Raw genomic sequence first — 55,977 nt, forward strand, 5'->3', positions numbered from 1 at the left:
GAGTATGGTGGGCCCAGTAGGACTCGAACCTACGACCAAGGGATTATGAGTCCCCTGCTCTAACCAACTGAGCTATAGGCCCTCAGTAGGTCGCGGATTATAACGATGGTTTAGCGCCAGTGCTATCCGAAAAGTCTGAAAAAGACATACGAAGAAAGGAAGCTGCGAATTCATCCGCCGATAACGGCACGCTGACGAGGTATCCCTGGATTTGTTCGCAGCCTTCTTTGGCCAGGAAATCCTGTTGTGCCTGGGTTTCTACACCTTCGGCGATGATGGTCAGCTGCATGCTGCGCCCCAGTGCAATGATGGCGCGGACGATGGCGACATCATCGGCATCATCCGGGAGCCCGCGGATAAAGGACTGGTCGATTTTCAGCGTGTTGAGCGGTAAACGTTTGAGGTAACTGAGGGAGGAATACCCGGTGCCGAAGTCATCAATGGCCAGTTGCACGCCGAGCTGCTTGAGCTTATGCAAGACGTCAAGCGCTTCTTCGGTTTGACTCATGATGAAGTTTTCGGTGATTTCCAGTTGTAATGCGTCTGGCTCAAGGGCGTAACTTCTGAGCAGTTCTTGAATGCGTGCAAGCAGTGCGGGTTGGCGCAGTTGTGTGCCTGACAAGTTGACGGACACGGGGCCGAAGGGTTCATACAGTTGCTTCCAGGCATTTAATTGATGGCACGTGTGCTCAAGCACCCAATCGCCGATGGGAATGATCATGCCGTTTTCTTCGGCCAGAGCGATAAAGCGATCAGGCGGGATGTTTCCCAGTTCGGGATGATTCCATCGAATCAGTGCTTCAGCGCCCACCAGGCTATGGTCTGTCAGGCTGATTTTGGGTTGATAAGACAATGACAATTGGCCCCGTTCCAGCGCGCGTCGCAGTTCTTGTTCAAGCAGGACTCGCGCACTGGCTTGGGCAGTCAGGTCACGGGTGTAGCGTTCAATACGATTGCGCCCTTTAAGCTTTGAGCGGTACATCGCCGCATCGGCGTTTTTGACCAGAGTGGCGACGTCGGTTCCGTCATCGGGGTAGATGCTGGCGCCGATGCTGGCACTGATAAAAAGCTCATGCTCACCTGCAACAAAGGGGGCGTTGAAACAAGCCAGCAGTTTGTTGGCAATCAGTTCTGCATCGCTGGGGCTCTTTAGTGCCGGTAGTAGGATGATGAACTCGTCCCCACCTTGGCGGGCCACCGTGTCGATGTCGCGCAACTGCTCTTTCAGGCGGGAAGCGATAGCATTGAGCAACAAGTCGCCAATGGGATGGCCAAGGCTGTCGTTGATATTTTTGAAGCGGTCCAGATCGAGAAATAATACGGCACCTTGCTGGCCATACCGATCGGGTTGGCTGAGCGCCTGTTGCAACCGATTTTCAAACAGCAAGCGGTTGGGGAGGTTAGTCAGCGGGTCATGGTGTGCCTGATGATCGAGGCGGTCTTGTGCGTGTTTGAGGCTGGAGATATCAGCAAAAACGGCCACGAAATGGGTAATTTGATGGTCGCTGCCGTATACCGCGCTGATGGTCATCCAGCAAGGGTAAGTTTCGCCATTTTTACGCTTGTTGCAGATTTCGCCCTGCCAGTGGCCTTCGTTGGACAGCTGATGCCACATCGAGACGTAGAAGGCGCTGTCGTGCTGCCCTGACGCCATTAAGCGTGAAGATTGGCCCAGAGCTTCGCTCTCGCTAAAGCCGGTGATTTCTGTAAAAGCACGATTGACCGCGGTGATGCGCTGCTGCAGATCAGTGAAGATGATGCCTTCAGCTGTGCTGTCAAACACCGTTGCCGTTTGCAGGAGTTTTTCCTGCATGAGCTGGCTTTCGGTGATGTCGCGGGCGATGGTCAGCATGCAGTCTTCGGTGCCAATCATCAGGGGGCGAGCGGATATCTCGCAGAGCAATATGCGTCCGTCCTTGTGCCGCATGCTGCACCGGAAGTCGCGGACAAAGCCCTGTTGATCAAGCAGGGCCAGCAACTCAAGTCGCTGCTGCGGATCGGCCCATAACCTTAGCTCAAGTGTTGAGCGGTACAGTACGTCTGAGTTGCTGTAGCCCATGGTTTGACTAAAGCCTTCGTTGACTTCGATTAACAGGCCATCGCGTTGTCGGGTCAGTAAAAGGCCATCAGGCGATACATGAAAGGCTCTAGCGAACTTTGCCTCAGAGAGGAGCAATGCTTCTTCGGTCTCTTTTGTTTGACTGATGTTGATCATCAAACCGCGCAGTACGGGTTGTTGGTTGTGGGTCGTAATGCTAACTATGTCTCTTATCCACAAGGTTTTGCCGTGCGCGGTGATGACGCGATAGTCAACGCTATGATCGCGTCCGTTACTGATCTCCTCATCGCAATAAGCGTGAACCCACGGCAGGTCATCGGGCTGAACAAGACGGCTCCTGAAACCCTCAAGTAGCCAGTCGCTGAGAGGATAGCCGAGCAAAGCTTCTGCCTGTGGAGACACGTAACTGTAGGTGTAATTATCCAGACGTACTTCCCACGAAATCGCGCCAAGGCTTTCTATCAGGCCTCTGTAGTGATATTCGCTGCTGCGTAGCGCTTGCTCTAGGGCAATGCGTCGAGAGATTTCAGTGCTCAGGCGGCGATTGATGCGAATGACAACGATCAGCACGGTCATCAGGAGCAAGACGCCAGGCAGGGCATAGGTCAGCAGGGTATGCCACACCGGGGAGTAGTCGCTTGTGGAGCCTATCCAGCGTTCTTGTATGACCTGTGTCTCGGCGGGGGTGATGTCAGCCAATACTTTGTCGAGAATTCCTGTCCATAGAGGCTCGTCTTTAGGGGTGGCCATCGCCAGCTGGTACCGATAGGGCGTTTCGCCACTTACATAAAGGCCGTGGAGCTTGAGTTGGCGCAGGCTCCATACACTGGAGGCCAAGTCCCCGACCATGGCATCCACTTGATCGGTGGCTAACGCCTGAAGAGCAGAACTTACGTTGGGAAGCGCGACGATGTTCAAGTCAGGATGCTGGGCTTGAAGCAATTCATGGGGTGCATAGTCTTCGACCACCGCGACTTTGAGGCCATACAGTTCTTTGATGCTGTGAGGCGCCGGTCCGCCCTTGTGGGCGAGGATAACGATGGGGAAATCTAGATAGGGGCGGGTGAACGCAAGGCTTTTTTGGCGTTCGGGAGTCGACATGATGCCGGGTAGCCAATCGACTTTATTGGCTTTGGCCATTTCCAGGACGTTGCCCCAGCTATAGGGCTCTACCGGTTGGGTGGCTATGCCCAGACGCTCTTCGATCAATGCCACATAGTCAGCGGCCAGACCTGTGTAGCGGCCATCCTGGTTACGGAACTCGAAGGGTGGCCATGTCGCATCAATGCCAAGACGCAGTTGTGGGTGGTCGTCGAGCCAGTGCTGTTCTTCATCAGTGAGCGTTAAGGCGCCAACGTCAGTCGTCCAAGCAATAAATGACAGGAACAGGGCAGCAAGCGATCGTGGCATGCGCTTCTCGAAATACACTCGGGTGCAAGGAGTGTAGTCGGACTGTAGCGCGGGGGAAGGGTATCAGGCATAAAACAAAACCCCCGGCAGGGCCGGGGGTTTTGGTCTTACTCGTCGAGGAAGGAGCGTAGATGCTCGCTTCTCGTCGGGTGGCGTAGCTTGCGCAACGCCTTGGCTTCGATCTGACGAATACGCTCACGGGTAACGTCGAACTGTTTACCAACCTCCTCAAGGGTGTGGTCGGTATTCATGTCGATACCGAAACGCATGCGCAGTACCTTGGCTTCACGGGCCGTGAGGCCGCCGAGTACGTCGCGTGTCGCTTCTTTAAGGCTCTCAACGGTGGCTACATCGATTGGCGACTGCATAGTCGAGTCTTCGATGAAGTCGCCCAGATGGGAGTCTTCGTCATCACCGATCGGGGTTTCCATGGAGATCGGCTCTTTAGCGATCTTCAATACCTTACGGATTTTATCCTCAGGCATTTCCATGCGTTCGCCCAACTCTTCCGGGGTCGGTTCACGGCCCATTTCCTGCAGCATCTGGCGGGAAATACGGTTGAGCTTGTTGATCGTCTCGATCATGTGCACCGGAATACGGATGGTGCGGGCCTGGTCGGCGATCGAGCGAGTGATCGCCTGACGGATCCACCAGGTGGCATAAGTCGAGAATTTGTAGCCGCGACGGTATTCAAACTTGTCTACCGCTTTCATCAAGCCGATGTTGCCTTCCTGGATCAGGTCGAGGAACTGCAAGCCACGGTTGGTGTACTTCTTGGCGATGGAAATCACCAGACGCAAGTTGGCTTCAACCATTTCTTTCTTCGCGCGGCGGGCTTTCGCCTCACCGATCGACATGCGACGGTTGATGTCCTTGATCTCGGCAATCTTCAGGCCAGTTTCAGCCTCCAGAGCAGACAGCTTTTGCTGGCAACGGATGATGTCCGGCTGCAGGCGACCAATGGCTTCAGCGTATTTGCTTTTACCTTTGGCCAGGCCTTCGCTCCAGCTTTCGTCAACTTCATGGCCTGGAAACAGGCGCAGGAAATCAGTACGCGGCATACGTGCATCACGTACACACAGCTGCATGATGGCGCGCTCTTGTGCCCGCAGGCGCTCCAGAGCGCTGCGCACACGTTCAACCAGGCCTTCGAATTGCTTCGGGACCAGCTTGATCGGCATGAACAGCTCAGCCAGCGCAACCAGCTCGGCAATTGCCTGCTTGCTGTCGCGACCGTGCTTTTTCAGTGCCTTGCGCGTGATTTCCATCTGGTCAGAGACGGCGCCGAAGCGCTGTGCTGCGATGATCGGGTCAGGGCCGCTTTCGACCTCTTCCTCTTCGTCGCTGCTCTCTTCCTTTTCGTCTTCTTCGTCATCACCTTCGGCTTTAACCTTAGGGTCGACAGGAGGCGGCACTTCGGCTGCGGGCGGCGCAATACCGTCGTCCGGGTCGATATAACCACTCAGAACGTCGGACAGGCGACCACCTTCGGTGGTGACGCGAGTGTACTCGGAGAGAATATGGTCAACCGTGCCAGGGAAGTGCGCGATTGCGCCCATCACTTCACGGATGCCTTCTTCGATACGCTTGGCGATTTCAATTTCGCCTTCACGTGTCAGCAGTTCTACCGTGCCCATTTCACGCATATACATGCGTACAGGGTCGGTAGTACGACCAATGTCGGTCTCTACTGCCGCCAACGCTGCAGCTGCTTCTTCAGCAGCTGCCTCGTCGGTGTCGGCATCGGCCAACATAAGGGCGTCCGCATCCGGAGCACTCTCGTGTACGGGGATCCCCATGTCATTAATCATGCGGATGATGTCTTCCACTTGCTCCGGATCTGAAATATCTTCGGGCAGGTGGTCGTTGACCTCTGCGTAAGTCAGATACTTCTGCTCACGGCCGAGGGTGATCAACTCTTTGATACGAGACTGCTGTTGCGCTTTTCCGGACATAACACCCTATCCACTGAAGGTCTTGGCGGGCAAAAAAACAAGCCGAGGATTATACCTTAGCTATGACCTCACGCGCCAGTTGAGGTCGGGTTTGATGCGCAATTGTTACGACCAAGAAGGTCAAGTAACTGTTGCTTCTCCTCACTACTTAGCTCGCCTTGACGTGCTTTTCGAAGAAGTTGCTCTAAATTTCGCTCGCGTTGGCGAGCTGACAAGCTAGTTATGGTGTCAAAAAACTGTTGTTCAAGGTTGTCGGCATCAATTAGCCATTCCTTTTCCAGCAGTCTTTGTAGCAATCGGCCTTGCTCTGTCCCGTGCCAGCGGGACAACAACTGTATAGAGCTTAGCTTAGGATTTTTCTGTACGGCCTCTACCAGAGCAATCAGCAGTTGATTATTTGTCTGGTCTTCTGCGGCAAAGTGCCCCGCATCTTCAACTTTTTTTGCCAGTTGTGGATGGTGCAACAGAGTCCGCAAGGCCGTTAGCGTGGGAGGCTCTACCCCGACTGGGATCCAGGCTTGCTCCCGCTCCCCGCCGCGTTTGCCTTTTTTGTCCCAGGGTTTGTTTTCCCATTTCTTGCCGCCAGCGCCGGGTTTCTTGGGTGTCCATTCCTGTTGAGGGACGTAGGCATCCGGTTGCTGGAAGTCGCTGTAATCGGGCATGGCATCGTAATCAATGCCTGGGTCATAGGCTGTTTGAGGCGGCGGGGGGGCTTTTTGTGCCAGCTGGCTTACGGTTTCGCTGGTCAGGCCAGTGATCTCGCTCAGGCGTTGGCGCATCAAAGTCCGAAGGTTGGCGCCGGGTACTTTATCGATCAGCGGTGCTGCCAAGGTGGCCATATGAGCCTTGCCTTCGAGCGAGCGTGGATCGGCCTCTTCGGTCAGTTGCTGGAAGAAGTAATCGGCCAGCGGTTGTGCGTGCTGGTTGATTCGGGCCTTGAAGGCATCGGTGCCTTCGGAGCGTACGAGAGTGTCCGGGTCTTCGCCTTCAGGCAGAAAGAGAAACCGTGCGCGTCGGCCGTCTTGCAGGCATGGCAGTGTCGCTTCAAGTGCGCGCCAGGCGGCATTGCGACCGGCCTGATCACCGTCAAAGCAGAACAATACGCTGGGCACCACCCGAAACAGGCGCTTCATGTGCTCTTCGCTGGTGGCGGTACCCAGCGTGGCCACCGCGTTGCGCAAGCCTTGCTGGGCGAGTGCGATGACGTCCATGTAGCCTTCAACCACAATGATTTCGTCGAGGCTGCGGTTAAACTTGCGCGCTTCGAACAGCCCGTATAACTCTTGGCCTTTGTGGAACACCGGGGTTTCAGGGGAGTTCAGGTATTTGGGTTTGTCGTCACCTAGCACCCTGCCGCCGAATGCGATGATGCGGCCGCGGCTGTCGCGGATCGGAAACATCACGCGATCACGAAAGCGGTCATAGCGCTTGCCGGTTTCGGCATTCTCGACCAGTAGGCCGGCGTCAATCATCGCTTTTTGCTGAAGGGTGTCACTGCTCAGGTGTTTGTACAGGTTGTCCCAGCCTGGCGGTGCGAACCCTAGCCCAAAATCGCGGGCTATTTCGCCGGTCAGGCCGCGGCCTTTGAGGTAATCCACGGCCGCTTTTCTTGCGGGATGACTCTTTAAAGCCTGGCGATAAAATTCAGCCGCAGCAGTAAGAAGCGGGTACAGCGGAGAGTCAGTGGGTTGCCGCGGCTTGTGCGGGCGGCCACTTTCTTCTCGGGGTATCTCCATGCCGGCGGCTTTGGCCAGTTCTTCGACGGCCTGGGGGAAATCCAGGTTGTCGTGGTCCATGATGAAGCCGAGGGCATTGCCACCAGCACCGCAGCCAAAGCAGTAATAAAACTGTTTGTCCGGGCTAACGCTGAAAGATGGCGTTTTTTCTTTGTGGAAGGGGCAGCAGGCAGTGTAGTTTTTGCCGGCTTTCTTCATTTGCACGCGTGAGCTAACGACATCGACGATATCGGTACGGTTCAGAAGGTCGTCAATAAAGCTCTGGGGAATTAGCCCGGCCATGGCGTTCTCGTCATCACTGCGCAGCATTAACCTGCATAAAAGGCGTGGTCATTAAAGCGTGCAGGCAAGGGCTTTGCCGGGTTGCAAGACGTCTGCTCAATCATGTGGGGGAAGTGTATCTGTCGAAACACGGCTGATCATTAAGTAATCAGTGTAAATGGCTTCGGTAGGTGTAGCGCTCTGAGTTCCGCTGTTGGCCAATGGCTGGCCTCGGATAGCTCAATAAGCAGGCACGTGAGGCGTGCCTTGGGCTGATCGTCTTTGAGGAGAATCAGAGGGGTGTGCTCGTCGGTAGCCTTGGAAGGCTCGTCAGTAAAGACGTGCACCGCTGGCTATTAGGCCAGGTCTGACGTGATAAAGCGTTTTGTCGCGGTCGCATCTGCGGCCTTGACAGTGGTGCGTGTAACTTGCTGCAACTGCCTACGGCCCGGCTTTAGGCCGGGCTTGGCAGAAGCATGCAACGAACGTCTGTGTATTAGTACAGACGAACGGCGCGGCGCTGCTCGCGCTGAACTTTCTTCGCGTGGCGCTTAACAGCAGCTGCTGCTTTACGCTTACGCTCAGAAGTCGGCTTCTCGTAAAATTCGCGGCTGCGAACTTCAGCCAGAACACCGGCTTTTTCGCAGGAGCGCTTGAAACGACGCAGAGCTACGTCGAAGGGTTCGTTCTCTTTTACTTTGACGGCTGGCATCCAGAGCTACCTTCATTCATTACCGGGGTCAACGTCTCAAGGCAAAATCGCGTTGGAAGACGTCGGTTTTTAAGGGTTGCGGATGTTAACCCCTCATCGCCCGGAATGCAAAGCCTCTGATCGAAAACCGCTGGCCGGGGGCGGGAGTGGCGACTATTATGCGCGCCTTCGAATTTAGCCTCTACAAGGCGTAAACCCATGCTAGTACTGGGATTAGAAACTTCCTGCGACGAAACCGGCGTCGCGCTATACGACAGTGAACGCGGGCTTTTGGCCGATGCACTGTTCAGTCAGATTGATCTGCACCGCGCTTACGGCGGTGTCGTTCCCGAGCTTGCCTCGCGCGATCATGTGCGTCGCATGCTGCCTTTGATTCGTCAGGTTCTTGCTGAGGCCGATTGTGTGCCTACAGAGATTGACGCCATCGCTTACACAGCAGGTCCTGGATTGGTCGGAGCCCTTCTGGTCGGGGCCTCTTGCGCTCAGGCGCTGGCTTTTGCCTGGGGTATTCCGGCCCTTGGCGTCCATCACATGGAAGGCCACTTGCTGGCGCCGATGCTGGAAGAACAGCCGCCGCAGTTCCCGTTCGTCGCTTTGTTGGTATCAGGGGGGCATACCCAGTTGGTGCGTGTTGACGGTATTGGTCAATACGAATTGCTTGGCGAGACCCTCGATGATGCTGCAGGAGAGGCATTCGACAAAACAGCCAAGATGATGGGGCTCAACTACCCGGGCGGGCCTGAGATCGCGCGTCTGGCGTCTCAGGGCGTTGCGGGTCGATTTGTGTTCCCCAAGCCCATGACGGATCGTCCAGGGCTGGCATTCAGCTTCAGTGGGCTTAAAACCTTCGCCTTGAACACGTGGCAGCGCTGTGTTGCGGCGGGCGATGATCTTGATCAGGCTCGTTGCGACATCGCCCTGGCTTTCCAGCAAGCGGTGGTCGAGACGCTCACCATCAAATGCAAGCGCGCATTGAAGCAGGCTGGCATGCAGCGTCTGGTGATTGCGGGCGGGGTGAGTGCCAACAAGGCGTTGCGCGAATCACTCGAAAAAATGCTCGGTGGCATGAATGGGCATGTTTACTACGCTCGCCCGGAATTCTGTACGGATAACGGGGCCATGATTGCATTTGCCGGTTGTCAGCGTTTGCAGGCGGGACAGCACGAAAGTCTGGCGATCAGTGTGCAAGCGCGCTGGCCGATGGAGCAGTTGAAGCCTTTGTGAGTGCAGTTGGGCAGATGAGGTGAGTGTTTTCATCTGCCTGATTCAGAAATGCCGTTCGCGCCCAGCCATAAGGTCGCGTAAATTACGGCGGTGTCGCCAGACGATCAATGCCGTCAAGGCGCTCATGGGTAGCAGGGCGGTGGGCTCGAGCCAGGCGAACAACGGCAGGGTCAGCGGTGTTGCAATCAGTGCCGCCAGTGAGCTGGTGCGGGTCAGCTGGAAGGTCAGTAGCCATGCAGTCATAGCCAATAATGCGGCTGGCGGGTAAAGCCCCAACAGCATGCCAGCGGCCGTAGCGACGCCTTTGCCTCCGCGGAAACGGAAGTACAGTGGGTACATGTGGCCCAGCACGGCGCATGCGCCGATCCAGGCTTGTTGCTGGAGCGAAAGTCCGAGCTGGCTGGCCAGCAGGACGGGGAACAGGCCTTTGCACAGGTCGCCCAGCAAGGTCAGGATGGCGAGTGTTTTGCCGGCCAGACGCAACATGTTGGTCGCGCCAGCATTGCCTGAGCCGCTCATTCGCGGGTCGGGATTGCCCGTCAGGCGGCTGAGCAAAATGGCGAAGGACAGAGAGCCAAGCAGGTAGGCGAGGATCGCCAGTAACCAAAACATGCTAACTATTCCGGGCGAGGATGCCCTGATTCTAACGGCGCATTGCGCCCTTGTCGTGCTGCGGAGAAGAGTGCTTGGACAGAGTGTTTATCGAAGGCCTGGAAGTTGACACCGTGATTGGTGCTTATGACTGGGAGCGTGGCATCCGCCAATGCCTGCGGCTTGACCTGAGTTTTGCGTGGGATAATCGCCCGGCTGCGGCTGGTGATGACCTGACGCTTGCCCTGGATTACGCCAGCGTTTCCACGCGTATCCAGGCGTTTGCTGAGGCAGCGCAATTTCAGTTGGTTGAAACCTTTGCCGAGCGTTTGGCTGAGGTGTTGATGAGTGAATTCAATATTCCGTGGTTGCGCCTTAAGTTGACCAAGCCGGGTGCAGTGGCTGCGGCTTCAGGTGTGGGTGTGGAGATTGAGCGCGGATGTCGCTAACTCAGGTTTACCTTGGGCTGGGCAGCAATGTCGAGCGTGAAAAAAATCTGTGCGCGGGTCTTGATGCGCTTGCTGATTTTTTGCAAGACATGCGCTGTTCGCCGGTGTTTGAGAGTCAGCCGGTGGGTATCAAAAGCGGCCCTTTTTTCAATTTGGTGGTGGCGGCCAAGACGGATTTGGGGTTGTTTGAGCTGGGTCGACGTTTGAAGCTGATCGAAGCAGATAATGGGCGTTATGCCCACGATCGCAAAGGTTTGCCACTTGATATAGATGTGCTGTTTTACGGCGATCTAGTCGGTAATTTTGATGGGTTGACCTTGCCCCGTGCAGAGGTGCTGACCAATGCTTTTGTACTTTGGCCACTGGCATTGATCGCACCCGAAAAGATCCATCCGGTTGTGGCCAAGCCCCTTGCCCAGATTTGGGCAGAGGCCGAAATAGACCAAGTGCTTGCGCCCGCCGCTTTTGAATGGCAGGGCGAGCAGTTGACGCCAGACTCATTACTGTCGACGAGTCGTAGTCGCTGACGCGGTACGAAGGCTGCGATCGACAACACAGCGCGGTAGAACTTGCCACCGTTTAGCGACCGTTTCGCGCTCGATTGCAGCCTTCGTCATCGACTACGAGGAATGGGAGTCCTGAGCCTGACCTTTTGCGGTCTCTCTGTAGGTTTGTAGCGCCTTTAGCCGTTCTTGTTTTAGGGCTTCACCCAGCTGTGGGCCTTTGAACCCTTGCTCCAGCAGCGGCTGAACCGCTACCGCCTGCGCGGCCCGCGCCGCGCCGCGCAAGTAATTAGCCTGCGGATAAGGCCGATTTTCCAGCCCCAAGCGTCCTTTGGCGTCCATTTCACACGCCACAATGAATTCTTCAAAACGCTGCGGCCGACGGTACACATCAAAGCGCTGGAGCAGCTCCAGCAGTGTTGACGCTTTAAGTTCCAGAGCCCGATGGCCATGGGTGTGGTATTCGCCCACCAATAGCGCCAGTTCCTGACAATCACGCGGCACTTTGTAGCGCTCGTTGACTGCTTTGATCAGTCGTAGCCCTTTATGCTCGTGGGCAATATGCCGGGGCCATTGGTCCTCGGGCGTTAAACCTTTGCCCAGGTCATGCAGCAGGCAAGCCCATCGCACTGTGAGTGGTTGACGGTGCAAGGCCGCTTGTTCAAGCACGCTGAGGGTGTGAACGCCGCTGTCGATTTCCGGGTGATGGGCTGGCGGTTGTGGCACGCCAAAGAGTGCATTGACCTCAGGCAACAACACTTCGAGTGCCTCACAGCTACGCAGCACTTCAATAAATACCTGAGGGTGATCTTCCATCAGGGCGCGAGAGATTTCTTTCCAGCAGCGCTCTGGGGTCAGTGCTTGCAGTTCGCCGGATTGTGACAGTTGGCGCATCAGTTCCAGCGTTTCAGGTGCGATGCTGAAACCAAGACCGGCATAGCGGGCCGCAAATCGGGCAACCCGCAGCACTCGCAAGGGGTCTTCGGCAAAGGCAGGTGAAACATGACGTAAAACCCGATCTTCAAGATCACGCAAGCCGTGGTAAGGATCGATGACATTGCCCGCTTCATCCTCGGCCATTGCATTGATGGTCAAGTCTCGGCGTATCAAGTCTTGTTCCAGCGTGACCTCGGGACTGGCGTGGAAAACGAAACCGCCATATCCGCGCCCGCTTTTTCGTTCGGTACGCGCCAGCGCGTATTCTTCGCCGGTTTTGGGGTGCAGGAACACCGGGAAGTCAGTGCCCACAGGTCGATACCCTTGGGCGAGCATCTGTTCGGCGGATGCTCCCACGACGACCCAGTCAATGTCTGTTACGGGTTTGCCCAGCAGGCGATCACGTACTGCGCCGCCAACTTTATAAATCTGCATAAAAAACCTCCGTTAGCGGCACAGGATAGCCCCTGTAAGCCCTTAACGGAGGCTCAGTGTGTTACAGGTGAATGGCGCTCATATCCAGGCGGCCATAATCACCGTTACCCGACTCTCCTTTTGGGGGGACATGGTGCACTTTCATGACTTGATCGCCTTGAACGGTCTCGAGATGAATGTCGAAACCCCACAGGCGGTGCAAGTGTTTAAGGACTTCGTCGGTGGATTCGCCCAAGGGTTTGCGGTCATGTTGCTGGTGACGCAAGGTCAATGAGCGATCTCCGCGTCGGTCAATGCTCCAGATTTGAATATTGGGTTCGCGATTGCCCAGGTTGTACTGGGCGGCCAATGTTTCACGAATAATCCGGTAGCCGTTCTCATCGTGAATGGCCGGCACCAGAAGGTCGTCTTTTTGATCGTCATCCATGATGCTGAACAGTTTCAGGTCGCGGATCACCTTGGGTGACAAGTATTGCAGGATGAAGCTTTCATCCTTGAAGCTGCTCATGGCGAATTTGATGCTCGACAGCCAATCGCTGCCCGCCATGTCAGGGAACCAGCGGCGGTCCTCTTCAGTTGGGTTTTCGCAAATGCGGCGAATGTCGCAATACATGGCAAACCCCAGCGCATAGGGGTTAATGCCGCTGTAGTAAGGGCTGTCAAAGCCCGGTTGAAAGACCACGCTGGTGTGGGAAATCAAGAACTCCATCATAAAGCCTTCCGTTACAAGGCCTTCGTTATAGAGGTCGTTCATCAAGGTGTAATGCCAGAATGTCGCCCAACCCTCGTTCATCACCTGGGTTTGACGCTGCGGGTAAAAATACTGAGCGATTTTGCGCACGATGCGCACGATTTCCCGCTGCCACGGTTCCAGTAGCGGGGCGTGTTTCTCAATAAAATACAGAATGTTTTCCTGCGGCTCTTCAGGAAAGCGGGCATTGTCTTTTTCGCTGAACTTGTCAGCGCTTTTGGGGATGGTTCGCCACAGATCGTTAATCTGCTTTTGCAGGTGCTCTTCGCGATCTTTTTGCCGGCGACGCTCCTCTTCGGCCGAAATCGGATAAGGGCGCTTGTAGCGGTCGACCCCGTAGTTCATGAGCGCATGGCACGAGTCAAGCAGGTCTTCGACCGCATCAATGCCGTGGCGCTCTTCGCATTGCATGATGTACTGCTTGGCGAATACCAAGTAATCGATGATCGAACTGGCATCGGTCCAGGTTCTGAACAGGTAGTTGCCCTTGAAGAAGCTGTTATGCCCATAACACGCATGAGCCACTACCAGAGCCTGCATGCAGATGGTGTTTTCTTCCATCAGGTAGGCAATGCACGGGTCGGAGTTGATGACGATCTCGTAAGCCAGTCCCATTTGACCGCGGCTGTAGGATTTCTCGGTACTCAAGAAATGTTTGCCGTAAGACCAATGGTGATAGCCCAGAGGCATACCGACAGAGGCGTAGGCATCCATCATTTGTTCTGCAGTGATGACTTCAATCTGGTTGGGGTAGGTGTCGAGCGCGTAGCGCTCGGCCAGGCGACTGATTTCCCGGTCATAGGCCTGGATCAGTTCAAAGGTCCACTCTGAGCCGGTGGACAGGGGCTGGCGTTTATTCTCTTTGGCGGTCATGTCACTAACCTGCGCTGGAAGAGTTCACGGAAGACCGGATAAATATCGCCGGCCGAGACCAGTTGCTGTTGTGCGAAGGTGTCAGAAAAAGCATCGCTGATGCGTTCGTACTCGTACCAGAGGGCCTGATGTTCGCGGGGGGTAATTTCTACATAAGTGTAGTACTGCACGAACGGCATGATCTGGTTGATCAGAATGTCACGGCAAATAGGTGAGTCATCGTTCCAGTTATCACCGTCCGAAGCCTGGGCGGCGTAAATGTTCCACTCGTTGGTGGGGTAGCGTTCGGCCATGATCTCCTGCATCAGTTTCAGGGCGCTGGAAACAATGGTGCCGCCAGTCTCCCTTGAGTAGAAAAACTCTTCTTCATCGACTTCGCGGGCGCTGGTGTGATGGCGAATGAAGACAACATCGATCTTGTCGTAGTTACGCTTCAAGAACAGGTACAGCAGGATGAAAAAGCGTTTGGCGATGTCTTTGGTGGCCTGAGTCATGGAGCCTGAAACGTCCATCAGGCAAAACATGACGGCTTTTGAGCTGGGATTGGGTTGTTTGACCAGCAGGTTGTACTTGAGGTCAAAGGTGTCTAGAAACGGAACGCGATGGATGCGTGCGCTGAGCTTCTCTATCTCGCTCTCGATGTCTTTGATATCGCCAAAATTGTCAGGTTCTTCGCGTTTGAGTCTCTCCAGTTCGGCTTTGGCATCCCTGAGTTTTGCCCGGCTACTCCCGGACAAGGCAATGCGGCGTGCATGGGCTGAACGCAGCGTGCGAATGATATTGATGCGTGACGGATTGCCTTCGTTGCTGATACCCGCCCGCACAGTTTTGAAGGTGTCTGTGCCGGTGAGATTGCGTTTGACCAGGTTCGGCAGTTCCAGATCCTCAAACATGAATTCCAGGAATTCTTCCTGGGTGATCTGAAACACGAACTCATCCATGCCCTCGCCGGAATTGCCCGCCTTGCCAGGTCCGCCGCCCCCACCGGCGCCGCCTTGTGGGCGCTGGATATGTTCGCCGCTGGTGAATTCCTTGTTGCCGGGGTGAACCACGGTTTGTTTGCCACCGCGGCCGTGATGAAGCACGGGCTCGTCTATATCTCGCCCTGGAATACTGATTTGTTCGCCATGTTCCATGTCGGTTATGGATCGGCGACCTACGGCCTCTTCAACGGCCTTTTTAATATGGTCACGGTAGCGCCGCAGAAAGCGCTGGCGGTTTACCGTGCTCTTGTTCTTGCCATTCAGGCGTCGGTCAATCACATAGCTCATGGGGCCCTCCGGGCAGCTTCAAGGGGTGAGCTGCAAGCTGCAAGTAACAGCGGTTTCCAGGTATCCAGGTTTATGCGCTGTTCTCTTACAGCTTGTAGCTAGGAGCTTGCCGCTGCTTTTATTGCGATTTCCTGACCCGCAGGTACCACTCGGAGAGCAGTCGTACTTGTTTGTCGGTGTAACCCCGTTCGACCATTCGCGTCACGAAGTCATTGTGCTTTTGCTGATCCTCTTTGCTCGCTTTGGCGTTGAAGCTGATAACCGGCAATAGATCTTCGGTGTTGGAGAACATTTTCTTCTCGATGACTACCCGCAGTTTTTCGTAGCTGAGCCAGGTCGGATTCTTACCGTTGTTGTTGGCGCGAGCACGCAGCACGAAGTTGACGATTTCGTTGCGGAAATCTTTCGGGTTGCTGATGCCAGCCGGTTTTTCGATTTTTTCAAGCTCCTCGTTGAGGGCCACACGATTGAGGATTTCGCCCGTTTCCGGGTCGCGGTATTCCTGATCCTGAATCCAGAAGTCTGCGTACAGCACGTAGCGGTCGAAGATGTTCTGCCCGTACTCGCTGTAGGACTCCAGGTAAGCAGTCTGGATTTCCTTGCCGATAAACTCGATGTAACGCGGGGCCAGGTATTCCTTCAGGAAGCGCAAGTAGCGTTCGCGGGTTTCGGCCTGGAATTGTTCTTGCTCGATCTGTTGTTCCAGCACGTAAAGCAGGTGCACCGGGTTGGCGGCAATTTCGTGAGGGTCGAAGTTGAACACCTTGGACAGAATCTTGAAGGCGAAACGGGTCGAAAGGCCGTTCATGCCTTCGTCAACACCGGCACTGTCGCGGTATTCCTGAATCGATTTGGCTTTCGGGTCGGTGTCTTTTAGGTTTTCGCCATCGTAAACCCGCATCTTGGAGTAGATATTGGAGTTTTCCGGCTCCTTAAGGCGTGACAGCACCGTGAACTGTGCAAGCATCTTCAGGGTGTCAGGTGCGCAATGGGCTTTGGCCAGCGAGCTATTGAACAAGAGTTTGTCGTAGATCTTGATTTCATCGCTGACGCGCAGGCAATACGGCACTTTGACGATGTAGATCCGGTCGATAAACGCTTCGTTGTTCTTGTTGTTGCGGAAGGTGTGCCACTCCGATTCGTTGGAGTGAGCGAGCAGGATGCCGGTAAACGGAATCGCGCCCAAGCCTTCTGTACTGTTGTAGTTACCTTCTTGGGTCGCTGTGAGCAGCGGGTGCAAGACCTTGATAGGCGCCTTGAACATCTCCACAAATTCCATCAGGCCTTGGTTGGCCCGGCACAGCGCGCCTGAGTAGCTATAGGCATCGGCGTCGTTCTGCGGGAATTCTTCGAGCTTGCGAATATCAACCTTACCGACCAGGGCTGAAATGTCCTGGTTGTTTTCGTCACCGGGTTCCGTTTTGGCGACGCCGATCTGGTTGAGAATCGAGGGGTAGAGTTTAACCACGCGGAATTGGCTGATATCACCGCCAAACTCGGCCAGCCGTTTGGTTGCCCATGGAGACATGATGGTGCTCAGGTAGCGCTTTGGAATGCCAAAGTCTTCTTCGAGAATGGCACCGTCTTCAGTGGCATTAAACAAACCCAAAGGCGATTCGAAGACGGGCGAGCCTTTGATCGCGTAGAAGGGGACTTTTTCGATCAGTTGTTTCAGTTTTTCGGCCAGTGATGATTTACCGCCGCCCACCGGGCCCAGTAAATAGAGGATTTGTTTCTTCTCTTCAAGGCCCTGCGCCGCATGGCGGAAATAGGAAACAATCTGGTCGATGCATTCTTCCATCCCGTGGAAGTCTTCAAAGGCCGGATAGCGGCGAATCACTTTGTTGGAGAAAATTCGCGACAAGCGAGAGTTGGTCGAGGTGTCCAGCAGTTCCGGTTCACCGATGGCCAGCAGCAGCCTTTCAGCGGCTGAGGCGTAAGCGCTTTTATCGTTTTTGCACAGCTCCAGATATTCCTGGAGCGTGAGCTCTTCCTGGCGTGTGGATTCAAAGCGTTGTTGGAAGTGGCTAAAAATACTCATGACGTCACCTCGCTCGATACGTGGAGTCGGCGATTGATCGGTCAGCTCGAGTGCTGGCATGCAGCAACATTACAGTTGCTGTGTACCCCCCAGAACACCATCAATGGGTCTAACCCGTTGAAATTACTACTGATAATCCACTCACCGGTGTACCGGCTCTCCCCAGATTTGGATGGCCTGAGGTAAAGGATAGTTGGTAATTGGAGAGGTCAAGGAGAGATGCGTGATTTGTTGGGTTTGACCGTTGGTCAGGCAGGGCGCCAGCCCACTGATCACGCGGGCTTGACGCGAATAAAAATATTACTCGGCTGGGTTTTGGGCCGTTTCTTTCGGATAGGTTGCACGCCATAGCTCGAATCCACCATCAAGGCTATAGACCTCGCTAAAACCCTGGCCGACCAGGTACGCCGCAGCACTTTGGCTGGAGTTACCGTGATAGCAGGCGACGATCAGCGGCTTGTCGAGATCGGCGTTGGCAATGAAGTCGTGCAGGGAATGGTTGTCGAGGTGCTTGGCACCACTGATATGGCCGGCGGCGAAAGCCTGTGGGTCGCGGATATCAACCACAACAGCACCTTGCTCGCGCAGGGCTTGAGCTTCTTGAGGCGGGATACGTTTGAATTCGGTCATGTAGGGTTCCTGTGGCCTGACAGCGGGCGATCTTAGCCTGCGTCCAAAGGGGTAGAAGGTGGGGTGGGCAACGTGTGGGCAAGGCTAAGGTCATCGCAATCGCAGCTCAGTTTCTGACCCGTGTCGACGTTGAGCAGGGTCATGGAACCACCCCAGACACAGCCGGTATCGAGTGCGAAAATCCCGGGTTCCTTGCAGTTGCCTTCCAGTGCAGCCCAATGCCCAAAGATGATTTTGAGGTCTTGAGTCTTACGTTCTTTGTAACTGAACCACGGTGCATAGCCGGGCGGTGCCGTACCGACACCTTCCTTGCTTTTGAGGTCGAGTTTGCCATCGCGGGTGCAGAAACGCATGCGTGTGAAATAGTTGGTAATAACTCGCAGGCGTGCGACCCCGCTGAGGTCGTTGTCCCATTTTGCCGGCTCGTTACCGTACATGCCGTCGAGAAATGGCCCTAATAAGTTGTCGTCACGAAGAGCGTGTTCGACTTCGTTGGCGTATTTGAGGGCTTTTTTCAACGACCATTGCGGCGGAATTCCGGCATGCACCAAAGCGGTATTGCGCGCTACATCGTAATGCAGCAAGGGTTGCTGGCGCAGCCAGTTCAGCAGTACGTCGCAGTCGGGTGCCTGAAGGATTTCGCGCAGGGTGTCGCCTTTTTTCAGGCGTTCTACATTGTGGCTCACAGCCAGAAGATGCAGGTCGTGATTACCCAGCACGCAAACTAGTGATTCACGCATTTGATACAGGAAACGTAACGTCTCCAGTGATTGCGGACCGCGATTCACCAGATCACCCACCAGCCACAGTGTGTCTTTGGCAGGGTCAAAGGCCACGCGCGCCAATAGGCATTTAAGCGGTTGCAGGCAGCCTTGCAGGTCGCCAACCGCATAGACCGCCATCAGTGCAGGGCTCCGGGCATGGCAAGGAGGAAAGGCGCAATAATCGCCTTGAACTGTTCGCCGTCTTCGGCGCGCATGAGAAAGCTGCCTTGCATGTTGCCGACACGAGTGCCGATGACCGAGCCGCTGCTATAGACATGTTGCTGACCTGCGGCGATCAGCGGTTGTTGACCGATAACGCCAGCACCGCGGACTTCTTCCACATGACCGTCACCGTCTGTTATCACCCAGTGGCGGGAAAGCAGTTGTGCGGGAAGCGAGCCATTGTTCTGCACCGTGACCGTATAGGCAAAAGCGAAGCGCTTTTGATCTGGCTGGGACTGTTCTGGCAGGTAACGCGTGACGACGCTGACGTCGATCTGATAGCGGGGATCGGACATGCGAGAGGCCTTACTTGAAAGCGAAGACACAGTTCGGGATTTAACTGATGCCTGAGTCTAGGGTCTGTTCCCGTTTCAATGCAATGCGCGTCGCTGCTGCAATGAAACGGGAATAGACCTTAGGCTTGGTACCGCCAGGGTGCTCGGCGATCAGTCGGCAGCGGGCGCTGCGACGGGTTGCTCGCTGAGTTTGTCGGCCAGGCGCACGAAGGCAGCCAGGTCGAGTTGCTCTGGACGCTTGCTGCCATCGACGCCTGCAGCCTCGATTTCAGCGTTGCTGAGCAAGGCTTTAAGCGTGTTGCGCAGGGTTTTGCGGCGCTGGTTGAAGGCTTCGCGAACGACGCGCTCCAGCAGGCGATGGTCTTTGGCTGGATGTGGCAGGGTTTCGTGCGGCACGAGACGGACAATCGCGGAGTCGACTTTTGGCGGCGGATTGAACGCACCCGGGCCCACGTTGAACAGGTGTTCGACGCGGCAGTGGTACTGAACCATGATCGACAGACGACCCCAGTCTCCGCCGCCAGGGCCTGCGGCCATACGTTCAACCACTTCTTTTTGCAGCATGAAGTGCATGTCACGAATCAGATCGGCATTTTTCAGCAGGTGAAAAATCAGCGGTGTGGAGATGTTGTAAGGCAGGTTGCCGACTACGCGCAGTGTGCGGGGGGCGGCGTTGAGGCTTTTGAAGTCAAACTTCAGTGCATCGCCTTGATGCAGGGTGAAGTTGCTCATGCCCGCGAACTGCTGGTTGAGGATTGGAATCAGGTCTTTGTCGAGTTCAACGACATCCAGCTGGCCGCCGCTGTTCAGAATACCTTTGGTCAAGGCACCCTGGCCCGGGCCGATTTCCAGCAGGCGATCACCGGCTTTGGCGTTGATGGAACGCAAAATGCGGTCAATTACGCCTGCATCGTGCAGGAAGTTTTGACCAAAGCGTTTGCGCGCTTTGTGTTGGAATTGCTCAGTCATAAACGGGTCTCGGACATCTGGTAGGCGGTTTCCAGCGCGACTTGCAGGCTACCGGTATCGATTTTGCCGCTGCCTGCCAAATCCAGGGCTGTGCCGTGGTCGACAGACGTGCGGATGATCGGCAAGCCCAGCGTGATGTTGACGGCGGCACCAAAGCCTTTGTATTTCAACACGGGCAAGCCCTGATCGTGGTACATCGCCAGCACTGCATCGCAGTGTTCCAGATATTTTGGGGTAAACAGAGTGTCGGCAGGCAACGGGCCATGCAGGTCCATGCCCTCGCTGCGCAGGCGCTCAAGCGTAGGTTCAATAATGTCGATTTCTTCATGGCCCAAATGACCGCCTTCACCGGCGTGCGGATTGAGCCCGCAGACCAGAATACGCGGTTGGGCAATACCGAATTTTTGTTGTAGATCCGCGTGCAGAATGCGGGTGACCCGCATCAGGCGCTCGGGGGTTATAGCATCGCTGACCTGACGCAGGGGCAGGTGAGTGGTGACCAACGCCACGCGCAGTCCGCGCGTGGCGAGCATCATCACGACTTGTTCGGTCTGGGTCAGGTCTGCGAGGAATTCTGTGTGGCCGGAGAACGGAATCCCGGCTTCATTGATCACGCCTTTATGCACAGGAGCGGTGATCATGCCCGCGAAATCGCCTTCGACACAGCCACGTGCAGCACGGGTCAGGGTCTGCAGCACAAAGGCTGCATTGGCCTTGTCCAGTGTACCGGCGGTGACGGGGGCGTTAAGCGGTGTATCCCATACATACAGGCTACCGGCGGGTGCCGGCTGATCAGGCCAGTCAGCAGGTGTGACAGCGAGCAAAATGACCGCCACACCCAGTTGCGCAGCCCGCTCAAGGAGCAGGTCGCGGCTGGTGATGGCAATCAGGGGGTGCGGCTGGCGTTGCGAGGCGAGTAGCAGGCACAGGTCGGGACCTATGCCTGCCGGTTCTCCGGGTGTCAGTGCAAAACGCTGTGTTTTCACTGAGCTGCCTGGTTAGCGCTCTCTTGCGAGTCGGCGCCTGGCAACTTGATCTCTACATAGGCTTCGTCACGGATCTGACGCAGCCAGTTTTGCAGCTCTTCATCGTACTTGCGGTTACGCAAGGTGTTCATGGCTTGCTGCTCGCTGGCTTTGGCGGTGTTGTCGACTGCGCGACGACCCAGTACTTCCAGTACATGCCAGCCGTATTGAGTCTGGAATGGCTTGGACAGCACGCCTTGCGGGGTGTTTGCCATGACTTCGCGGAACTCTGGAACCAGCGATTGCGGGTTGATCCAGTCCAGGTCGCCGCCGTTGAGGGCTGAGCCTGGGTCTTCCGAGTAAGTTTTGGCCAGAGTCGCGAAATCTTCACCCGATTTGACGCGGTCGTAGATTTTGTCGATCAGCTTCTTGGTGTCGTCTTCGGTGCGGATTTCGCTCGGTTTGACCAGAATGTGGCGAACATGAACTTCATCCGTCACAACCGTGTTACCGCCGCGCTTTTCATTCACCTTGAGGATGATGAAACCCGTCGGGATGCGGACAGGCTTGGTCACGTCGCCTGCGTTCATCCGGCTCAGCTCTTCATCGAACGGCGGTGGCAATTGAGCCGCTTTACGCCAGCCCATGTCGCCGCCTTCCAGCGCGTTGTCGCTGCTGGAGTGAGCGATGGCCAGCTTGGCGAAATCCGCGCCTTGCTGGAGCTGGTTGTAGATATCGACGGCCTTTTTGCCTGCTGCCTGAATATCTTCCGAGCTCGCGCGATCAGGCGTTGGAATCAGAATGTTGGCCAGACGGTACTCGTCGGACTGCTGCATGGCGCCCATTGGCGACTTGAGGAAGTTCTTCACTTCCTGGTCGGTCACCTGGATGCGCTCTGCCACACGGCGCTGGCGCACCCGGCTGATGATCATTTCACGGCGCACCTGCTCGCGCGCATCTTCATACGACAGACCATCGTGGGCCAGTGCCTGACGGAACTGGTCAACGGTCATGTTATTGCGCTGGGCAATGGTGCCGATGGCCTGATTCAGTTCTTCGTCGGTGATGCGGATGCCGGAGCGTTCGCCGATCTGCAATTGCAGATTTTCGACGATCAGACGCTCAAGCACCTGCTGATCCAGAACACTGGCAGGAGGGACATCCTGACCACGCTTGGCAATGGTTTGCTGAACTTCCTTGACCCGTTGGTCGAGTTGGCTCTGCATGATCACGTCGTTGTCGACGATGGCCACAACCTTGTCAAGGGGCTGTACCGCGGCGTGAGCCGCAGTACCCAGGAACAACGCGCCCAGCAATAGCGGGCGCAAACACTCAGAAAGCTTGATCTTCACGTTCACGATAACCTTGGATGCCTTTGTCGAGGAAGCTCTCTACTTTGGTGCCGACTACGCCACCGAGACCTTTCAGCACAACTTGGAGGAAGAGACCATGATCGCCCTTCTCGTTTTGAGGGGCTTCTTGGGTGTACTCGTCGTTGGAGACCCAATAACGGCTGATCAGACGCAGTTTCCAGCAGCAGTTGTCGTACTCGAAACCACCAAAGGCTTCCAGGGTACGGTTGCGGTTGTAATCGTACTGCCAGCGGCTGATGGCGCTCCATTGCGGCACGATCGGCCAGATAACCGAGAAGTCGTGCTGCTGGATTTTGTAGTAATCCTTGATGTAACCCGGCTGACCCTTGGTGCCGTAATCACCACCGCCGACTACCCACTTACCGGTGTACTGGTCGTAGCGAACCTGATCGTTGCGATAGCGATAGCCGAGGTTGACGATCTTGTTCGGATTGTCTTCAGGCTGGTAGTGCATCATCGCGCTGCCAGAGCGTGGGCTGTGGGTTTCTGGGTCCCAGTTGTAATCTGCGGTTGCACGCCAGTCGCGGTTGAAGCGATAGGCGTACTCAAGCGCATACGGAGATACGTCTGAGGTCGCATCCGAGCGATCTGCGCTAATACCCGGCAACTGAACCTTGCGGTCCTTGAAGTAGTACGCCTGGCCGATGCTGACACGCTGACGCTCAAAGCCGTTGTCTTCGATCCAGCGACTGGTCAAGCCCAGCGACAGTTTGTTTTCATCGCCCACGCGGTCACTGCCGGTGAAGCGGTTGTCACGCCACAGCGAGGAGTAGCTGAACGTGCTTTCGCTGGTGTCGAAAACCGGGATGTCGTCCTGATTGCGCTCAGGGACATACAGATAGAACGCACGCGGTTCCAGCGTTTGGCGATAGTTGGTGCCGAACCAGTTGGTATTGCGGTCGAAGTACAAGCCGCTGTCGACGCTGGCGATAGGGACGCTACGGTTGACTGAGCTGTCGAATTTATCGCCAGCAGCCAGCGTGCTCTTGCCCTTGCTGTCCAGATCAAGATCGTACTGGGTGTACATGTACTTGAGGGTTGGCGTCACATAGCCGTAGCTAGCCGTCATCGGCAAGCTCATGGACGGTGCCAGATTCAGACGGGTGCCGTTGGCGCGTGCCAGGCCTGCGACGTTGTTGTCGAGGCGTGGGGCTACAGTGCCATCTTCGTTGGTGTAATCACCATTTTCCAGATCGCGCTCGAACCGCACCAGTTCAGTGTTGTAGTTGAAGTTCACGCCACCCGGGTGATACGGCAGGGCACCATTGAAGGTGAGCTGCGGCATCTGGTTGTACGGCGTGACCTGGGTCACGGTCGACAACTGGTAAGCATGCACGTTCAGCTTGGCCGTGTAAGAGTCGCCACGGTAGCTGACGGCGGCTTGCTGATTCAGGTAGTCGCGGTTTTCAACGCCGATCTGGTCGGTTTGCAAGTCCTGGAAGTAGTACGGGTCGCTGACCTTGGTGTAGTCGACTTCCGTCAATACACGCGAATCCAGACCGCCCTTGTGCTGCCAGTTGAGCAAATAGCGCTTGTCGGTGTAATCCGACTGATCCTTACGTTCGGTTTCATCGTCGTTCAAGTACGCGGCGCCGAACTGACCTTCGCTGGACTCTGTCAGGTAGCGGAACTCGCCTTCCATCAACAGGCCGCGCTTGGTCATGTAACGCGGGTACAACGTGGCATCGTAGTTCGGTGCCAGGTTGAAGTAGTACGGCGTCACGAGCGTAAAGCCGGTGTCGGTGCTGCTGCTGAAAGACGGCGGCAGGAAACCGGACTGGCGGCGATCGTCGATCGGGAAATAGATGTACGGGGTGTAGAAGATCGGAATATCTTTAACCCGTAACGTCACGTTGGTGGCCGTACCGAAACCGGTGGCCGGGTTCAACGTGATGTTGTTGCCTTTGAGCTGCCAGGCGTTGCTGTTCGGTTCGCACGTGGTGTACGTACCGTCCTTGAGACGGATGATTGCGTCTTCGGCACGCTTGGCGTACAGCGCACTGCCGCGGATGCGCGACTTGTGCAGGATGTACTCGGCGTTGTCGACCTTGGCAGCGCCAGTGTCCAGCTGAACGTCAGCGTGATCGCCGACGATCAGAGCGCCGTTGTCGCGCAGACGGACGTTGCCATTGAGTTCGCCGCGGCTTTCAGCCTGATACAGGCTGGCTTCGTCGGCTTCGACCTGCATGCTGCCCTGACGCATCACAACGTCACCGGCCAGGGTTGCGACCTGCGATTCCTGCTCATAGCGGGAGGCTTTGGCGCCCACAAACGTCGGCGAGTCGCTTTTGCTGGTGGTGTCATTCATGCCCGGACGAATAGGCTCGACATACGAACCCGAGCAATAAGGCCCGGTTTCGGCCAGCTGTGCAGGCGTGAGCTTGTCGCGAGGCACCCAGTCAAGGTGGCTATAGTCGGCACTGCGTGCCTGCAGCCCACGGCCCTTGGCTGACGTTACCAGCGGGGCAGGAGCTTCTTGCTCGCTCACCTCGCCTGTAGCATCGGCCACAGCAGTGCTGTGCGCTGGACGGGGCGGTAATTGCGCAGCCGTCGTTTTCGGCGAGCAATCCCAGCCTCCCGAAGCCGACACGGAACAGTCATACTGCTCCTCGGCAACAGCGAACGGCATGGCTAGGGGTTGCATGGCCAGCAAACTGCCGGTTACCAGCAACGGAAATTTTTTACGAAACGCGGGGGATTTCAATGCCATCTTATTAGTCCGGGCTTCCTGCGTGCCATCAGCCCGCGGTGGGGGACCGCACGCCTATCGATGGTCTGGAAAAGATTCTGGATAATAAAGCATGACCCGCTTGACGGCTAGCGCCGTCGGAGACCCTTGTAATGCCTGACCAAGATGTACGCTTGCAACACCTTAAAGATTGGCTCGATGAGCAGCTGGCAACCTTGTTTTCGACGCAGGGTTGGGGCGCTGTACCCCCGGCCACGTTGACTGCCGCCAGCAGTGACGCGAGTTTTAGGCGCTATTTTCGCTGGGAGGGCGAGGGCCGCAGTTTTATTGTGATGGATGCGCCGCCCCCCCAGGAAAACTGCAAACCTTTCGTCGAGATTGCCGATTTATTGCGAATCAGCGAGATAAATGTTCCGAAAATTTATGCTCAAGACCTGGAGCGCGGCTTCTTGTTGCTCAACGATCTGGGCAATAAAACCTTTCTGGACGTGATCCACAGTGATAACGCTGAAGGTCTGTTCAAGGACGCCATTGAGGCCTTGCTGGCCTTCCAGCAATTGCCGATGGATGCGCCGTTGCCCCGTTATGACGAGGCTTTGCTGCGTCGTGAACTTGAACTCTTCCCCGAGTGGTATGTGCGTCGCCACTTGGGCATTGAGTTCGATGAACGGCAACAGGCCCTGTGGCAGCGGATCAGCACGCTGTTGATCGACAGTGCGCTGGCGCAGCCCCAAGTCTTGGTGCACCGCGACTTTATGCCGCGCAACCTGATGCTCAGTATTCCTAACCCCGGCGTGCTGGATTTTCAGGATGCGGTGTATGGCCCGGTGACGTATGACATCACCTGCCTGTTCAAGGACGCCTTTCTCAGCTGGCCAGAAGAGCGTGTGCACACGTGGCTCAACGATTACTGGCAACTGGCAGCGCCACTGGGTATACCCGTGGGCGACGACTTTGATGCGTTCTGGCGCGACAGTGATTTGATGGGCGTGCAGCGACATCTGAAAGTGATCGGCATCTTTGCCCGCATCTGCCACCGCGACGGCAAGCCGCGTTATTTGGCCGATGTGCCGCGCTTCTTTTCTTATATAGACGCCGTTGTAGCGCGCCGCCCGGAATTGGCCGAATTGGCTGAGTTGTTCGCCAGCCTTCCTGCGTCGCCTGAGGCTGTGCAATGAAAGCGATGATTTTGGCGGCGGGCAAGGGTGAACGCTTGCGTCCTTTAACCCTCCACACACCTAAACCGCTGGTTCGCGTGGGCGGCGTGCCACTGATCGAGTACCACCTGCGTGCACTCGCGGCGGCGGGCTTTACCGAGATCGTGATCAATCACGCTTGGCTGGGCCAGCAGATAGAAGATCACTTGGGCGATGGTTCGCGTTTTGGCGTCAGTATTCAGTATTCGGCCGAAGGCGAACCACTCGAAACCGGCGGCGGTATTTTTAAAGCATTACCGCTGTTGGGCGATAAACCTTTTGCCGTGGTCAACGGTGACATCTGGACCGACTATAGCTTCGCTGGCCTGCGCGCGCCTTTGACGGGGCTGGCGCATCTGGTGCTGGTCGACAACCCGGCGCACCACCCCAAGGGTGACTTCTGCCTTGCGGGTACACAGGTGCTCGATGCCCCGCCGGGAAGTGACACCTTGACCTACAGCGGTATTGCCGTACTGAGCCCGGCGTTGTTCGAAGGTGCCGAGACGGGCGCATTTAAACTGGCCCCGTTACTGCGCAAGGCCATGGCGGCCGGGCGCGTGACAGGCGAGCGTTTGCAGGGGCAATGGGTGGATGTAGGCACTCATGAGCGTTTAGCTGAGGTTGAATCGTTGATTAAGGGCAAGGACTAAGATGCTGTGGCCAGGGACTCTGATCGGAGCCGGTGCCGGCTATTTAATAGCCAGCATTCCGGGGGCCATGTTGGGCGCTTTATTGGGACAGACGCTGGACCGGCGCCTGCAACTGCACAGCTGGGCGCATCTGCGAGAGCGCTTGGGCGGTCGACCGGCGCTGCGTAATGATGAGTTGCTGTTCGTGCTGCTGGGGCGTCTGGCCAAAAGCGGCGGGCGGGTGGTGGACAAGCACATCGCGCTTGCCCGACAGGAAATGCGTTTGCTCGACATGGACGGCTCCGCGCAGCAAAGAGCGATTGCGGCTTTCAACCGCGGCAAGAGCGGGAGTGATTCTTTACGTGGGGACCTGCGGCGGTTGAGCCGTCAGCCGCATGCGGCTGAAGCTGTACTGCGTGCCTGTTGGCGGATGATGTGGGCAGACGGTCGAGTGGACCCAAAAGAGCGTGAGTTGATTCTGCTCTGGGGGCGATGGTTGGGCTGGAGCGCTCAACACGTGCAGGCTCTTGGCGCGGATTACGGCCCGCAAAAAAGACCGCCGGCAACGCGAGGAGGCACTTATCAACAGTCGCTGGCGTTACTTGGCGTGACCGCTAACACTGAGCCGGACCAGATCAAACGTGCGTACCGGCGTTTGCTCAGTCGTCACCACCCGGACAAAGTGGCCGGTAGCGGGGCCAGCGCAGCCCAAGTGCGCGAAGCCACAGAAAAAACCCGTGAGCTGCATCACGCTTACACACTTATTCGCGAGCAGCGCGGCTTTCGTTAGTGGGTGCTGGCTGAGGGCTGAGCCAGCCACGCACTCTGCGCATTAACTGTTCCTGCTCGGCTTCGCGGTTGCCGGGCAAGGCCATCAATCCTACTTGAACAACGTTGTGCTGGTTCGCCCGTTTGCTGGCTTGCAGGCGTTGCAAAGCGCTTTTGCGTGCCTGCAGTGTGTCGTTATAGAAAACATCCAGTAAGCCCACCGTGAGCTTGGGAGTCAGTTGACTCAATTCTGGTGTCACCTGATCGGGCGTTACGGCAGCCACCATAATTAACTTCGCGATCTGGGGCGGTTTCTTTTCGTTGATATACCGGGCTGCCCAGTAAGCGCCGGTGCCGTTGCCCAGTAACACGACCGTGCGCATGTTTTGTTGCTGGGCAAAGGCCAGCGCCGCGTCAATGCGTGCAAAGATTCGCGCAGCATCCGCGTTGCTCATGGCCTCGAATGATTCACTGGCTTGCAAGGGTGTCGCGGTGCTGTCGGTGCCAGCACTGGCGGCTTGCTCGATGGGTTTGGCTGTGGTGCTGGCGTCTTTGCTGCTACTGTTCGGCGCAGGCTCTGTAGGAGGTTTCTCTTGCTCAACAGGGCGAGGCTGGCTGGCTGTGCTCTGCATGTCGGGCAGGCTCAGGCTCAGGCTGGCCCAGTTGGCGTCAGGCAGTTTGCGCCGTAACGGGCCGACAGTGACGGGCCAGTCAGCGTTTTCGCCGGCGCCCGGAACAATGATCACCACACCACTGGGCTCGCTGTTGTTGGCAGGCTTCCAGAGCGCAAGAAAGCTGTCTTGGCCTGCTTGCAACGGCTGCTGCTCGTTTTGCGCCACGTGCCGCTCAAGGGCGGCCGCGTCTTCCTGGCTGCGTTCTTGCAGCAGTGGGCGAACTTCTGGCTCGGCAATCGCGGGATTGGTTTCGGGTGCCGGGTCGGCGGCCAGCACCGGGAGAGCGCAGGGCAGCATCAACGACAGAGAGACGGTTGCAAGTGCCAGACGGTAAAAAGACATCGGTTAGTCCAGGCCAGAAGTAATCCCGGCAGCCTAGGGTCTGTTCCCGTTTCATTGCAAGCCGTGTCGCGGCTGCAATGAAACGGGAACAGACTCGAATGGGTTAGTCAGTATGTGTCAGGGTGTGAGTATTCAGATGAAGCGGTTTTGCTGTCTGTTGGTTATCGGCTGGTTATCGCTGCCCTTTATAGGCCAGGCTGCATCCATACCTGCCGCGCAATTGAACGCCGAACAGCAGCAGTGGCTGGCGCAACATAAAGCGCTGCGTGTGGGGCTGGTGTTGCAGGCCCCCTATGCCAAATTTGACCAGCGAATGCAGCGCTTGTCCGGGGCGAATGTAGAACTGATGAAATGGCTGGCGCAAAGCTTGGGCATTGAGTTGGTCTGGCGTAATTACCCCGACCTTGCGCAGCTTGAAGAGGCCGCTCGTAGCGGCGAGATCGACCTTGCGCCGGGTTTGACACAAACCCCGGCAGGCTTACGTTTGTGGCTTTTTTCTGACCCTTATATGCGAGTTCCGCAGTTGCTGGTCGGGGAGCGTACTGGCGGGGGGGCGGTTGACCTTGAGCGCATTGACAGCCAAACCCGTGTTGCAGTGCGCATGCCCGGCGTCACGGCTGACTTTTTACGCGCCAGTTACCCGGGGCTCAATCTACAAGGCGTCCCGCTGGAGCGTCAGGCCTTGCAGCTGTTGCTGAGTCAGCAGGCCACCTATGCGGTAATCGACGAAGCACAATTGGCGCGCCTTTCCGCAGAGCCCGAATTTGCCGGTCTGGCGGTGGTGGGCGATATAGGGTTTCCACAATTGCTACGGGTAGCAACGCGTCAGGACTGGCCGCAATTGGCTGCCATTGTGGAGCGAGGGCTGCATGCGATTCCCGCCCGCGATATGGAACAACTGCACAGCCAGTGGCTACAACCTAAATACCCGCGTGCGGGTCAGTCTCCTGGCTTTTGGCAAAGCCTTTGTATGCTGATCAGTGCGCTGTTGCTGGCAAGCATTGCTTTGGTGGTGTGGCAGCGCCGGCAACAGAGTGCTTTGGAGCATGCTTTGTTGAAGGCGCGTGAAGAGGTCGTACAGAGTGCCGCCAGCGCTGAAGCCTTGCGCCTGACCCAATTTTCAATTGATCAAAGCCCGGTGGGCATTCTCTGGGTCAACTGGGACAGCCACGTTCGCTACGCCAATCAGGCCGCCGAAGCGCTGTTGGGTTGCTCGGCGGGGGCGGTGCTGGACAGGCCATTAAGGGATTTCGAACCCGGCCTGACAATGGATCGCTGGTTGACGTTATGGCGCCGCGCGCGCGCCGATGACGTCGCTGTTCAGCGCATCGAAACGCAGTGCGTGCGTGCCGATGGCAGTGAGTTTCCGGCCGACGTGACCTTGAGCTTTCTGCGCTTCAAGGATGCGGAGTACCTGGTGGTGTACCTCAATGACATGACAGAGCGGCGCCGTGTCCAAGCGGCTTTGCAGGAAAGCGATGCCCGCCTGCAAGGGATCGCGGCCAATGTTCCGGGGTTGGTGTTCCGTCTGGAGCGTTCTTTGCTGACCGGCGAACTGGATTTTCCGTATATCAGCGAAGGCAGCGAAAACTTGGCGGGCTATTCGCCAGCGACGCTGCGTCAGCGTGAGGTGGGGCTGCGCAGTCTGGTGCATCCGCATGACAAGGCGGATTACCATCGCGTGCAGGACATAGCGCTGAACAGTGACAGTGACTGGTCGTGGCAAGGGCGGATTCTGACTCGTCAAGGTCAGCAGCGCTGGGCTGAGATCAAAGCGATAAGCCGACGTCTTGGCGATGGCACAGTGGTGTGGGATGGCATCGTCTGGGACATCAGCGACAGTAAACGCATCGAGTTGGAGCTGGACCGTTCCCGCGGTCAATTGCGTGAGTTGTCGGCGCACCTTGAAAGCGTGCGCGAAGAAGAGAAGGCCCGGATTGCCCGCGAGGTGCATGATGAGTTGGGTCAGATGCTGACGGTACTCAAGCTGGAAACCTCGATGTGCGAATTGGCCTATGCCGACCTTGACCCGGGGTTGCGAGAGCGCCTCAACAGCATGAAAAAACTGATTGCCCAGTTGTTTCAGCTGGTGCGAGACGTGGCCACCGCGCTGCGTCCGCCCATTCTCGATGCCGGGATCAGCTCTGCCATTGAATGGCAGGCCAGACGCTTTGAGGCGCGTACGAGCATTCCGTGTCTGGTGCAGGTGCCTGAGCATTTGCCGCCGCTCAGTGCCGCCAAAGAAGTAGGGCTTTTCAGGATTTTGCAGGAGGCCCTGACCAATGTGATGCGCCATGCGCATGCACACACCGTTGAGTTGACCTTGTGTGTTGAGGGGCAAGAGCTGTGCCTGAGCATCAGCGATGACGGCCTGGGGTTTATACCCGTGACCGACCGGCCGACCTCCTTTGGTTTGGTCGGCATGCGCGAGCGGGTGTTAATGCTGGGGGGGACTTTGACCCTGCAGAGCCAGCCCGGCGAGGGAACCCTGCTGAGCGTACGGGTGCCGTTAAATCAACACCTTTAGTGATCATTGATAAGGAAGTAGCCGTGATTCGTGTACTGGTAGCTGAAGATCACACCATCGTGCGCGAGGGCATCAAGCAGTTGATTGGCCTGGCTAAAGACCTGTTGGTGGTGGGGGAAGCCAGTAATGGTGAGCAATTGCTGGAAACCCTGCGCCATGTGCCCTGTGAGGTGGTGCTTCTGGATATTTCAATGCCCGGCGTTAATGGGCTGGAAGCCATTCCGCGCATACGCGCCTTGAATAACCCGCCGGCCATTTTGGTGCTGTCGATGCATGACGAAGCGCAAATGGCTGCCCGGGCGCTGAAGTTCGGGGCGGCGGGGTATGCGACCAAGGACAGCGATCCGGCGTTACTGCTGACGGCAATTCGAAAAGTGGCTGCAGGCGGGCGATATATCGACCCGGAGTTGGCGGATCGAATGGTTTTCGAGGTGGGCTTGACCGATGAGCGACCTTTGCATGCCTCACTCTCCGAGCGTGAATTCTCAGTATTCGAGCGACTGGCTCAAGGCGCCAACGTCAACGACATCGCCCATCAACTGGCGTTGAGCAGTAAGACCATCAGCACCCACAAAGCGCGGTTAATGCAAAAACTCAACATCACCTCGCTGGCCGAGCTGGTGAAATACGCGATGGAGCATAAGCTGGTTTAACACCTGTTCTCGTAGCAGCTGCCGAAGGCTGCGTCCGGCGACGAAGTCGTCGTTAAACCCTCTGGCGCATTGTGTCAGGACGTCCGTGTATTCCGTTTTACGATCGCTACGCAATCGGACGCAGCCTTCGGCAGCTGCTACGGGGACTGTGGATTCGATATTGCGTGTCTATTTACGACCCTTTCAACACGATCTTCAGCCTTATTGTTGAGCGCGCCTGTATCCAGCGTTCCATTCACGACATTCGTGTAGGGCGCCCCCTACACAAAACCTTCCAACTTGCCGATGGCATTCTCTCCTGTGCCCCGATTTCTGTGGGCTGACGGCTTCTTTAGGCTTGAGCCACAGCAGTCCAAAACAGAAGGTGTGGCTATGGGTGAGGTCGGTGCAAGCGCTGGGTCGAATGATATTTTGGTCAGCTTTCGTGGCGTGCAAAAAAGCTATGACGGCGAAAACCTGATCGTCAAAGACCTCAATCTGGACATTCGCAAAGGCGAGTTCCTGACCTTGCTCGGGCCGTCCGGTTCGGGCAAAACCACTAGCCTGATGATGCTGGCCGGTTTTGAAACACCCACTGCCGGTGAAATTCTGCTGGCGGGGCGGGCGATCAATAACGTGCCCCCGCACAAGCGTGACATCGGCATGGTCTTTCAAAACTATGCACTGTTTCCGCATATGACCGTGGCCGAAAACCTCGGGTTTCCCTTGTCGGTGCGCGGCCTCAATCGAACGGACATCAGTGAGCGGGTCAAGCGCGTATTGAGCATGGTTCAGCTCGATGCTTTTGCTCAACGCTATCCGGCGCAACTGTCCGGCGGTCAGCAACAACGGGTGGCGCTGGCGCGGGCATTGGTGTTCGAGCCGCAACTGGTGCTGATGGACGAACCCTTGGGTGCTTTGGACAAACAACTGCGTGAGCACATGCAGATGGAGATCAAGCACCTGCACCAACGCTTGGGCGTGACCGTGGTGTACGTGACCCACGATCAGGGTGAAGCCTTGACCATGTCAGATCGGGTTGCGGTGTTCCATCAAGGCGAAATCCAGCAAATCGCTCCGCCGCGCAGTCTCTACGAAGAACCGAAAAATACCTTTGTGGCCAATTTCATTGGTGAAAACAACCGCCTCAATGGTCGCTTGCACAGCCAGGAGGGGGATCGCTGCGTGGTCGAATTGAGCCGTGGTGAAAAGGTTCAGGCGTTGGCAGTGAATGTCGGGCGCACGGGCGATCCGGTCACCCTGTCGATTCGGCCCGAGCGCATCAGTCTCAATGGTTCCAGCCAGTCTTGCGCTAACCGGTTTTCGGGCAGAGTCGAAGAATTTATCTACCTGGGCGACCACGTGCGGGTACGGATGGAGGTCTGCGGCAAGACCGATTTTTTTGTGAAACAGCCGATTGCCGAGCTGGATCCGACCCTCGCGGTTGGGGATGTCGTGCCGCTGGGCTGGCAGGTCGAACACGTACGTGCGCTGGACCCCCTCATAGAGGCGAATTAATCGCCCTGGCTTCACCAACCCTGTGGAGAGTAACGATGCAAGCATCCTTTAAGTTAACGGCCCTGAGTCTGGGCTTGCTGTTCGCCGCCAATGCATTGGCGGCCACCGACCTGACCGTGGTTTCGTTTGGCGGTGCGAACAAGGCAGCACAGGTCAAAGCGTTCTATGCCCCTTGGGAAGCCAAGGGGGAAGGCAAAATCATCGCCGGTGAGTACAACGGTGAAATGGCCAAAATCAAGGCCATGGTTGATACCAAAAGCATTTCCTGGGATCTGGTCGAGGTTGAATCGCCTGAGCTGTCCCGTGGCTGTGATGAGGATATGTTTGAGGCGCTGGACCCTGCGCTGTTCGGTAATCCGGAACAGTATGTCAAAGGGGCCATCCAGACCTGCGGTGCCGGGTTCTTTGTGTGGTCGACCGTATTGGCCTATAACGCCGACAAGTTAAAAACCGCCCCCACCAGTTGGGTGGATTTCTGGGACACCAAAACCTTTCCGGGTAAAAGGGGCCTGCGAAAAGGCGCCAAGTACACCCTCGAATTCGCGCTGATGGCGGACGGGGTTGCTCCCAAGGATGTGTACACCGTTTTGGCCAGTAAAGATGGCCAGAACCGCGCGTTCAAAAAGCTTGATGAGCTCAAGCCAAGCATTCAATGGTGGGAAGCGGGCGCACAGCCGCCGCAATATCTGGCCTCAGGCGACGTAGTGATGAGTTCTGCCTACAACGGCCGGATCGCAGCTGTACAAAAAGAGAGCAACCTCAAGATTGTCTGGAATGGCGGCATCTATGACTTCGATGCCTGGGCTATTCCTAAAGGCCTGAGTGCTGACAAGGCTGCGGCCGCGAAGAAGTTCATGGCCTTTACCCTGCAACCGCAACAGCAGAGTGTTTATTCGCAAAACATCGCGTATGGCCCGGCGAACAAGGATGCAATGGCCTTACTGCCTAAAGATATTCAGGCCGAGATGCCAACCGACCCGCAGAACATTGCCAATCAAGTACAGATTGACGTCAGCTTCTGGGCTGATAACGGCGAGCAGCTGGAACAACGCTTCAACGCCTGGGCTGCCAAGTAAGCAGCGCTGATACGCGGCGCGACCGTCTGGATCGCGCCGCCATCGTTTAAAGATTCCCGGAGTTTGCCATGGCCATCGCCGTTCCCCTGAACGAGGTCTCCAGCCCCACGTTGAAGAAGCGTCTTGCGCATGCCGAGCGGGTGAACCGCTGGAAAGCACAGGCACTGATTGCGCCGTTGGTTATTTTCTTGCTGCTGGTATTTCTGGTACCGATCGCAGCACTGCTCTATAAAAGTGTCGGCAACCCGGAAGTGGTTGAAGGCTTGCCGCGCACGATCGTGGCCGTGGCGGGCTGGGACGGTAAAGGATTGCCTGCCGAACCCGTTTATCGGGCACTCAGCGAAGACTTGGCCGAGGCGCGCAAGAATCAAGTGTTGGGGGATTTATCCAAACGTCTGAACATGGAGTTGGCGGGCTATCGCAGCTTGCTGATGAAAACCGCGAAGGCTCTTCCATTCAAGACCGCCCCCGGGTCATATAAGGACGCACTGGAGGGTCTTGACGAGCGGTGGGGTGACCCGGCGTATTGGCAGGCCATTAAGCGCAATACCTCAAGCGTAACGGCGTTTTACCTGCTGGCGGCGGTCGATCATCGTATCGATGATTTGGGCGAAATCGCTCAGGCGACGCCGGATCAATCCATTTACCTCGATATTTTTGCCCGCACCTTCTGGATGGGGTTTGTGATTACCTGCATCTGTCTGGTGCTGGCGTATCCGCTGGCGTATTTGCTGGCTAACTTGCCGGCACGCCAAAGTAACTTGCTGATGATTCTGGTGCTGCTGCCGTTCTGGACCTCGGTACTGGTGCGGGTCGCGGCCTGGATTGTGCTGCTGCAATCGGGAGGGCTTATCAACAGCGCGCTGATCAGCATGGGCTTGATCGATCAACCGCTGGAGTTGGTATTCAATCGGGTCGGGGTCTACATCTCGATGGTGCACATCCTGCTGCCTTTTATGATTCTGCCGATCTACAGCGTAATGAAGGGGATTTCCCCCACCTACATGCGTGCTGCCATCTCACTGGGCTGTCATCCATTTGCCAGCTTCTGGCGGGTGTATTTCCCGCAGACCTACGCCGGCGTCGGCGCGGGCTGCTTGTTGGTGTTCATCATTGCCATTGGCTACTACATCACACCTGCGTTGCTGGGCAGTCCGAACGATCAAATGGTCAGTTACTTCGTCGCCTTCTACACCAACACCAGCATCAACTGGGGCATGGCGACAGCGCTAGGCGGCTTGCTCTTGCTGGCGACCGTGGTGCTGTACCTGATTTACAACTGGCTGGTAGGCGCCACACGCCTGCGTTTGAGCTGAGGAGGTTGCGATGCTGAGTCCCTACATGTCCCCGATTGAGCGGGTCTGGTTTTACAGTTTGCGCATCCTGTGCGGGTTGATTTTGCTGTTCCTGATTTTGCCGGTATTAGTGATCATCCCGCTGTCATTCAACTCGGGCAGTTTTCTGGTGTACCCGCTGCAAGGTTTTTCGTTGCATTGGTATCAGGACTTTTTTGGCTCTGCGGAATGGATGCGTGCGTTGAAAAACAGCGTCATCGTGGCCCCTGCTGCGACGGTACTGGCGATGGTGTTCGGCACGCTCGCGGCGATCGGCCTGACCCGAGGCCACTTCCCCGGCAAAGCGTTGGTCATGGCGCTGGTGATCTCGCCCATGGTGGTGCCGGTGGTTATTATCGGTGTGGCCAGCTATTTGTTCTTCGCCCCGCTGGGGTTGGGCAACAGTTATTTTTCGCTGATCGTTGTCCACGCCGTGCTGGGTGTTCCGTTTGTGATCATTACCGTGTCAGCGACCTTGCAAGGGTTCAACCACAACCTGGTCCGAGCGGCGGCGAGCCTGGGGGCTTCACCGTTGACAGCGTTTCGCCGGGTGACATTGCCGCTGATTGCGCCGGGTGTGATATCGGGCGCCCTGTTTGCCTTTGCCACCTCTTTTGATGAAGTGGTTGTAACGCTGTTTTTGGCCGGGCCGGAGCAAGCGACTTTGCCACGGCAGATGTTCAGCGGTATCCGTGAGAACCTCAGTCCGACCATTGCTGCTGCAGCGACATTGTTGATCGGTTTTTCGGTCGTGTTATTGCTGACGTTGGAATGGTTGCGCGGTCGCAGTGAAAAACTGCGCACAGCACAGGCGTAGGGCTACATCCAGCAAGCATCCCATAAGGGGTAATCACCGATTCGCGTGGTCAACCGTGCGCGGATCGGGTTTTTGATGATGTAGCGGGCGATATCTTTTATATCCTCTTCATCGCGTAAAGCCCGGTCGTGGTAGCCCTTTTGCCACAGTCGACCGGTTGACCGGCAAGCCTGATTAATTGTCACGCTGCTGCGCGACTTCACGCGGCACATCACTTCTGCGAGCGTTTTATGTTTAAGTTCGACTAGCCAATGAAAATGGTCAGGCATCACGACCCAAGCCTTGGATGTCACGATCCCTTCGTCATGCGCCTGCCTGAACTGCTCAACAACTAGACGGCCTAAATGAAAGTCCTTGAAAATGGGCCGTCTTTGTTGGGTGATACTGGTTAGAAGATAAAGGCGGCCCTGCTCAGAGTGGCGGCCGATACGCAGGCGGTAAGCGTTCTTTGACGTTGGCAATCCATTGCCCTCCGTGATTGGTTTTCTTAACCTAGATCACTTACATACTTGCCACTGAAGCAACCCTTGACCAAGTATTACACCACCTCGTAGCAGCTGCCGAAGGCTGCGTCCGAGTGCGCAGCGCTCGTGAAATGGGTGATACAAACCTGTCACGAAAAATGGATCTTCAGGGTTTGCGGCCTGCGGCCGGACGTCGCCTTCGGCAACTGCTACGGGGGGAAATGTATAGCGCGAACGGGTCGGCGGTATACAATGCGCGCCACCGTGTTTTGCTCATTAAAGGTGCGTTATGCAGCCCTTCGCTATTGCCCCATCGATTCTCTCTGCCGATTTCGCCCGTCTTGGCGAAGAAGTCGACAATGTGCTCGCCGCTGGCGCTGATATCGTGCATTTCGATGTCATGGACAATCACTACGTGCCCAACCTGACCATCGGCCCGATGGTGTGCTCGGCCTTGCGCAAGTACGGCGTCACCGCACCCATCGATGTGCATCTGATGGTCAGCCCCGTTGATCGCATCATCGGCGACTTTATCGAAGCCGGCGCGACCTTTATTACCTTTCACCCCGAAGCGACCCAGCATATCGATCGCTCCTTGCAGTTAATTCGCGAGGGCGGCTGCAAGGCGGGTCTGGTGTTCAATCCAGCCACGCCGCTGGACGTGCTCAAGTACGTAATGGACAAGGTCGACATGGTCTTGCTGATGAGTGTTAACCCAGGTTTTGGCGGGCAGAAGTTTATCCCCGGCACGCTGAACAAACTGCGTGAAGCGCGCGCACTGATCGATGCGTCGGGCCGTGATATTCGCCTGGAAATCGACGGCGGCGTCAATGTGGCTAATATCCGTGAAATTGCAGAGGCCGGCGCTGATACGTTCGTCGCAGGGTCGGCGATCTTCAATACCCCGAACTACGAAGAAGTCATCCAGAAAATGCGCGCCGAGCTTGCGTTGGCGCGCCCATGAGCCGCTTCGAGCAGTTGCTTAAAGGGCAACTGCCCAAGCTGGTGATGTTCGATCTGGACGGCACCCTGATTGATTCCGTGCCGGATCTGGCCGCTGCTGTTGAAACCATGCTGCACACGCTCGGTCGCCCACCCGCCGGTATAGAAAACGTGCGGATATGGATTGGCAACGGTGCACCGATGTTGGTGCGCCGCGCACTGGCGGGCAATATCGAGGCATCGGGCGTTGATGACGCCCAAGCCGAGCAAGCGCTGGAGATTTTCATGACGGCCTACGAGGGCGGTCATGGACACACCACGGTCTATCCGGGGGTGCGTGAAAGCCTCAAGTGGTTGCAAAAACAGGGCGTTGAAATGGCCCTGATCACCAACAAGCCTGAGCGTTTCGTCGCCCCCTTGTTGGATGAACTCAAGCTGGGACGGTTTTTTCGCTGGATAATCGGCGGCGATACGCTGCCGCAAAAAAAACCCGACCCGGCAGCGCTGTTATTCGTGATGAAAATGGCGGGTGTGACACCAGAAGAATCACTTTTTATCGGTGATTCACGCAATGACGTGCTGGCGGCCAAAGCCGCTGGCATACGCTGCGTGGCACTGAGTTATGGCTACAATCACGGCCGCCCGATTGAAGAAGAGTCGCCGGATATGGTCATCGACAATCTGCAAGAGCTGATAGTCGGTTGCTTAGATTCCGCGCCTGAGATAACGTTGGGCAATTCCGTTCACCCCTCTCGAAGAGATTCCATCGTGGTGGTCACTCGCAAACTCTGGATGAAAGTTATCAAGGCCCTGGCCCGTTGGCGTTGGCGCGCCTGACTTGAATCTGGCCGCTGAGTCGGCACGTTTGCACACCTGACCGTTTTACCCTCAGACCACGAGGCACCTCATGATCCGCGAAGAATTCCTGCGCTTGGCCGCTGCTGGCTACAACCGTATCCCGTTGGCCCGCGAAACCCTTGCCGACTTCGACACGCCGCTGTCGATCTACTTGAAACTGGCTGATCAGCCCAACTCCTATTTGCTGGAGTCGGTGCAGGGCGGTGAGAAGTGGGGCCGTTACTCGATCATTGGTTTGCCGTGCCGCACTGTGTTGCGTGTGCATGAGCACCAGATCCGCGTGACCCACGATGGGGTAGAAATCGAAGCACACGAGTCTGAAGACCCGCTGGCATTTGTCGAAGCCTTCAAAGCCCGTTACAACGTACCGACCATTGCGGGTTTACCGCGGTTCAATGGCGGCCTGGTGGGTTACTTCGGCTATGACTGCGTGCGCTATGTAGAGAAGCGTTTGGGCAAGTGCCCGAATCCTGATCCATTAGGTGTACCGGACATTCTGTTGATGGTGTCGGATGCGGTGGTGGTGTTCGACAACCTGGCGGGCAAGATGCACGCGATTGTACTGGTTGATCCTGCTCAGCCAGACGCATACGAAGAAGGTCAAGCCCGTCTTGAGACGCTGCTTGAACAGCTGCGTCAGCCGATGGCACCTCGCCGCGGTCTGGATTTCACCCAGCAGCAAGCGGCTGACCCAGTGTTTCGTTCCAGCTTCACGCAGGACGACTACGAAAGAGCCGTCGACACGATCAAGGACTACATCCTTGCGGGTGATTGCATGCAAGTGGTGCCGTCGCAGCGCATGTCCATTGACTTCAAGGCTGCGCCGATTGATTTGTACCGTGCGCTGCGCTGCTTCAACCCGACACCTTATATGTACTTTTTCAATTTTGGTGACTTCCACGTGGTGGGCAGTTCACCGGAAGTGCTGGTGCGCGTAGAAGACAATCTGATTACCGTGCGCCCGATCGCCGGCACACGCCCGCGGGGTGCGACCGAAGAAGCCGATCTTGCGCTGGAAAAAGACCTGCTGAGTGACGACAAGGAAATCGCCGAGCACTTGATGCTGATAGACCTTGGGCGAAACGACACGGGGCGCGTTTCAGAAACCGGCTCGGTCAAGCTGACCGAGAAAATGGTGATCGAGCGTTATTCCAATGTTATGCACATTGTGTCCAACGTTACAGGTCAGCTTAAAAGCGGGCTGACAGCAATGGACGCGCTGCGTGCCATTCTGCCCGCCGGCACCTTGTCGGGGGCACCGAAAATTCGGGCGATGGAAATCATCGACGAACTGGAGCCCGTCAAGCGTGGTGTGTATGGCGGCGCAGTGGGTTATTTCGCCTGGAATGGCAACATGGACACAGCCATTGCCATTCGTACAGCGGTGATCAAAAACGGCGAACTGCATGTGCAAGCGGGCGGCGGCATTGTGGCTGACTCGGTGCCTGCGCTGGAGTGGGAAGAGACGCTGAACAAACGTCGTGCGATGTTTCGTGCGGTAGCGCTCGCAGAACAAACCCCCACGACCGACGCCTGAGGAGCTTTGCCATGTTGTTGATGATCGATAATTACGACTCTTTTACGTACAACGTCGTGCAGTACCTCAGCGAGCTGGGTGCCGCCGTCAAGGTGGTGCGCAACGACGAACTGACCGTGGCCGAGATCGAAGCGCTCAAACCAGAGCGCATCGTGGTCTCGCCGGGTCCGTGTACGCCGAATGAGGCGGGTATTTCGCTTGAAGCCATCAAGCATTTCGCCGGCAAGTTGCCCATTCTGGGTGTATGCCTGGGCCATCAATCCATCGGCCAGGCTTTCGGCGGGGATGTGGTGCGGGCCAGAGAAGTGATGCACGGCAAAACCAGCCCGGTGTATCACCATGATAAGGGGGTCTTCCAAGGGTTGAACAACCCGCTGACCGTGACCCGTTATCACTCGTTGGTGGTCAAGCGCGAGACCTTGCCCGAGTGCCTTGAGTTGACAGCCTGGACGCAGCAACCTGATGGCTCGGTCGACGAGATCATGGGCTTGCGCCACAAGACGCTGAACATCGAAGGGGTGCAATTTCACCCTGAATCGATTTTGACCGAACAAGGTCATGAACTGTTTGCCAATTTCCTCAAACAAACCGGCGGCGTGCGCTAAGGACTTTTTATGGATATCAAGACAGCCCTGACCCGTATCGTCGGACATCTCGATCTAAGCACTGAAGAGATGCGCGATGTGATGCGCGACATCATGACCGGTCAATGCACTGAGGCTCAGATAGGCGCTTTCATGATGGGCATGCGCATGAAGAGTGAAAGCATCGACGAAATTGTCGGTGCCGTCACGGTCATGCGCGAGTTGGCAGACAAGGTTGAACTTAAAACCCTCGACGGTGTGGTCGATATTGTCGGCACCGGCGGTGATGGTGCGAATATTTTTAACGTGTCGACAGCTTCTGCATTGGTTATCGCCGCCGCAGGGTGCACAGTGGCCAAACACGGCAATCGCGCCGTGTCGGGTAAAAGTGGCAGCGCTGATTTGCTTGAAGCGGCAGGCGTCTACCTCAACCTGACTCCGGTTCAAGTGGCTCGCTGCATCGATAGCGTGGGTATTGGTTTTATGTTTGCCCAGTCTCATCACGGTGCTATGAAGCACGCGGCCATTGCCCGCCGCGATTTGGGCATGCGCACACTCTTTAATATGCTTGGCCCGCTTACGAATCCGGCCGGCGTTGTGCATCAAGTGGTCGGGGTGTTCAATCAGGCGTTGTGCCGTCCCTTGGCTGAAGTGTTACAACGTTTGGGCAGCAAACATGTACTGGTGGTGCATTCGCAAGATGGTCTGGACGAGTTCAGCCTTGCAGCCCCAACCTATGTGGCAGAGCTGCGTAATGGCGAAATTACTGAATATTGGGTTCAGCCTGAAGATTTGGGTATCAAGAGTCAGAGCCTCTTTGGTCTGGTGATCGACAGCCCCGAACAATCGCTGGAACTGATACGTGACGCCTTGGGCCGCCGTAAAACAGAGGCGGGACAAAAGGCTGCCGACATGATCGTGCTCAATGCCGGTGCAGCGCTTTATGCGGCAGACCTTGCCTACACACTCAAAGAAGGTGTGGCGTTGGCGCACGATGCGCTGCACACCGGGTTGGCTCGGGAGAAACTTGAAGAGTTGGGTGCCTTTACCGCTGTTTTCAAACAGGAGAATGAAGCATGAGTGTGCCTACCGTTCTGGAAAACATTCTGGCGCGAAAAGTTCAGGAGGTCGCTGAGCGCAGTGCGCGGGTGAGTCTGGCTGAACTTGAACGTATGGCAGCTCAGGCTGACCCTGTGCGCGGCTTTGCCAACGCGTTGCTGGCACAGGCCAAGCTGAAGGAGCCTGCGGTGATTGCCGAAATAAAAAAGGCATCCCCGAGCAAAGGCGTCATTCGCGAGGATTTCGTGCCTGCCGACATCGCCAGAAGCTATGAGGCTGGCGGTGCGACCTGTTTGTCCGTGCTGACTGACATTGATTTCTTTCAGGGGGCTGACGCTTACCTGCAACAAGCCCGGGCAGCCTGCAAACTGCCGGTTATCCGCAAAGACTTCATGATTGACCCGTATCAGATTGTCGAAGCCCGTGCGTTGGGCGCCGACTGCGTGCTGTTGATCGTCTCCGCGCTGGATGACGTGAAAATGGCTGAATTGGCGTCCGTTGCCAAAGGTGTGGGTCTGGATGTGCTGGTTGAGGTGCATGACGGCGCTGAGCTGGAGCGGGCACTGAAAATCCTCGATACGCCGCTGGTGGGGATTAACAACCGTAATTTGCACACCTTTGACGTCAGCCTTGAAACCACTCTCGACCTGTTGCCACGTGTTCCGCGTGATCGATTGGTCATTACCGAGAGCGGGATTCTCAATCGGGCAGACGTTGAGTTGATGGAAATCAGTGACGTGTATTCGTTTTTGGTGGGCGAAGCCTTTATGCGCGCTGAGAACCCGGGGCATGAATTGCAACGTTTGTTCTTTCCTGAACGTAGCATCCCTGTAACAGGCTCGACGCTGGACTGATACACCTCCCCAGTCGTGACAGGCTTGGGCCGCGCGTGCTCTTTTTTAGAGATATTTATGACGCTTATCCAGCAACTCACGGTCGAAGCAGGCCTTAAAGCTGAGCAGGATTTGTTGGCTTCAGTGTGTGCGGGTGAGCGTCAGGCGGGCGTGCTGTTCTGGCAGCCCACTGATCGGGCATTAGTCATGCCGCGTCGTTTGAGCCGCTTACCCGATTTTGAGCAAGCCAGTGTTGAACTGGCTGCGAGCGGGTGGCCCATTCTGTTGCGTGAGACCGGCGGCGAACCTGTGCCGCAATCCCCGTCAACAGTCAATATTGCTCTGGTCTACGCGCCGCCACGCAGTGAGGACGATCGTGCCCGCATTGAGACGGCTTATCTGCGTTTGTGCAATCCGCTCTGCGAGTTACTGACCGAGTTGGGAGCAGAGGCTTCGGTTGGCGAAGTTGAGGGCGCATTCTGTGACGGCCGTTACAACGTTAATCTTAATGGGCGCAAGCTGGTGGGGACGGCCCAACGCTGGCGTCAGAGCCAAGGTGGTCAGCGGCCGGTCGGTCTGGTTCACGGGGCGTTACTGGTAGAAAACGAGCGGGAGTCGATGGTAGCTGCCGTCAATTTTTTCAATGAGCGCTGTGGCCTTGAACAAAACTGCCGGGCCGATAGCCATATCGCATTGCACGAAGTATTTAGCGACCCCGATTTTTTTGAGCGGTTGAGCGCCAGTTACCAAAAAATACTGGCGCCTGTGTTCAACCCTTAGCGCGTACCAAAAACCACCATGGTTTTGCCTTTGACGCTTACCAGATTCTGCTCTTCCAGATCTTTGAGCACACGCCCCACCATCTCTCGCGAACAGCCCACTATTCTGCCGATTTCCTGTCGGGTCACTTTGATTTGCATCCCGTCCGGGTGAGTCATGGCGTCGGGTTGTTTACACAATTCAAGTAAGCAGCGTGCCACTCGCCCGGTGACGTCAAAGAAGGCCAAGTCCCCAACTTTGCGCGTGGTGTTTCGCAGTCTCTGCGCGATTTGTCCGCTTATGGCGTAAAGAATTTCCGGTTCGTGTTGTGCGTATTCTCTGAATTTCGAATAGCTAATTTCCGCAACTTCACACTCGGTCTTCGCTCGTACCCAGGCACTGCGTTTCTGTTCCTGACCCGCCTGTTCAAACAAACCCAACTCACCAATAAAATCACCCGAGTTAAGGTAGGCGATGATCATTTCGCGATTGCCATCATCCTCGATCACAATGGTTACCGAGCCTTTGATGATGAAAAACAGGGTGTGTGAGTGTTCGCCTGCGCAAATGATGTTGCTCTTGGCCGCATAGCGTTTGCGTTGGCAGTGAGTCAAAAACTTATCTAGGTTTTTGATCTTGGATATGGGGGTAAAAGCAACCATGGTTGTTTCCCGAAAGCATGCACAGTAGGAGCTGGATCTATTTTTATAGAGAGCGCTGGCTGGCTGGCGCCAGTGAATTGGCGCCAGCTTAACAGACAGATTCTTTCAGGTAGGCAGAATTTTCCATGCAGCGTGTAGGTTAAAGCCATGCGCGTGGCAAGCTCTCTATTTAGGACGCTGTGCTAAGCTGGCGCCCCTTTTAAAGCAGTGGAGTCTGGGTGATGAAGGCACGCATTCAATGGGCTGGCGAGGCCATGTTTCTGGGCGAGTCAGGCAGCGGCCACGTCGTCGTGATGGACGGCCCGCCTGAGAGCGGTGGTCGTAATCTAGGTGTGCGACCGATGGAAATGCTTCTGCTGGGCCTTGGCGGATGCAGCAACTTTGACGTGGTCAGCATTCTCAAAAAATCGCGCCAGGCCGTTGAGAGCTGTGAAGCTTTCCTTGAAGCCGAGCGCGCCACTGAAGACCCGAAAGTGTTTACCAAGATTCATCTGCACTTTGTCGTTAAAGGTCGTGGTCTGAAAGAAGCTCAGGTTAAGCGTGCCATTGAGCTGTCAGCCGAGAAGTATTGCTCTGCGTCGATCATGCTGGGCGCTGCGGGTGTAGCTATTAGCCACGATTATGAAATTGTTGAATTGGGCTAGTGGCCATTCAATTTTCATAAATGCACTGCAGGCTCTGGTGAACGGTCGCCGAGGTCTGCATAATGCGCCACTTTTTTCAGGGTAGTGGCTGGGGATATTTCCGGCCACATGCCCGAACAGATAACCAAAATCGCCATCGCGAAGAGGTGTTAACCGTCCTACGCAGGTGCGTCCACGCACTTGACGGGCATGCTGGATCACGCGGCCGAGCCGCATCGACATAGAGAGTTTTATAACGGTGAAAAGCAAACTCAAGCTCCACGGGTTCAATAACCTGACAAAGACCTTGAGCTTCAACATCTATGACATCTGCTACGCGGAAACCCCGCAAGACCAGCAGGCATACGTTGAGTACATCAATCAAGAGTACGACGCAGAACGCCTGACGCAGATCCTTACAGATGTGGTTGATATCATTGGTGCCAACATCCTGAACATCGCTCGTCAGGATTACGATCCCCAGGGCGCCAGCGTGACAATTCTGATTTCAGAGCAGCCGGTGATTCCGACCGAAAGCCAAATCGAAGAATCCCCAGGTCCGCTGCCCGAGACCATTCTGGCTCACCTCGACAAAAGTCATATCACGGTGCATACCTATCCGGAAATTCATCCGGTCGACGGGATTGCGACTTTCCGTGTGGATATTGATGTGTCGACGTGCGGCGTTATTTCACCGCTTAAAGCTCTCAACTATCTGATCCATCAATTTGATTCAGATATCGTGACTGTCGATTACCGCGTTCGTGGTTTTACCCGTGATGTTGAAGGTAAAAAACACTTTATCGATCACGAGATCAATTCGATTCAGAATTACCTTTCTGAAGACACCCGCGACGGTTACCAAATGACCGACGTGAACGTTTACCAAGAGAACTTGTTCCACACCAAGATGCTGCTGAAAGAGTTTGAACTGGACAACTACTTGTTCGGCGATGCCACCAGCAATCTTTCGGTTGAACAACGCGCTCAGGTGACCGAACGCGTGAAGCATGAAATGCTCGAAATCTTTTACGCTCGGAACATGGCGTAAAGTTTCAGCCATTAAAAAGGCGACTATCGAGAGGTAGTCGCCTTTTTTGCTTCTGGCCCAGCAAGTAATGCCAGGCTGTTACATACGATAGGTGCTTTTAGTCATGACCTTGGCCATCAGGCTCATGCCAAACTTGACCGGTGCAGGAAAACGGAAGCCGCCGGCTTGCAACGCGGACTCAGCATGATGAGCTTCGTCGATGCGCATTTGCTCAAGAATCGCTCGGGACTTTTCATCTTCGGCCGGGAGCTGCTCAAGATGTTCATTAAGATGCTTGCAGACTTGATCTTCTGTAGCAGCTACAAATCCCAGGCTCACTTTGTCGCTAATTAGCCCGGCCACTGCGCCAATACCGAAAGACATGCCGTAAAACAGCGGATTCAGCACGCTAGGATGGCTGCCCAATTGACGAATACGCTGCTCACACCACGCTAAGTGATCGATCTCTTCTTCTGCCGCATGCTCCATTGCATTTCGCACTTGCGGTAGCTTGGCGGTCAGGGCCTGGCCTTGGTACAGCGCCTGAGCGCAGACTTCGCCCGTGTGGTTGATACGCATCAATCCGGCCACATGCCGCGCGGTCTTGTCGTCCAGCGGGTGATCGGGCTTTAAAATGGCGGGCGATGGACGGCCAGGTTGGCCACTGAATGGCAGCAATGTGCGCATCGCGGTATCGGCTTGTAGCAGTAGACGGTCAATCGGCGAGTAGTGACGTTGGGTAGTCATGCTTACCTCCGGAAAAAATCACGGAGGCCAGTTTACCGCAATCGAGCCGCAAGGGGCTGCACGTGATCGTCAGCAGTCGTGGGTGCGGCAATGCACCCACGGTGTGCACAGCTTTCTATCAGCCCGGCGGCCAGTTCATCTGGCGTTGACCCAGAACGTGCATATGAATGTGGTAGACCGTTTGGCCGCCTTTTTCATTGCAGTTCATTACCACCCGGAACCCGTCTTCGCAGCCCAGCTCTTTGGCGAGCCGTTGTGCAGTGAACAGGATATGCCCTGTCAGCGGCTTGTCCTCTTCGGTCAGGTCATTGAGGGTGCGGATCGGTTTTTTTGGGATAACCAAAAAATGAATCGGTGCTTGTGGAGCAATATCGTGAAAAGCGAGTACTTGATCATCTTCATAGATGATCTTTGCAGGTATTTCACGGTTGATGATCTTGGTAAACAGGGTATCCAAAGCAGTTTCTCCGTGAGTGAAGTCCGGTCTGAGTGTACTCAGCAGAGCGCGTTACGCCCAGTCGCGTTAACGCGGGCAATAGGATTTGTTCACAGAGGCCGCGATTTTTCGTGTCATCCACCGTGACAGCACACGTGGGATACGTGTTAGCCAGCGGTTACGTCGACCCGGAATAATGATGGCTTTGTTTTTTTCAAGCGCGCGCACTGTATAAAGCGCAACTTCTTCGGGGGTCATCCAAGCGGAATTTTGCTTGATTGCCTCTGCATTCATCTTGGACGCTTCAAAAAAGCCAGTACGGGTAATGCCAGGGCATAGCACCGATACTTTGATGCCCGTTTTCTTTACCTCCTCACGTAAACCTTCGGAAAAGTGCAGAACATACGCTTTGCTGGCGTAGTAGGTACTTAGCCAAGGACCCGGCTGAAAAGCCGCGATGGAGGAGACGTTAAGGATTTGTCCTCCTCCCTGCACCGCCATCATATTACCGATGGCATGACACAGCCGGGTAAGCGCGAGGACATTCAGCTCGATCAGGTCTTGTTCCGCGCTCCAGTCATGAGCCAGGAAGGGGCCGCAGGTGCCAATGCCCGCACAATTGACCAACAGGTCGATCTGGCGATCCCCTTCTTCAAGTTCCAGCAGAAAGCCCGAGAGACGCAAAGGTTCGCCCAGATCGCAGGCCCGGAACAACACTTCGACACCGAAACGTTGGGTCAGCTCCAGCGCAATGCTTTCGAGTGCGTCACGTTGGCGGGCCACTAAAATCAGGCTGCGGCCACGGCGTGCCAAGGCTTCAGCCAAGGCCAGGCCGATACCGCTGGAAGCACCAGTGATTAAAGCGTAACGGGTCATGCTGTTCTCCATCGCAACGGTGCTGTCCGGTGACAATGACGTCCCTGGCGTTAACGCGTTCTTAAAGAAACAGAGTCTACAGGCTGGAGCGGCTAACTGCGTTGATGAAAACGTGCATCAGTGGGGTGGATGCAATTGCAATGAAGGCCGCAACGTATACGCAGCAGATGAAGGCCAAAATCGAGCCTGCAATTTTTACTGAGGTGCTGTTAGGCGGAGGAGGTGCTTCAAAGCGATTCGCGCCTGATGTGCCCGGCCTCACCAGTAACATGATGCCTAATATCAGATTGGCGATAGGCACCAGCTGCAAAAGTAACATCCATGCGGATAAGTTGAGGTCGTGAAGGCGTTGAGCGGCAATTCTGAGGCTAAATATCGGATAAAGAATAATTCCGACCCCAATAATCCCAATACTGATGACGGGCGACACGATTACCATCAAAAGACCAATTAAGCATAAAGACTGAAAAATAACGCCCAAACCCAATTGCCAAACTATAAAGCGTAATCGTCCGATTCGCGTCGCAAAGCCAAGAAATTCCAGCTTTGCGTACTGCACCTCAGCGGTTTTTTCCAGATCATGCTCTGACATGTAAGCTTCCTTGTAGCAGGGGGAGATTTATCGTTCACAAAAAAGCCCGCCTAATTGGCGGGCTCAGAGCCTCAACAAGATGCTTAGCAATGAGGAAGTCGATTCACCCGCTTTATAGCCTCGCGGTATTCCGTATCGAGTCGTGTGATCAACTGTTGTGTAGTAGGCACATCATTGATGTCACCTACGCCTTGGCCAGCAGACCAAACGGTCTTCCATGCTTTTGCTTCGTCGTTGAGCGGTTTGAGCCGGGTACCGGTGCTGCTCTCGCTTTTAGCTTGCAGTGTGGCGAGGTCAAAGCCTGCATTTTCGAGGCTTTGGCGCATGAAACTTGCCGGTACACCCGAAACGGCAGCAGTGTGAACGATGTCGACTGCTCGGGATGTCAGAACCATTTGTTTGTATTCGTCAGGCGCATGACTTTCTTGTGTAGCTATAAACCGTGTGCCTAAGTAGGCAAGATCCGCCCCGATGACTTGCGCCGCCAAGATCTCGTGGCCATGGTTCAAGCAACCCGCAAGCAACACCGTTTTGTCGAAGAATTGGCGAATTTCAGCCACCAGAGCAAAAGGGCTCCATGTACCTGCATGCCCGCCCGCACCCGCCGCCACTGCGATCAGACCATCGACGCCTGCTTCGGCTGCTTTCTCGGCGTGACGTCGGGTTGTGACGTCGTGGAAGACCAGGCCACCATAGCTGTGAACAGCATCTACAACTTCTTTCACTGCACCCAAGCTGGTGATAACGATGGGGACTTTGTGCTCAATGCAGATCGCCAGATCAGCCTGTAGGCGCGGATTGCTGTTATGCACAATCAGGTTAACCGCGTAGGGCGCCGGATTTTTCAATGAAGCCAGTCCCGCTTCAATTTCCTCTAGCCATGCCTTGAAACCACTGCTCTCGCGTTGGTTGAGTGCAGGGAAACTGCCCACAACGCCATTAGCGCAACAGGCCAGCACGAGTTGCGGGTTGGAAATCAGAAACATGGGGGCTGCCACTACCGGCAGACGCAAGCATTGTTCAAGCTGGACGGGCAGTGACATTGAAGACCTCGAAGAAGGGGAATTGAATTTAGAACGGTTTAACCACTACCAGAATGACGATAGCAATCAAGAACAGCACCGGTACTTCATTGAACCATCGATAGAACACATGGCTACGCGTATTTTCGCCACGGGCAAAGCGTTTTACCTGTGCGCCACACATGTGGTGGTAACCGATGAGCAGAAATACCAGCGTCAGTTTGGCGTGCATCCACCCTTGACTGAGGAAGCCTGGAGCAAGGTAGAGCAGCCAGCCGCCGAAGATGAGTGTGGCGATCATTGCGGGGCCCATGATGCCGCGAAACAGCTTACGCTCCATCAGGCTGAATCGCTCTTTGCTGACAGCGTCTTCGCTTTGAGCGTGGTAAACAAACAGGCGTGGTAGGTAAAACAGCCCTGCAAACCAACAGACGATGCTGATGATATGAAAGGCCTTGAGCCATAGATAAAGCATTTTTAGTTATTCCCAGGTTCACGGTAGGGCAAATAGTAGTTGTAGAGCGCCCGTGAGTCACCTTGGCAGTTGTCGCATGGACGCTCTGTCCCTATTATCAGAAGCTTTCCAGTTGTTTCGTTGAGGGCAGGTTATGGTCAAGGTCGGTATTGTCGGCGGCACGGGTTACACCGGAGTCGAATTGCTGCGTTTGCTGGCTCAGCACCCGCAGGCTGAGGTGGTTGTAATCACTTCTCGATCCGAGGCGGGCCTGCCAGTTGCCGATATGTATCCCAACCTGCGCGGTCATTACGACGGCTTGGCTTTCAGTGTCCCGGATACACAAACGCTGGCTGCCTGTGATGTTGTATTTTTCGCCACGCCCCATGGCGTCGCCCATGCGTTGGCAGGCGAACTCCTGGCAGCAGGCACTAAGGTTATCGATCTTTCCGCCGATTTCCGTTTGCAGGACGCTGATGAATGGGCCAAATGGTACGGCCAGCCACATGGTGCGCCTGAGTTATTAAAAGAAGCTGTTTACGGTCTTCCAGAGGTTAATCGCGAGCAAATCAAGCAAGCTCGATTGATCGCGGTTCCGGGCTGTTATCCAACTGCCACTCAATTGGGCTTCCTGCCTTTGCTGGAAGCAGGGCTGGCGAATACGTCCATGCTCATTGCTGACTGTAAATCCGGTGTAAGTGGCGCCGGACGTGGCGCCAGTGTGGGGTCGTTATATGCCGAAACATCAGAGAGCATGAAGGCATACGCGGTCAAAGGGCATCGGCACTTACCCGAGATTCGTCAGGGCTTGCGCCGCGCAGCAGGTAAGGATGTCGGCTTGACCTTCGTGCCGCATTTGACGCCGATGATCCGTGGTATTCACTCCACGCTCTACGCAACAGTGGTAGACCGTTCTGTCGATCTGCAAGCGTTGTTCGAGAAGCGCTACGCCAATGAGCCGTTTGTTGACGTGATGCCTGCGGGCAGTCATCCGGAAACCCGCAGTGTTCGAGGTGCCAACGTTTGCCGGATCGCGGTACATCGTCCGCAAGAGAGAGATCTGGTTGTCGTGCTGTCTGTTATCGACAACTTGGTTAAAGGGGCTTCGGGTCAGGCTGTTCAGAACATGAATATCCTATTCGGTCTTGACGAGCGTCTTGGCCTTTCTCATGCAGGGATGTTGCCTTAAAAGCAGCTGCAAGCGGCTAGGGAAGAGAATTCTCGGCTTCTAGCGTGCAGCTTGTTGCTGAAAACTTGCCGCTGCTCTTCAAATAGTTGACCGCTTTTCTGGGAGAAGCGGATAATGCGCGTCATCACGCATTATGGCGGCACAGCGCCGGGAGATAGTCAGCATGAGCGTCGAATCCTTCACCCCCATGGCTTTGCAATTCACTGAAGGTGCTGCGCACAAGGTGAAGAGCCTGGTCGATGAAGAGGGTAATGATCGTTTGAAGTTGCGAGTTTTCGTTACGGGCGGCGGTTGTTCCGGTTTTCAATACGGTTTTACTTTCGATGAAGAAGTAGCCGATGACGACACCATTGTTGAGCGCGAGGGCGTTAGCTTGGTGGTTGACCCAATGAGTTTCCAATACTTGGCAGGTGCCGAGGTGGATTATCAGGAAGGTCTGGAAGGCTCTCGTTTCGTGATCAAAAACCCGAATGCCACCACAACGTGTGGTTGCGGGTCTTCGTTTTCGATCTGATTGCTCAGAGTAGGTGCCACACTCAACGCCGCGTAGATTCGCGGCGTTTTGCTATCTGGCCCTTTACTTTATGAGGCAAATCGTCAGGCGGGATAGATCGCACCCAGTACACGAAGGCCGCGTGCGCCCGTAACGCTGGGGCGATTGGTGGGAATGTTTTCAAGGCAGCAGTGGGCAAGCCAAGCAAAAGCCATGGCTTCAACCCAGTCTGGATCAACACCTCTTGCCTTTGTGCTATCGACCTGTGTAGTCGGGAGTAATTGCTTCAAGCGCGCCATGAGCGCCGCATTGTGAGCACCCCCACCGCAAACGAGTAGTTCATCTGTGCGCAGCTGAGCCGCTTGCAGTGATTGCACGACGGTCAATGCGGTGAGCTCAAGCAGGGTTGCCTGGACGTTTTCAGCGGCAAAGCTAGGCAGGGCCAGGAGATGCTGTTTCAGCCACTTGAGGTTGAATACTTCTCGGCCGGTACTTTTTGGGCCTTGGGTCTGGAAGAAAGGGTCGCGCAGCAGGGTCTCAAGCAGCAATGGTTCTACGTTGCCGCTGGCTGCCCACTGGCCACTGCGGTCATACAGGTCACCACGCTCCTCTTGTATCCAGGCATCAAGCAGAACATTCCCAGGGCCGCAATCGAATCCTGCGACAGGGTTATCGGTAGTTATCAGGCTTAAGTTACTGAAGCCGCCTATGTTCAATACCGCTCGATTGGCAGATCCATGTGTAAACAGGGCTTCATGGAAGGCAGGAACAAGAGGTGCTCCTTGTCCGCCGGCGGCGACATCTCGGCGACGAAAATCGCTGACCACGCTTATGCCAGTCAATTCGGCCAGTAAAGCAGGATTGCCTATCTGCACGGTCCAGCCTTGGGCGGGTTCATGACGTATGGTCTGACCGTGGCTCCCTATGGCGCGGATATGTCCAGGGGTGAGTTCTTGCTTCGCGAGCAGGTCATTGACCCCCTTGGCCGCTAGCCTTGCCCAGTGGTTTTCTGCAAGGGCGCTGCGTGCCACTTCGTCCGGCCCGCTGGCACACAGGCTGAGCAGTTCGCGGCGAAGGTCTTCAGGCATCGGGATGTAATGAGTGGCCAGCAGCGTAATGCCAGCCCCAAGTTCAACCAGCGCGATGTCCATGCCGTCAAGGCTGGTGCCGGACATCACGCCTATATAGAGAGCCATTGCTTAGCGCTTGCTCGAGGCTAGTAAGGTAGCCTTTTCCTGATTCATGCGAGCCATCAATGGCTGACTTTGCTGCAGGAAGCGCGTGCGTTCCGCTTTTGCTATCGGATCAGACATAGGCAGCTTTTGGCCAAGAGGATCAACATGCACGCCGTTGACCTGGAACTCGTAATGCAAATGAGGCCCGGTCGAAAGTCCGGTTGTGCCGATGTAGCCAATCACTTGTCCTTGCTTAACGGAACCGCCCGTTTTAACACCTTTGGCAAAGCCTTGCATGTGTCCGTAAAGGGTACGGTAAGTATTGCCATGCTGAATGATGATGGTGTTGCCGTAGCCTCCACGACGTCCCGCCAGGAGTACTTTTCCGTCGCCGGTTGCTTTGATTGGGGTACCGCGTGGCGCCGCGTAATCGACGCCCTTGTGTGCACGAATCTTGTTGAGGATTGGATGTTTGCGACCTGCTGAAAAGCGCGAGCTGATTCGGGCAAAATCTACAGGTGTGCGGATGAAAGCCTTGCGCATGCTGTTGCCATCAGCGGTGTAGTAATTGCTTGTGCCCTGCTTGTTGGTATAGCGGACTGCTGTAAAGGTTTTGCCCCGGTTGGTAAAGCGGGCAGACAGAATATTACCCGTGCCTACGGTTTTGCCGTTGGCCACCTTCTGTTCATAGATCACTTCGAACTGATCACCTGGGCGAATGTCTTGAGCGAAATCAATGTCGTAACCAAATACTTTAGCCATGTCCATTGTCAGGCTATGAGGTAATCCCGCGCGTTGGCCAGAGGCTGAAAGGGAGCTGGTAATTACGCCGTGTACATAAGCAGAGCGTACTGTTGGCAAGGTCGTTACACGACGAAACGTATAGCCTTTAGCGGTTTTGCTGAGGGTTATGGTTTCAAGGTCGCTAACTTGGCTGTGAAGGTTGTTCAGCTGGCCGTCAGGGGTCATTTCGAACTCGAGCTTTTGCCCGTGTTTCAATTGGCTGAACTGCTTGGCTTGCTTGTCGCTGGCCAGAATTTCATGCACGGCAGACGCAGGCAGGCCTACTTTCTCGAAGAGCGTAGAGAGCGTATCGCCTTTAGCGACGAGGACTTCGCGGTGGCTGGGTGATTTATCTTCTTCAGCTTTAACCGTGGAGTTTTTCGGCGGATCAATTTCGGCGAATGGAGGCGGGCTCACTTCTTTTGTGGCTTGAACGAGATCGGAAGCGTCTTCTTCTTGTGTCAGTTGCTCAGCAGGGCTTTCCAGCTCCAAGCTGAGGCTCGTTCTTTTGGCTTCAACTTCGCTGGAAGGAAATACCAGCAAAGCCAAGCTTAGGAGGGCGGCGATACCACTTGCTGCGAGCAGGTGGGTCTTCGGATAAAGCGGTGGCGCTTTAGGCGGTTGACTGGTCATAGATAATTTGACTTTGAATAAAGGATGAATTGGAAAAGATGACTGACACGGTGAAGATGAAATAACTGTATAAAATATAACCAAATCACCCTTGAAGCAAGTCTACGAGCTATTCCCCGACGGATAGTGGGCCGTATGCCGCTCAAAACTTGTAATTAGTCTCTGATCTTGTATGTTGGTTCCCTTTGAATTTGAGCCTTACGGGTCTGATATGAAGTCGGTTGAAGAGCAGCTAGCGCTAATAAAGCGTGGTGCCGAAGAGGTACTGGTCGAGTCTGAATTGGTTGAGAAGCTCAAGCGCGGTAAGCCGTTGCGTATTAAGGCTGGATTCGACCCTACAGCACCCGACCTGCACTTGGGTCACACCGTACTGATTAATAAGCTGCGCCAGTTCCAGGAGCTGGGTCATCACGTGATTTTCCTTATAGGAGATTTCACCGGGATGATTGGCGATCCAAGCGGGAAAAGTGCTACGCGCCCACCGTTGACGCGAGAGCAAGTGCTCGACAATGCCGAGACGTACAAGACTCAAGTATTCAAGATTCTTGACCCTGCCAAAACCGAGGTGGCATTCAACTCCACCTGGATGGATCAAATGAAGCCGGCAGACTTCATTCGTCTTACTTCTCAATACACCGTTGCTCGTATGCTTGAGCGCGACGATTTTGATAAGCGCTACACCACTAATCAGCCTATCGCTATTCATGAGTTCCTTTACCCGCTTGTACAGGGTTATGACTCTGTGGCTTTGAAGGCAGATGTAGAGCTGGGTGGTACGGATCAGAAATTCAACTTGCTGATGGGGCGTGAGCTACAGCGCGGCTATGGCCACGAAGCGCAATGCATTGTGACGATGCCTTTGCTTGAGGGGTTGGATGGCGTCAAGAAGATGTCTAAGTCCTTGGGTAACTATGTCGGTATCCAGGAAGCGCCAGGCGTGATGTACAGCAAACTCGTTTCCATTCCTGATGCTCTGATGTGGCGCTACTTTGAATTGCTGAGTTTTCGCTCAATGGACGAAATCAATGCATTTAAGTCTGAAGTCGAAGCTGGCGCTAACCCTCGTGACATCAAGATCAAGCTGGCTGAAGAAATCGTGGCTCGTTTTCATGGTGAAGAGGCTGCTGCCAATGCGCATCGCGGAGCTGGCAATCGCATGAAAGAGGGCGAGCTGCCAGATGATCTGCCAGAGGTTGAGCTGACTGCTACTGAGGATATGCCGATTGCAGCTGTCCTTAATAAGGCAGGTCTGGTGAAGAACTCTGCAGTGGCACGAGACCTGTTGGGGGCGGGAGGTGTACGTATAGATGGTGAGGTGGTTGATCGCACCTATATATATGCACTGGGCTCGACTCATGTGTGTCAGGCAGGCAAGAAGGCTTTTGCGCGTATCACACTAAAAGCCGAGTAAGGCGTGGTTCGGGGTTGCTTGATAGATTTGATTAATCAACCCTTGACTTGGAAATGTAATGGCCTATAATTCGCCCCACTTCCGGCGCAGTCGAAACGGAAAACTCCTTGATATTCAATGAGTTGTACGGTTTTCGGCGGTGTCAGCTTCAAGTCATCGAAGCAGGAAATGAGGTGTTGACAGCAGC

At 55.6% G+C, this 55,977-nt stretch carries 51 protein-coding genes and 1 tRNA gene; 24 read left to right on the top strand and 28 right to left on the bottom strand.

Annotated elements, in window-relative coordinates:
* Window positions 1-5 precede the first annotated feature (5 nt).
* From ACI7MX_RS19025 to rpsU, 5 genes are all read right to left on the bottom strand, one after another.
* Window positions 6-82, bottom strand: a tRNA-Ile gene (locus tag ACI7MX_RS19025).
* Window positions 83-97: 15 nt separating this feature from the next.
* Window positions 98-3,469, bottom strand: coding sequence for a bifunctional diguanylate cyclase/phosphodiesterase (locus tag ACI7MX_RS19030; RefSeq protein WP_405590583.1), 3,372 nt, complete (start codon window positions 3,467-3,469; stop codon window positions 98-100).
* A 107-nt stretch (window positions 3,470-3,576) separates the two neighbouring features.
* Window positions 3,577-5,424 carry an RNA polymerase sigma factor RpoD gene (gene rpoD / locus ACI7MX_RS19035; protein ID WP_405590580.1) on the bottom strand — a complete coding sequence of 616 codons (1,848 nt, stop codon included), beginning with the start codon at window positions 5,422-5,424 and terminating at the stop codon, window positions 3,577-3,579.
* A 68-nt stretch (window positions 5,425-5,492) separates the two neighbouring features.
* Entirely contained in the window at window positions 5,493-7,442 is a 1,950-nt protein-coding gene (gene dnaG, locus ACI7MX_RS19040) for a DNA primase (RefSeq protein WP_405590674.1), read from the bottom strand.
* Window positions 7,443-7,917: 475 nt separating this feature from the next.
* The gene (gene rpsU / locus ACI7MX_RS19045; RefSeq protein WP_002551877.1) at window positions 7,918-8,133 is read right to left on the bottom strand and encodes a 30S ribosomal protein S21; all 216 of its coding nucleotides are present in this window, start codon (window positions 8,131-8,133) and stop codon (window positions 7,918-7,920) included.
* Between the two features lie 198 nt (window positions 8,134-8,331).
* Between rpsU and tsaD the strand changes: the two genes are divergently transcribed.
* Window positions 8,332-9,357: a tRNA (adenosine(37)-N6)-threonylcarbamoyltransferase complex transferase subunit TsaD gene (gene tsaD / locus ACI7MX_RS19050; RefSeq protein WP_405590573.1), complete on the top strand. Its 1,026-nt coding sequence runs from the start codon at window positions 8,332-8,334 to the stop codon at window positions 9,355-9,357.
* 42 nt (window positions 9,358-9,399) lie between these two features.
* Here the strand turns inward: tsaD and plsY are convergent, their stop codons facing one another.
* A complete protein-coding gene (gene plsY / locus ACI7MX_RS19055; RefSeq protein ID WP_405590570.1) occupies window positions 9,400-9,969 on the bottom strand; it encodes a glycerol-3-phosphate 1-O-acyltransferase PlsY in 570 nt (189 codons plus the stop codon).
* A 74-nt stretch (window positions 9,970-10,043) separates the two neighbouring features.
* Here plsY and folB point away from each other — a divergent pair, with 74 nt between their 5' ends.
* Both folB and folK read left to right on the top strand, forming a co-directional pair.
* Window positions 10,044-10,397 carry a dihydroneopterin aldolase gene (gene folB, locus ACI7MX_RS19060; protein WP_314489381.1) on the top strand — a complete coding sequence of 118 codons (354 nt, stop codon included), beginning with the start codon at window positions 10,044-10,046 and terminating at the stop codon, window positions 10,395-10,397.
* Complete coding sequence (gene folK, locus ACI7MX_RS19065; RefSeq protein ID WP_314489376.1) at window positions 10,388-10,924, top strand: 2-amino-4-hydroxy-6-hydroxymethyldihydropteridine diphosphokinase; 537 nt, start codon at window positions 10,388-10,390, stop codon at window positions 10,922-10,924. Before folB ends, folK begins: the two co-directional genes overlap by 10 nt.
* 93 nt (window positions 10,925-11,017) lie before the next feature.
* Here the strand turns inward: folK and ACI7MX_RS19070 are convergent, their stop codons facing one another.
* From ACI7MX_RS19070 to ACI7MX_RS19120, 11 genes are all read right to left on the bottom strand, one after another.
* Window positions 11,018-12,271, bottom strand: coding sequence for a multifunctional CCA addition/repair protein (locus ACI7MX_RS19070; protein ID WP_405590566.1), 1,254 nt, complete (start codon window positions 12,269-12,271; stop codon window positions 11,018-11,020).
* Between the two features lie 61 nt (window positions 12,272-12,332).
* Window positions 12,333-13,895 carry a SpoVR family protein gene (locus tag ACI7MX_RS19075; RefSeq protein ID WP_314489370.1) on the bottom strand — a complete coding sequence of 521 codons (1,563 nt, stop codon included), beginning with the start codon at window positions 13,893-13,895 and terminating at the stop codon, window positions 12,333-12,335.
* The gene (locus ACI7MX_RS19080; protein WP_405590562.1) at window positions 13,892-15,166 is read right to left on the bottom strand and encodes a YeaH/YhbH family protein; all 1,275 of its coding nucleotides are present in this window, start codon (window positions 15,164-15,166) and stop codon (window positions 13,892-13,894) included. The genes ACI7MX_RS19075 and ACI7MX_RS19080 overlap by 4 nt, the downstream gene beginning before the upstream one ends.
* Before the next feature lie 118 nt (window positions 15,167-15,284).
* Window positions 15,285-17,207 carry a PrkA family serine protein kinase gene (locus ACI7MX_RS19085; RefSeq protein ID WP_153378041.1) on the bottom strand — a complete coding sequence of 641 codons (1,923 nt, stop codon included), beginning with the start codon at window positions 17,205-17,207 and terminating at the stop codon, window positions 15,285-15,287.
* Between the two features lie 300 nt (window positions 17,208-17,507).
* Complete coding sequence (glpE, locus tag ACI7MX_RS19090; protein ID WP_405590559.1) at window positions 17,508-17,837, bottom strand: thiosulfate sulfurtransferase GlpE; 330 nt, start codon at window positions 17,835-17,837, stop codon at window positions 17,508-17,510.
* Between the two features lie 32 nt (window positions 17,838-17,869).
* Window positions 17,870-18,739 carry a symmetrical bis(5'-nucleosyl)-tetraphosphatase gene (locus tag ACI7MX_RS19095; protein ID WP_405590556.1) on the bottom strand — a complete coding sequence of 290 codons (870 nt, stop codon included), beginning with the start codon at window positions 18,737-18,739 and terminating at the stop codon, window positions 17,870-17,872.
* Window positions 18,739-19,119: a Co2+/Mg2+ efflux protein ApaG gene (gene apaG, locus ACI7MX_RS19100; RefSeq protein WP_405590553.1), complete on the bottom strand. Its 381-nt coding sequence runs from the start codon at window positions 19,117-19,119 to the stop codon at window positions 18,739-18,741. Before apaG ends, ACI7MX_RS19095 begins: the two co-directional genes overlap by 1 nt.
* Before the next feature lie 150 nt (window positions 19,120-19,269).
* Window positions 19,270-20,088: a 16S rRNA (adenine(1518)-N(6)/adenine(1519)-N(6))-dimethyltransferase RsmA gene (gene rsmA / locus ACI7MX_RS19105; RefSeq protein WP_314489357.1), complete on the bottom strand. Its 819-nt coding sequence runs from the start codon at window positions 20,086-20,088 to the stop codon at window positions 19,270-19,272.
* Entirely contained in the window at window positions 20,085-21,074 is a 990-nt protein-coding gene (pdxA, locus tag ACI7MX_RS19110; RefSeq protein ID WP_405590550.1) for a 4-hydroxythreonine-4-phosphate dehydrogenase PdxA, read from the bottom strand. The genes rsmA and pdxA overlap by 4 nt, the downstream gene beginning before the upstream one ends.
* Window positions 21,071-22,405: a peptidylprolyl isomerase SurA gene (surA, locus tag ACI7MX_RS19115; protein ID WP_405590547.1), complete on the bottom strand. Its 1,335-nt coding sequence runs from the start codon at window positions 22,403-22,405 to the stop codon at window positions 21,071-21,073. The genes pdxA and surA overlap by 4 nt, the downstream gene beginning before the upstream one ends.
* Window positions 22,386-25,136, bottom strand: coding sequence for an LPS-assembly protein LptD (locus ACI7MX_RS19120; protein ID WP_405590544.1), 2,751 nt, complete (start codon window positions 25,134-25,136; stop codon window positions 22,386-22,388). Before ACI7MX_RS19120 ends, surA begins: the two co-directional genes overlap by 20 nt.
* A gap of 131 nt (window positions 25,137-25,267) precedes the next feature.
* On the opposite strand from ACI7MX_RS19120, the gene ACI7MX_RS19125 reads away from it, so the two are divergent.
* From ACI7MX_RS19125 to ACI7MX_RS19135, 3 genes are read left to right on the top strand one after another with little or no spacing between them, the layout of a single operon-like run.
* Window positions 25,268-26,293 (top strand): aminoglycoside phosphotransferase family protein, encoded by a 1,026-nt coding sequence (locus ACI7MX_RS19125; RefSeq protein ID WP_405590541.1) that lies wholly within the window; start codon window positions 25,268-25,270, stop codon window positions 26,291-26,293.
* Window positions 26,290-26,961, top strand: coding sequence for an N-acetylmuramate alpha-1-phosphate uridylyltransferase MurU (gene murU, locus ACI7MX_RS19130; protein WP_405590538.1), 672 nt, complete (start codon window positions 26,290-26,292; stop codon window positions 26,959-26,961). The genes ACI7MX_RS19125 and murU overlap by 4 nt, the downstream gene beginning before the upstream one ends.
* A gap of 1 nt (window position 26,962) precedes the next feature.
* A complete protein-coding gene (locus ACI7MX_RS19135) occupies window positions 26,963-27,730 on the top strand; it encodes a DnaJ domain-containing protein (protein WP_314489340.1) in 768 nt (255 codons plus the stop codon).
* Here the strand turns inward: ACI7MX_RS19135 and ACI7MX_RS19140 are convergent.
* A complete protein-coding gene (locus ACI7MX_RS19140) occupies window positions 27,702-28,724 on the bottom strand; it encodes an alpha/beta hydrolase family protein (RefSeq protein WP_405590534.1) in 1,023 nt (340 codons plus the stop codon). The two genes, ACI7MX_RS19135 and ACI7MX_RS19140, sit on opposite strands and share 29 nt — an antisense overlap.
* Before the next feature lie 136 nt (window positions 28,725-28,860).
* Here ACI7MX_RS19140 and ACI7MX_RS19145 point away from each other — a divergent pair, with 136 nt between their 5' ends.
* The 6 genes from ACI7MX_RS19145 (at window position 28,861) to ACI7MX_RS19170 (ending at window position 36,628) form a co-directional block, all read left to right on the top strand.
* Window positions 28,861-31,251, top strand: coding sequence for a PAS domain S-box protein (locus ACI7MX_RS19145; protein WP_405590671.1), 2,391 nt, complete (start codon window positions 28,861-28,863; stop codon window positions 31,249-31,251).
* Between the two features lie 23 nt (window positions 31,252-31,274).
* Complete coding sequence (locus ACI7MX_RS19150) at window positions 31,275-31,904, top strand: response regulator transcription factor (protein ID WP_314489336.1); 630 nt, start codon at window positions 31,275-31,277, stop codon at window positions 31,902-31,904.
* Window positions 31,905-32,276: 372 nt separating this feature from the next.
* Entirely contained in the window at window positions 32,277-33,401 is a 1,125-nt protein-coding gene (locus ACI7MX_RS19155; protein WP_314489333.1) for an ABC transporter ATP-binding protein, read from the top strand.
* A 35-nt stretch (window positions 33,402-33,436) separates the two neighbouring features.
* Complete coding sequence (locus ACI7MX_RS19160) at window positions 33,437-34,477, top strand: ABC transporter substrate-binding protein (RefSeq protein WP_314489330.1); 1,041 nt, start codon at window positions 33,437-33,439, stop codon at window positions 34,475-34,477.
* A gap of 68 nt (window positions 34,478-34,545) precedes the next feature.
* Window positions 34,546-35,793, top strand: a complete 1,248-nt coding sequence (locus tag ACI7MX_RS19165; RefSeq protein ID WP_314489328.1) for an ABC transporter permease — start codon at window positions 34,546-34,548, stop codon at window positions 35,791-35,793.
* Window positions 35,794-35,803: 10 nt separating this feature from the next.
* The gene (locus ACI7MX_RS19170; protein ID WP_122784180.1) at window positions 35,804-36,628 is read left to right on the top strand and encodes an ABC transporter permease; all 825 of its coding nucleotides are present in this window, start codon (window positions 35,804-35,806) and stop codon (window positions 36,626-36,628) included.
* 2 nt (window positions 36,629-36,630) lie between these two features.
* Here the strand turns inward: ACI7MX_RS19170 and ACI7MX_RS19175 are convergent, their stop codons facing one another.
* On the bottom strand, window positions 36,631-37,089 hold the full coding sequence (locus ACI7MX_RS19175; protein ID WP_405590527.1) for an REP-associated tyrosine transposase: 459 nt from the start codon (window positions 37,087-37,089) through the stop codon (window positions 36,631-36,633).
* A 292-nt stretch (window positions 37,090-37,381) separates the two neighbouring features.
* Here ACI7MX_RS19175 and rpe point away from each other — a divergent pair, with 292 nt between their 5' ends.
* The 7 genes from rpe to ACI7MX_RS19210 all read left to right on the top strand — a co-directional run bounded on the left by rpe (window position 37,382) and on the right by ACI7MX_RS19210 (window position 43,685).
* Window positions 37,382-38,056, top strand: a complete 675-nt coding sequence (gene rpe, locus ACI7MX_RS19180; protein ID WP_122784182.1) for a ribulose-phosphate 3-epimerase — start codon at window positions 37,382-37,384, stop codon at window positions 38,054-38,056.
* A complete protein-coding gene (locus tag ACI7MX_RS19185) occupies window positions 38,053-38,871 on the top strand; it encodes a phosphoglycolate phosphatase (RefSeq protein WP_405590524.1) in 819 nt (272 codons plus the stop codon). The genes rpe and ACI7MX_RS19185 overlap by 4 nt, the downstream gene beginning before the upstream one ends.
* A 70-nt stretch (window positions 38,872-38,941) precedes the next feature.
* Window positions 38,942-40,429 (top strand): anthranilate synthase component I, encoded by a 1,488-nt coding sequence (gene trpE, locus ACI7MX_RS19190; RefSeq protein ID WP_405590521.1) that lies wholly within the window; start codon window positions 38,942-38,944, stop codon window positions 40,427-40,429.
* 11 nt (window positions 40,430-40,440) lie between these two features.
* Window positions 40,441-41,034 carry an aminodeoxychorismate/anthranilate synthase component II gene (locus ACI7MX_RS19195; RefSeq protein ID WP_314489313.1) on the top strand — a complete coding sequence of 198 codons (594 nt, stop codon included), beginning with the start codon at window positions 40,441-40,443 and terminating at the stop codon, window positions 41,032-41,034.
* Window positions 41,035-41,043: 9 nt separating this feature from the next.
* The gene (trpD, locus tag ACI7MX_RS19200; protein ID WP_314489310.1) at window positions 41,044-42,093 is read left to right on the top strand and encodes an anthranilate phosphoribosyltransferase; all 1,050 of its coding nucleotides are present in this window, start codon (window positions 41,044-41,046) and stop codon (window positions 42,091-42,093) included.
* Window positions 42,090-42,926 carry an indole-3-glycerol phosphate synthase TrpC gene (trpC, locus tag ACI7MX_RS19205; RefSeq protein WP_405590517.1) on the top strand — a complete coding sequence of 279 codons (837 nt, stop codon included), beginning with the start codon at window positions 42,090-42,092 and terminating at the stop codon, window positions 42,924-42,926. The genes trpD and trpC overlap by 4 nt, the downstream gene beginning before the upstream one ends.
* A 57-nt stretch (window positions 42,927-42,983) precedes the next feature.
* Window positions 42,984-43,685, top strand: coding sequence for a biotin/lipoate A/B protein ligase family protein (locus ACI7MX_RS19210; protein ID WP_405590514.1), 702 nt, complete (start codon window positions 42,984-42,986; stop codon window positions 43,683-43,685).
* Here ACI7MX_RS19210 and crp read toward each other — a convergent pair.
* Window positions 43,682-44,326, bottom strand: coding sequence for a cAMP-activated global transcriptional regulator CRP (crp, locus tag ACI7MX_RS19215; RefSeq protein ID WP_314489302.1), 645 nt, complete (start codon window positions 44,324-44,326; stop codon window positions 43,682-43,684). The two genes, ACI7MX_RS19210 and crp, sit on opposite strands and share 4 nt — an antisense overlap.
* Window positions 44,327-44,547: 221 nt before the next feature.
* Here crp and ACI7MX_RS19220 point away from each other — a divergent pair, with 221 nt between their 5' ends.
* Both ACI7MX_RS19220 and speD read left to right on the top strand, forming a co-directional pair.
* A complete protein-coding gene (locus ACI7MX_RS19220) occupies window positions 44,548-44,970 on the top strand; it encodes an OsmC family protein (protein WP_122784190.1) in 423 nt (140 codons plus the stop codon).
* Window positions 44,971-45,208: 238 nt separating this feature from the next.
* Window positions 45,209-46,000: an adenosylmethionine decarboxylase gene (gene speD, locus ACI7MX_RS19225; RefSeq protein ID WP_016782404.1), complete on the top strand. Its 792-nt coding sequence runs from the start codon at window positions 45,209-45,211 to the stop codon at window positions 45,998-46,000.
* Between the two features lie 78 nt (window positions 46,001-46,078).
* Here speD and coq7 read toward each other — a convergent pair whose 3' ends face one another.
* The 6 genes from coq7 to hemJ all read right to left on the bottom strand — a co-directional run bounded on the left by coq7 (window position 46,079) and on the right by hemJ (window position 50,127).
* Window positions 46,079-46,726: a 2-polyprenyl-3-methyl-6-methoxy-1,4-benzoquinone monooxygenase gene (gene coq7 / locus ACI7MX_RS19230; protein ID WP_405590510.1), complete on the bottom strand. Its 648-nt coding sequence runs from the start codon at window positions 46,724-46,726 to the stop codon at window positions 46,079-46,081.
* A 118-nt stretch (window positions 46,727-46,844) separates the two neighbouring features.
* On the bottom strand, window positions 46,845-47,183 hold the full coding sequence (locus tag ACI7MX_RS19235; protein WP_405590507.1) for a histidine triad nucleotide-binding protein: 339 nt from the start codon (window positions 47,181-47,183) through the stop codon (window positions 46,845-46,847).
* 66 nt (window positions 47,184-47,249) lie between these two features.
* On the bottom strand, window positions 47,250-48,038 hold the full coding sequence (locus ACI7MX_RS19240) for an SDR family oxidoreductase (RefSeq protein WP_314492910.1): 789 nt from the start codon (window positions 48,036-48,038) through the stop codon (window positions 47,250-47,252).
* A gap of 76 nt (window positions 48,039-48,114) precedes the next feature.
* Window positions 48,115-48,630 carry a DUF805 domain-containing protein gene (locus ACI7MX_RS19245; protein ID WP_405590504.1) on the bottom strand — a complete coding sequence of 172 codons (516 nt, stop codon included), beginning with the start codon at window positions 48,628-48,630 and terminating at the stop codon, window positions 48,115-48,117.
* Between the two features lie 83 nt (window positions 48,631-48,713).
* Window positions 48,714-49,673 (bottom strand): nitronate monooxygenase family protein, encoded by a 960-nt coding sequence (locus ACI7MX_RS19250; protein ID WP_314492915.1) that lies wholly within the window; start codon window positions 49,671-49,673, stop codon window positions 48,714-48,716.
* A 28-nt stretch (window positions 49,674-49,701) separates the two neighbouring features.
* Window positions 49,702-50,127, bottom strand: coding sequence for a protoporphyrinogen oxidase HemJ (hemJ, locus tag ACI7MX_RS19255; RefSeq protein WP_405590500.1), 426 nt, complete (start codon window positions 50,125-50,127; stop codon window positions 49,702-49,704).
* A gap of 133 nt (window positions 50,128-50,260) precedes the next feature.
* Between hemJ and argC the strand changes: the two genes are divergently transcribed.
* Both argC and erpA read left to right on the top strand, forming a co-directional pair.
* Window positions 50,261-51,295 carry an N-acetyl-gamma-glutamyl-phosphate reductase gene (argC, locus tag ACI7MX_RS19260; protein ID WP_405590497.1) on the top strand — a complete coding sequence of 345 codons (1,035 nt, stop codon included), beginning with the start codon at window positions 50,261-50,263 and terminating at the stop codon, window positions 51,293-51,295.
* A gap of 163 nt (window positions 51,296-51,458) precedes the next feature.
* Window positions 51,459-51,809, top strand: a complete 351-nt coding sequence (erpA, locus tag ACI7MX_RS19265) for an iron-sulfur cluster insertion protein ErpA (RefSeq protein ID WP_003444456.1) — start codon at window positions 51,459-51,461, stop codon at window positions 51,807-51,809.
* An 83-nt stretch (window positions 51,810-51,892) separates the two neighbouring features.
* Here erpA and ACI7MX_RS19270 read toward each other — a convergent pair whose 3' ends face one another.
* Complete coding sequence (locus ACI7MX_RS19270) at window positions 51,893-52,984, bottom strand: anhydro-N-acetylmuramic acid kinase (protein WP_314492946.1); 1,092 nt, start codon at window positions 52,982-52,984, stop codon at window positions 51,893-51,895.
* A 3-nt stretch (window positions 52,985-52,987) separates the two neighbouring features.
* Window positions 52,988-54,379, bottom strand: coding sequence for a peptidoglycan DD-metalloendopeptidase family protein (locus ACI7MX_RS19275; protein ID WP_314492943.1), 1,392 nt, complete (start codon window positions 54,377-54,379; stop codon window positions 52,988-52,990).
* A gap of 211 nt (window positions 54,380-54,590) precedes the next feature.
* On the opposite strand from ACI7MX_RS19275, the gene tyrS reads away from it, so the two are divergent.
* Window positions 54,591-55,790 (top strand): tyrosine--tRNA ligase, encoded by a 1,200-nt coding sequence (gene tyrS / locus ACI7MX_RS19280; RefSeq protein ID WP_405590668.1) that lies wholly within the window; start codon window positions 54,591-54,593, stop codon window positions 55,788-55,790.
* The last annotated feature ends 187 nt before the right edge of the window (window positions 55,791-55,977 follow it).

It is taken from the genome of Pseudomonas sp. 2024-210, assembly GCF_045062345.1.
In the GTDB taxonomy this organism is placed as follows: Bacteria; Pseudomonadota; Gammaproteobacteria; order Pseudomonadales; family Pseudomonadaceae; genus Aquipseudomonas.

Excerpts from the sequence above, each read along its gene's own strand:
- ACI7MX_RS19030 (WP_405590583.1), bottom strand. The coding sequence starts at position 3,469 with ATGCCACGATCGCTTGCTGCCCTGTTCCTGTCATTTATTGCTTGGACG.
- rpoD (WP_405590580.1), bottom strand. The coding sequence starts at position 5,424 with ATGTCCGGAAAAGCGCAACAGCAGTCTCGTATCAAAGAGTTGATCACC.
- dnaG (WP_405590674.1), bottom strand. The coding sequence starts at position 7,442 with ATGGCCGGGCTAATTCCCCAGAGCTTTATTGACGACCTTCTGAACCGT.
- rpsU (WP_002551877.1), bottom strand. The coding sequence starts at position 8,133 with ATGCCAGCCGTCAAAGTAAAAGAGAACGAACCCTTCGACGTAGCTCTG.
- tsaD (WP_405590573.1), top strand. The coding sequence starts at position 8,332 with ATGCTAGTACTGGGATTAGAAACTTCCTGCGACGAAACCGGCGTCGCG.
- plsY (WP_405590570.1), bottom strand. The coding sequence starts at position 9,969 with ATGTTTTGGTTACTGGCGATCCTCGCCTACCTGCTTGGCTCTCTGTCC.
- folK (WP_314489376.1), top strand. The coding sequence starts at position 10,388 with ATGTCGCTAACTCAGGTTTACCTTGGGCTGGGCAGCAATGTCGAGCGT.
- ACI7MX_RS19070 (WP_405590566.1), bottom strand. The coding sequence starts at position 12,271 with ATGCAGATTTATAAAGTTGGCGGCGCAGTACGTGATCGCCTGCTGGGC.
- ACI7MX_RS19075 (WP_314489370.1), bottom strand. The coding sequence starts at position 13,895 with ATGACCGCCAAAGAGAATAAACGCCAGCCCCTGTCCACCGGCTCAGAG.
- ACI7MX_RS19080 (WP_405590562.1), bottom strand. The coding sequence starts at position 15,166 with ATGAGCTATGTGATTGACCGACGCCTGAATGGCAAGAACAAGAGCACG.
- ACI7MX_RS19085 (WP_153378041.1), bottom strand. The coding sequence starts at position 17,207 with ATGAGTATTTTTAGCCACTTCCAACAACGCTTTGAATCCACACGCCAG.
- glpE (WP_405590559.1), bottom strand. The coding sequence starts at position 17,837 with ATGACCGAATTCAAACGTATCCCGCCTCAAGAAGCTCAAGCCCTGCGC.
- ACI7MX_RS19095 (WP_405590556.1), bottom strand. The coding sequence starts at position 18,739 with ATGGCGGTCTATGCGGTTGGCGACCTGCAAGGCTGCCTGCAACCGCTT.
- apaG (WP_405590553.1), bottom strand. The coding sequence starts at position 19,119 with ATGTCCGATCCCCGCTATCAGATCGACGTCAGCGTCGTCACGCGTTAC.
- rsmA (WP_314489357.1), bottom strand. The coding sequence starts at position 20,088 with ATGACTGAGCAATTCCAACACAAAGCGCGCAAACGCTTTGGTCAAAAC.
- ACI7MX_RS19120 (WP_405590544.1), bottom strand. The coding sequence starts at position 25,136 with ATGGCATTGAAATCCCCCGCGTTTCGTAAAAAATTTCCGTTGCTGGTA.
- ACI7MX_RS19125 (WP_405590541.1), top strand. The coding sequence starts at position 25,268 with ATGCCTGACCAAGATGTACGCTTGCAACACCTTAAAGATTGGCTCGAT.
- murU (WP_405590538.1), top strand. The coding sequence starts at position 26,290 with ATGAAAGCGATGATTTTGGCGGCGGGCAAGGGTGAACGCTTGCGTCCT.
- ACI7MX_RS19135 (WP_314489340.1), top strand. The coding sequence starts at position 26,963 with ATGCTGTGGCCAGGGACTCTGATCGGAGCCGGTGCCGGCTATTTAATA.
- ACI7MX_RS19140 (WP_405590534.1), bottom strand. The coding sequence starts at position 28,724 with ATGTCTTTTTACCGTCTGGCACTTGCAACCGTCTCTCTGTCGTTGATG.
- ACI7MX_RS19145 (WP_405590671.1), top strand. The coding sequence starts at position 28,861 with ATGAAGCGGTTTTGCTGTCTGTTGGTTATCGGCTGGTTATCGCTGCCC.
- ACI7MX_RS19155 (WP_314489333.1), top strand. The coding sequence starts at position 32,277 with ATGGGTGAGGTCGGTGCAAGCGCTGGGTCGAATGATATTTTGGTCAGC.
- ACI7MX_RS19160 (WP_314489330.1), top strand. The coding sequence starts at position 33,437 with ATGCAAGCATCCTTTAAGTTAACGGCCCTGAGTCTGGGCTTGCTGTTC.
- ACI7MX_RS19165 (WP_314489328.1), top strand. The coding sequence starts at position 34,546 with ATGGCCATCGCCGTTCCCCTGAACGAGGTCTCCAGCCCCACGTTGAAG.
- ACI7MX_RS19170 (WP_122784180.1), top strand. The coding sequence starts at position 35,804 with ATGCTGAGTCCCTACATGTCCCCGATTGAGCGGGTCTGGTTTTACAGT.
- rpe (WP_122784182.1), top strand. The coding sequence starts at position 37,382 with ATGCAGCCCTTCGCTATTGCCCCATCGATTCTCTCTGCCGATTTCGCC.
- ACI7MX_RS19185 (WP_405590524.1), top strand. The coding sequence starts at position 38,053 with ATGAGCCGCTTCGAGCAGTTGCTTAAAGGGCAACTGCCCAAGCTGGTG.
- trpE (WP_405590521.1), top strand. The coding sequence starts at position 38,942 with ATGATCCGCGAAGAATTCCTGCGCTTGGCCGCTGCTGGCTACAACCGT.
- ACI7MX_RS19195 (WP_314489313.1), top strand. The coding sequence starts at position 40,441 with ATGTTGTTGATGATCGATAATTACGACTCTTTTACGTACAACGTCGTG.
- trpD (WP_314489310.1), top strand. The coding sequence starts at position 41,044 with ATGGATATCAAGACAGCCCTGACCCGTATCGTCGGACATCTCGATCTA.
- trpC (WP_405590517.1), top strand. The coding sequence starts at position 42,090 with ATGAGTGTGCCTACCGTTCTGGAAAACATTCTGGCGCGAAAAGTTCAG.
- ACI7MX_RS19210 (WP_405590514.1), top strand. The coding sequence starts at position 42,984 with ATGACGCTTATCCAGCAACTCACGGTCGAAGCAGGCCTTAAAGCTGAG.
- crp (WP_314489302.1), bottom strand. The coding sequence starts at position 44,326 with ATGGTTGCTTTTACCCCCATATCCAAGATCAAAAACCTAGATAAGTTT.
- ACI7MX_RS19220 (WP_122784190.1), top strand. The coding sequence starts at position 44,548 with ATGAAGGCACGCATTCAATGGGCTGGCGAGGCCATGTTTCTGGGCGAG.
- coq7 (WP_405590510.1), bottom strand. The coding sequence starts at position 46,726 with ATGACTACCCAACGTCACTACTCGCCGATTGACCGTCTACTGCTACAA.
- ACI7MX_RS19240 (WP_314492910.1), bottom strand. The coding sequence starts at position 48,038 with ATGACCCGTTACGCTTTAATCACTGGTGCTTCCAGCGGTATCGGCCTG.
- ACI7MX_RS19245 (WP_405590504.1), bottom strand. The coding sequence starts at position 48,630 with ATGTCAGAGCATGATCTGGAAAAAACCGCTGAGGTGCAGTACGCAAAG.
- ACI7MX_RS19250 (WP_314492915.1), bottom strand. The coding sequence starts at position 49,673 with ATGTCACTGCCCGTCCAGCTTGAACAATGCTTGCGTCTGCCGGTAGTG.
- hemJ (WP_405590500.1), bottom strand. The coding sequence starts at position 50,127 with ATGCTTTATCTATGGCTCAAGGCCTTTCATATCATCAGCATCGTCTGT.
- argC (WP_405590497.1), top strand. The coding sequence starts at position 50,261 with ATGGTCAAGGTCGGTATTGTCGGCGGCACGGGTTACACCGGAGTCGAA.
- erpA (WP_003444456.1), top strand. The coding sequence starts at position 51,459 with ATGAGCGTCGAATCCTTCACCCCCATGGCTTTGCAATTCACTGAAGGT.
- ACI7MX_RS19270 (WP_314492946.1), bottom strand. The coding sequence starts at position 52,984 with ATGGCTCTCTATATAGGCGTGATGTCCGGCACCAGCCTTGACGGCATG.
- ACI7MX_RS19275 (WP_314492943.1), bottom strand. The coding sequence starts at position 54,379 with ATGACCAGTCAACCGCCTAAAGCGCCACCGCTTTATCCGAAGACCCAC.
- tyrS (WP_405590668.1), top strand. The coding sequence starts at position 54,591 with ATGAAGTCGGTTGAAGAGCAGCTAGCGCTAATAAAGCGTGGTGCCGAA.